We start from the raw sequence: 57671 nt of genomic DNA on the forward strand, positions 1-57671 counted from the left end.
AAGGCTGGACACCAACGGTTTGGATTCATGGCCGTGACTGCCGGGGAGCCTGTCGGTGATTCGCGGCGGGCTTTGGCCGAACAGAAAAGCTGTCGGATGACGGTTTACCAAGCGTCTCGTTCACGCCGTAGCGAAAGTTTTCCGATCACTGCCCCAGTACGTTGGGGCAAGAGCCTTTGGGAAAACGAGGATCGTTTGCGGGTGCGGCCTCGTTTTGTCAGGGTGGAGGGCAACATTGGCTTCGTGGCTTAACGCATGATACATTGCCCCGACAACATCAGCGTGTGGCGGTCTGGACATTCAAAGGACGTTCAGCATTGGATCCAAAACGCCCGAGCGAACATCCAAAAACTACCCCGTCTACCAAACAGGCTGCTGAGCATTTTTAGAGATTCGTGATGACTTCAAATGATCGGACCCCGTCTGCTGTGAATCCCTACGCGACACCTTCGTCAGACGCGATCGAGTTGAGTCATTTCCCAATGACGCACCGCACCAACCTGATCGGGAAATTTGGCGAAGCGATCCGGCTTCTCTCCAACCATCTTGTGTTGTTCAGCGCGATCATCCTGACGGTTTGGCTGCCTGGGAATCTGTTGATCAACTACCTTGCCTACTACGTCTACAGCGAGGACGAGATAGTCAATTTGATGCGGAGTACCATGTGGATCGAAGGGATCTTTGGCCCGATCTATATCGGTGCGATGATCCATGTGCTGTGGAAACTGAAAACCGGAGAGTACGTAAGTTATTCGGAGGCGATCGGGGTGGGGATTCGCAACTGGGGGCGACTGTTCGTTGCTCGGTTAGTCGCTGGCTTGATTATCACACTGGGTTTCATCGTCTTCGTCATCCCCGGAATCGTCCTGCAAGTGCGTTACGCACTGTTGGACTCAGCGGTGGTGCTAGAAGGTGCCGGCGCTCATCGTGCCACGGTCAGAAGCACGGAGTTGACCGACGGCATGCGCTGGCCAATTTTCTTTGCCGCGATTGGGTTCTTCGTCCCTTACTTGTTCCTGTCATTCGCGATCTATCTTCCAGTCGATCTCTATCCGCAGTTGGACACCATGGCCACGTCGGTTGTCATGGACTGCTTCTTGGACATCGCCTATGCAATCATCCAGATCGTGATGTTCCTGTTCTACTGGGAGGCAGTGGCAAACGAGACCTCGTCGACTGGACCCGCACCGGGTACCGCCGAAGGCCCGACTGCAGTGACCGGCTAGTACTTGAATTCGTGCCGCAACGAAGTTGTAGTCACCCTCCCGCACACGGGAGGGTGACTTCTTGACTTGTTGCGTATGTCCCTAGCTTCGCTCGCCAGCACCTGCCCGGGAAGGGTGATGCCGAACGCTGCGCAAACACCGACGCTGAGCGGAAAGTAAGACAGCTTCATCAGTCTTTCGGCGGTTGGCTGACGAGTGCACGCTGGACTTCGATGACTCGGGCGGTCTGGATGGGGTTCATCGTCAGGTAGCGGTCACGTCCTTGCGGGTCGGGCGTGAATCGGGTGAAGCCGTCATCGGCGACCGCGACCGTGCCGCGCTCGGATAGTCCGAAGTATTGGTCGTCCGGTCGCACGGCGTACAGGACACTGGTCAAATCCCACGTGGGCCGATCGTGGTTGGGGCCGCTGTGCAACATATAGGCTTCGGGCACGATGTGGTGGTCTCGATACCGAAAGTCTCTGGCGATACTCTCGCGGGGATAGGGCGCGGCAATGCCGATCAGAAAGTCACTCCAGACCACCGGCACGTCGGCGGGCCATTGCCGAGCGAACCGCTGCATCGACTCGATCCCGTTGCGGACGTTCGCCTCCAAAAAATGGGCGTTGCCGCGGACCGGTCGAAACGCACCGGCCATCACCGAAACCAAACGCACTTTACGTCGTACCAGTTCGATGCCCGAGAGTGGGCTGATCGAATCCGGCGGCGACTCGATCAGATCGGCGAGGTTGGCCGCCAAGCCGACCTGCACCAAGGCGACGCTTTGATCGGCGGCGGCGGACAACCCGTGACGCAGCACCGTCAACGCGCCCGGTGCATCGTCACCGGAGACTAGGTCGTGGGGATAGCGATACGTGTCTCCGTCTTTTGCTTCGACCAGTTCCAGGTACTTGCTGTCACGGTGCTGGGCGTCACGTGTGACCCCGATGGGGAGATCCGGCCGTCCATAGAATGTGTTGACCGCGTCGACGAACGGTGCAGCCAACGGATTGATCTTCGAAACCGTCACCGCGGTGATCGCGCATTCGCCACGATCGGCCAACGTGTGCAGCATCGCCAGCGCCAGCACGTCGTCCACGTCTCCGGTGATGTCGGTGTCAAAGATCACAGAAACCGGTTGATCACCTCGCGACACATCGGGGATCAGGATCAGAAACAACAACACGCCCCAGGCGGAAAGGGATGACCAAGCGGTGTTCATGAATTCGTGTCGGGAGAAGGGGAGGGAGGGAAATACCAGCGCGGACGACCACTCTACTCGGAAACGAAATGGAGGCCACCGCCACGTCGGTCCGCCGCCACCATCAGGCGGGACGGTCGTCGAGGGAGTCGAACGCCAGCGAGCACGATTTTCGGCGTCCGTGAGTTTTCTGGCGCGACTGAATTCGACGGCGGGTGCGTTATGGTGTAAATTTGTTTTCGAGAACATTCAGGCGGATCCTTCTTCTCTTCTCTTTCTTGGAACGCTGCCGATGAATTACAAGTTCGTTTGGGTCGACACTGCCAGCGGCATCGACCGACAACAATGGGTCCTTTCCCCTCCGGTGACCATCGGTCGCTGTCCGACGGCCGAGATCACGCTCAGTGACGGTTCGATCAGCCGCAAACACTGCCAATTCCTGATCGACCCCTACGGGTCGCTGGTGGTCCGCGATCTGGGATCCAAGAACGGCGTCTACGTCGATGATCGACGCGTCGACAAGGCCGTGTTGCTGCCGGGCAGCGAAGTCAAGATCGGTGTGATCACGTTGCGCGTGGAAATGACCGACGAAGCAATCGACCAAATCGACGAGCCCGAGTCCGCCTACGATCTGGAAGTTTATGATTTGGGTGAAACCCAACCGGTAAAAATCATTCCGCCAACCGAAGACGTCGGGTGACGCTGAAGGCAGTCGCGCACGGCATCGTGTTACCGGGTCGGTTTCACTTTGAATCCGATTTCGGCAAGCGTTTTGCGAACGGTGTCGGTGTGGTCGCCTTGGATTTCGATCAAGTCTTGTTTGGGTTTGACCGTTCCGCCGCTGCCGCAGGCGGCTTGTAAACGAGTCAACACGTCGGCCAGGTCGTTCGCCTTGGCGGTCAAGCCTTCGACGACTGTTGCCTTGCGCCCGCCCTTTCGTTTTTGAACACTGATGCGGGCGGTCTGTTTTTCCGGAGGCAATCGGTCGGCGTCGCGTTTGCGTTTCGCTTCCGCTTGAGCCTTTTCTTCCGGCGTGCAAACGCATTCGGATTCTGGTTTGCCGCAATCCTCACACTCTGGAGGAATATCAAACGGGGTGCCTGCAAAGAGCCTTGTCATCGTGATGGAAGAAGTGATTTTCGAAGAGCGGGGATGAAAAACCCACTATACCAGCACGACGCGAAACCCGTGCCCGTGGGATTGGAAATGCGGGGAGTGATGGCCGCGAAACGCCGCGGCTGGAGGCCTGCCGGCGCGGCGGTCACAAACTCGGATCGTGATCCGACCAGACGTCGCGGATGTTCCGCAAGCGGCGCTCCACCGTCGCGACACTGCAGTTCTGCTCGACGGCGATTTCTCGGTTCGAATGCCCCGCCAAACGCATCAATGCGATCTCGCGATCGTGGTCATTCAGCCGCGAGAGCAACTCCCGGCAGGACAGCGGGACCTGGTCGATCAGCGTTTCGGTCGGCGGTGATTCGATCAGTTCAACGAAGTCCAGCAAAATGCTGGGGTGAAAATCACTCCTGCGGCCGCGACGTCGGTTCAAAGCTTGTTGATCGCGATGCACGTTGGCCGCTTTGCGTTTGGTGATCACGACCAACAGTTGCCAAAGGTCCTCTCGATTCTGCAATCGCCGAAATCGGCCCTTTCGAGCACCTTCCCAAATGGCCCGCATCGCCCCGATGGCCAGGTCATGCTCGTCCACAAAGCTGCGAGACGCTCCGGCAAGTTTTCTGTCCGCCAATTGGCAGATCCGCTCGAAATAACGCTCCCATAACGAAGCGACGGCCATGGAGTCGCCTCGTTTCATGTCGGCGATCCACTCCGAAACACTGTCTTGATCGCTGTCGTCTTTTTGGTCACAGGGCATGGACAACAGTGTACTAGGTTTTGCGTACTGGGTTGGCAGTGGGGGACGCATTTCGCGGTGAGGAAACTGCGAGCAATCTTCGTGGGCCGATCAAAGGAAACCCGCTTGCGTTAGCAACAGCCATGCGGGCGCCGCCCGAACCCGGGCAAGAGTCAAATTGACGACGGCTAATCAGGGGACGCCACGGCGTCCGATTTTATTCTTGGATTTTCCAGGGATTCAATGAGGGGAAAACGGGGGGCGCCGGGAGATGTAAGTTGGACGAGTAGGCTTGCGTCGGTCGGCGAGCGTGCAGAGGCCTGAGCCGTCCAGCATTTCCCCGGTTTTCCGTACAGGGCGGCCGGAAGAATTTGGTGGCGTGGCCCGTTGCTGGACTCTTATACTAATGAGAGACCTCGCACATTTGAGCTAGCCAGCGATGGTGACCCGCATGAGTTTGCCCCACTCATGATGGGACCTCCATCGCTGGCTTTTTTTAAATGGATCTCGCATCGCAACTGGCGTCACTTGCGTTGGTTCCAAACCTTGACGTCGTCGATCTGGACGCCGTCCCCCGAGCAACGGAAGACGAGCGTCGGCTTCTTCACTGCAAACGTTGGGTGTGACGCCTTGAACTGCGTTTGGTCGAGAGTCGCTGTCACGTAAGGCCCCCAAGTCGTTAGACGCAATTGGTGCCATTGATCCGTTTCGACCGCTGTGTCGGAGGACGCGAGCACCTCGTTGGGATCCTCTTGGGGGCGATTCTTGTCAACGTGCTTCATGATTCGCCATCCCGCAGGCGTGACAATGACCGAAAACAAATGCCCCTTCTTGTCCAGTTCGCCCTTGGCCGGATCGAATCCGAAGTGAAAGGCTTTGGTGCCGTCGGAGAGTTTGAAACGCAATTGATAGACGGCATTGTCGGTCTGGGCGGTGTAGCGGGCCGCGGCGGCATGTTTGTCGGCCGGCAATTCCGTCGCCTGCAGCACGCCGTCGGCCACCTTCCATGATCCGGTGTTGATGTGCCACTTGTCGCCGAGCGGTCCGTCGAACGTTTGCTCGACAACCAGATCGCTGTTTTGCGGAGCGACATCAAATGCTGATTCGGCGGCATAGATGGACTCGGTCTGAACGAGAGGGAGAGCGAGGAGTACGGCAAGCAGTGTTCGTGTTGTCATCGAATTTTTGCACAGGGGCTTGGGGGGGGATCGGTGGACTTCATGATCACGCCGGTGCAAGCGCGATGGACGCAAACAGACTGCCGCAATGCTAGGGCTGCCAGGGCATCGGGCCGTTGTCTTTGGGACGTAGGAACTTGGCGTCGACGTCTTGGTACCAGCGGTGCAGTTTTTCGCGCATCGTTGCGACTCGTTCGGGTTGTTGATCCGCGAGATCGTTTTGCTCACCCACGTCTTCGGCCAGGTTGTAGAGATGAACTGTGCCGTCTTCGTAACGCTCGACCAACTTCCAGTCACCCATTCGAATCGCACCGCCCGGGAATCCGCCTTGATTGCTGTAGTGCGGGTAGTGCCAATAGATGGCATCGCGATCCAGTTTCTTTGCCCCTTTGAGGAGCGGAACCAGCGAAACGCCGTCGAGGTGCTGTTGGGGCAATGGGGGCAAACCGGCCAGCTGCAGCAGTGTCGGGTAGAAGTCGGTGCTGACGACCGGGACGTTGCACGATTTTGGAGCGTCCTTGATCATCGGGGCGTGGATCATGAACGCTTCACGGATCCCGCCTTCGTAAACCCATCCCTTGCCGCCACGAAGTGGCAAGTTGCTGGTCGGCGAGCCTTCCGAGGTGGACAGCCCGCCGTTGTCGCTGGTCAAACAAATGATGGTCTCGTCCATCAAGCCCAAGGCCTCGAGCCGATCGATGACGATGCCGACGGCGCGGTCCATCGATTCGACCATGGCGGCGTAGGTCGCGTGGGCTTGCAGGGTTCGGACGCGCCGTGGTTGCTTGGCGTCCGGCCAAACCTGTTCTTCATCGGCAAACGCTTCTTGGGCATTCAAACCCAAACGCTCGGCTTTCTCCTCGTACTTTTTCACCAACGCCTCGGGGGCCAGCAACGGGGTGTGCACGCTGTAGAAGGCGAGGTAAGCAAAGAATGGATCGGCTTTGTTGTCGGAAATGAAGTTGGCGGTTTCTTGAGCCAGACGAATCGGCAAGTGCTCCCCGTCAGGGCCGTCGGTCAGTCGCGGGTTGCCGTAGGGAGAAAAGTAGCGTTTTCCGCCATACGGTCCGCCTCGGCTGTAACCGCCAAAATTCAAGTCAAATCCTTGTCGGGTCGGCCAAAACTCCTCGCTCGGCCCGAGGTGCCATTTTCCGGCAAACATCGTGTGGTAGCCGTGTTGCTTGAACGCTTCGGCCATCGTGACCTCGCTCAGCGGCATGTGATCGTTCAGCACCGCGGGCAAAAAACGCCCACTGCGTTTGCCGGAAAAGAAGTTGGTGGCATCGGCCCGCGTCGGGTATCGGCCCGTCAGGATGCTGAATCGCGTCGGGGAACAAACCGGGTTGGCGGCATAGCCGTCGGTGAAATTGGTTCCACGATCGGCAAGTCGATCGATGTTGGGCGTCTCGTAGAACGATTTCGGATTGTTGACGCCGACATCCATGAACCCCAAGTCGTCAACCAAGAAAAAGACGACGTTGGGAGACCTGGCGTGAACCGTTGGGTGGGACAAGATGCTCGTTGCGAAAACGCAACCGATCAGAGCGGCAAGAAATCGGGGCATGAAGGACATCGGCGATGGAAAATTCGGGTCGTGTTGGTGACGTGAAGCGGGCTCGGCGCCCTCGTGCTCGGTCAGTTCAAGCGCTGACGGAGACCTAGTGTAACCAACATCTCCCGAAACAGCTTCCGCTAGCGAAGACGCAAAGGTCGACTCAACGTTTCCGCATCGATCCATGGCTACCGCTCGACCTCCCCTCGCTTCGCTCGACCCTCCTGCCAGCAGGGTGACGTGGGAAAGCAAGGGGAGTTCGGTTCCGGCCAAGCAGCGCTATTGGTTGAGCTGCTCCTCGATCGTTTCACCGCTGGCACGCGTTCCGAGTGCTCCCCACAACCCATAGGGGCTGGGCATCCCGGGAGCCTGGACATCGGTGCCATTCCACTTCACGTTCCCGGCCGTTGTGTCGCCCGATTCGATCGAATCGGTGATGAAGACGACGGCGCCATCGCCCATCAGGATATGGGCGCCGCCTTGGTGACGGCTGCTCGGTCCGTAGACACCGATGGTGAACGTGTTGTTGCCGTTGCTGCAGATTTCACGGTTCGGCGGCAGAATCGAAGTGATGCCGACATTGACGGCCATCCCGTTCATCCATTTGAAGCCCCGCTGGACTTCGGGATTGTTGCTGGCGAAGTCGGTGCCCGGGGCCCAGAACTTGGGGCGATCCGGATCGATTTGGGCGGCACACAAGCTGGGATTATTCAGGATTCCGCCGGCCTCGGCCACTCGCGTTGTGATCTGATTGTCACCGAGATCCGTGTTCATTTCGCCCCCCATGATCGTATTGGACAGGCCATCGAGCACATCACGGAATCGGGTTTCTTCGCGGGGCACAAACATTCCGCGTGTCGTCGAACGCATCCGCGTCATGCGAGTCCGCGCGATCACGCCGGTTTGATTTCGTCCCCCATTGTTTTGAAATTGAATCGAATCCCCCAGCGCGACGCCATAGTTGGTGCGTCCTTGTGCGGGGAAGCCGACTCCGGGATCACTGGGGCATCGATACGAGGGGATGTTGGTCAGCCAGGGGTCGTATTGAAATCGACCGTGTTCGGCCAGGCTCATGGCGACTTGGGGACCCATCGCGCTGAAGAACAGTCCCTGGGCCGATGCCGGTTCTTTGACGGCGAACGGGTTGCTGATTTGATCCCACAAGGCCTGTTGCTCGACGAAAGGCAAAATGCCGACGAGCGCGCTCAGGTTGAAAAAATTGTTTCCGCCGTAAGGTGCCCCCGGTGCAACCGGCGTCCGGGCCTGGGTGTTGTTGCCGAAGCGATAAGTGCCCCCACGATTTCTCGGCAAGTTCTTATAGGTCGAATGGTAATTGTGAAATGCCAAGCCGATTTGTTTGAAGTTGTTACTGCAACTCATCCGGCGAGCGGCTTCACGTGCCGCCTGTACCGCCGGCAGCAGCAACCCCACCAAGATTCCGATGATCGCGATGACCACCAACAATTCGACCAGCGTGAACGCTCGTCTGGAATTTCTTCGCATCAGACTTCTCCCGCAACAAGAACGAATAAGAAACCGAGGTGCGAAATCTGTCATGACGACGTCCTATGCACCGCTATAAGAACCAAGACGCATGTGCGTCATCATCCACGAATTTCTTCTCAACGATCTACTCGCCCGTTCCGTCGTCTTCGCCTTCGTCCACGTCTTCATCGATGCGTGCCGCCGCCTCCGGATTCGAATCCAGATACGCTTGAACCGAGCCCTCTTCCGGACCCGTCGGCTCGGTGGAAGGACCACATCCGACGAACAGGAGGGTGCCCGCCAAAAGAGAAGCAGCGGTCGTGTTGATCCAAGAGAATTTCATCTGCTCACCGCGATGGACGTACGAATGGAACGAATGATCGGAAGACGAGATCGCTCATGCGAATCGAGCTTCCAGTCATCACGATAATGGTTTTTTCCGCTGCATGCACGAAAACGTGCGAACAAAATTAGCATATAGTGAACGCGATTTTCCGCAGTTTGCCGCGTATGCCCCGCCCCACACCTCTCGTAACGTTTTGTATCCACCGATCTCTCTTAAGACGCTCCGATGGCCGGTACGGCGGGTGCCCTGGCTCGGCTGCAGTCTGCTGCTCTTGCTAGTCGGTTGCTCGGACGGCGAGCAACCAGTCGACGCTTACCCGCGGCGCCCCATCAAACTGATCGTCCCCTTCGCCGCCGGAGGTGGCAGCGACACGTTCGGACGCGTGATTCAAAACGCCATCGAAACACATCGACTGTTGCCGGAGCGATTGGTGATCATCAATGTGCCCGGTGCCGGCGGGACGATCGGTAGCCGGCGGGTCAAGCACGCGCGACCGGACGGCTACACGTTGTTGTTGTTACACGAGGGCATGCTGACGGCGCGGCATTCGGGCAGCGCCGGCTACGGGCCAGAAGCGTTTGTACCGATCGCCGGCACCGGGAACGCGACGCAAGTGGTCGCCGTCAGCGACGACTCGCCCTATTCCGATCTTCCGTCGCTGATGCGCGAGGCATCGCGAAACCCTGATTCGATCGTCTTTTCGGCAAACATCGGTGCCCCCAGCCACTTCGCCGGCTTGATGTTGCAGTCCAAACGACCCGGATCCAAGTTTCGATACACCCAGACCGGTGGCGGTGCCAAACGGTTTGCCGCACTGCAGGGCGGCCATGCCGACGTGTCGTCGTTTTCGATCGCCGAATACGTTCAATTCAAACCCAGTGGGATCCGCGCGCTGGCATTGCTGGGACCGGAACGACACCCGGATCTGCCGGGTCTGGCCACGGCAATCGAACAGGGGTTCGACGTCGAAAGCCAAAATATGCAGTTTTGGTGGGCACCGTTGGGAACGCCGCCCGATCGTGTCGAAACGATCGCCGATGCGTTGGCCGCAGCGATGCAGACGGAGGAGGTTCGCGAGACGTTGGCGGAAATGAAGATCACCGAAACGGTGCTGCGGGGGGCAGCACTTGATGCGGAACTGCAACGGCGCGAGCGTCGCATCGCCGAGGTGGCTCCGTCGGCTGGAGTGGAGTTGCCCGATTTCGCGATGATCGCCTTGGGCTGCTTGACGTTGACCGCCGTCGCCGCGTTGATCCGAGCCAACCGGCGGCGTCGCAGCGGCGTTCCCCGCCCAGCCGTGGACCGGACAGAGCGCGAGACATCGGCACAGACGAGTCAGCTTGCGGCGATCGGTTGCATCACCATCGGCTACGTCATCACGTTGCAATTCCAACTCGTCCGTTTCGTTCCCGTCACCGCGGTCTACGCCCTGCTGATCGGCGGCATCCTGCTCTGGCCGTTGATTCAGTCGCGTCGTCTCAATGCCGCAAAGGCGACAATCGCGTTGCTCGTCGTCAGCGTGTTGATGAGCGTCGTGATGCATCATCTGTTTACCGAAGTGCTCGTCGTGGATTTGCCCTAGCGCAGGAGAATCATCGTTTGTTTACCGAGCCCGACGTCGCGATCCAATTCCTGTTGTCCCCTACGTCGTTGTTGATGGCGGCGATCGGTTCGTTGTTGGGCATCTTCGTCGGCGCGATCCCCGGATTGACCGGCGCGATGTTGATCGCGTTGACCTTGCCATTGACCTATTCGATGCCGAGTGAGTTGGCGCTGGTCTTGCTGGTTTCGATGTATGTCGGTTCGGTCAGCGGCGGACTGGTGACGGCGACGTTGCTGCGGATTCCCGGGACGCCGGCATCGATGATGACGACGTTGGACGGCTACCCGATGGCGCAGCGGGGCCAAGCGGGGCGGGCGCTGGCACTGGGCATCGGCGGCACCTTCATCGGCGGGATGATCTCGTGGGGATTCCTCGTTTGTCTGGCCCAGCCGATGGCGGTCTGGTCGTTGACGTTCGGCCCCTTCGAATTTTTTGCGCTGGTGTTGGTTGCGATGGTCTTGATCGCGACCGTCGGCGGCAAGTCGCTCAGCCTGGGGCTGTTCTCCGGCGCGCTGGGCGTGATGATCGCCATGCCCGGTTCGTCTCCGGCAACCGGCATCGCGCGATTCACGTTCGGGATCCATGAAATGGATGACGGCTTCAAACTGTTGCCGGTCTTGATCGGACTGTTTGCGGTCAATCAAGTGATTCGCCAGGTCTTGCAAGGCGATGTCGGCGGCAGCGTCACGGAAGTCAACGATGGGGATAAACTGGATTTTCGGTTTCGCGATCTGGCGACCCACGGCGTCAACCTCGTCCGCTCGGCGTTGATCGGCACCTGGATCGGGATCTTGCCCGGCATCGGTGCCAACGTCGGTTCGGTGATCGCCTACTCGGCCGCCAAGCGAGCCTCCAAAACGCCGGAGCGATTCGGCAACGGCAGCGAAGAAGGCGTGGTAGCGTCCGAAACCGCCAACAACGCGACCGTCGGCGGGGCGCTGATTCCGCTGGTCGCGATGGGGATCCCCGGCAGCGTGATCGATGCGATCTTGTTGGGGGCACTGGTGATCCACGGCTTGCAACCCGGACCGATGCTGGTGCAAAGCGACCCGCTGGCGGTGCAGACGATTGTCGGCACGATGCTGATCGCCAACCTGCTGACCCTGCTGTTCTTGCTGGCTTCGGTGCGGATCATGGTTCGCGCCGCGAGAGTGCCTCTGTTTGTCCTGGTCCCCGTGGTGATGATCTTCTGCGTGATCGGTTCCTACGCGCTTGCCAACCGCATGTTTGACGTTTGGGTGATGCTCGCGTTCGGCGTCATCGGGTACCTGATGGAACGGTTCCACATTCCGATCGCGCCGCTGGTGATCGGATTTGTGTTGGCGCCGATCGGCGAAGAACACTTGGCGGCGGGGCTGATGCAAAGCGGTGGCAGTTTGATGCCGATGTTCACTCAACCGATTTCATTGGGCTTGTCTCTGGTTGCACTGGCGCTGTTGGCGTGGACACTATGGCGTCGGTTCAACGACGGCAAAGCGATCGTGTTGCCCGACGAGTCGTCGTAGGGCAACACCTCTTCAGAAACCCGCCCCGGCAGGGCATTGGTGCCTACACAAATCGCAAGACTTGAAGTCACCCTCCCTCTGGGAGGGTCGCGGAGGAGTTTACGACGACGCGGGGAGGGTTGATGTGGCTGGGAACCGCTTAGTGACGATCAATCGACCCTCCCCTCGCTGCCAGGGAGGTTTGCTTAAGATGTGTCGACACCAATGTTGGCAGGGAGGGTCGTGTATGATCCACGCTCGCCCGACCTTTCCCGTTTATCAGCCCTCCTCTTCGACCCGCCAATCCCATGCGCCCCAACATCCTGTGGTATTGCACCGACCAACAGCGTTTCGACACGATCGGTGCGTTGGGAAATCCGCACGTGGTCACACCGACGATCGACCAACTGGTCGCTTCCGGCGTCGCGATGACCCATGCCTATTGCCAAAGCCCGATCTGTACGCCGAGTCGTTCCAGTTTCATGACCGGCATGTACCCCTCTCGGGTCCACAACACCCGCAACGGCAACGAATCGTTTCCGGCGTCTCCTCCGGTGATCACCAAGTTGATCGCGGAATCCGGATACGATTGCGGTTTGGTCGGCAAGTTTCATTTGCAAAGCGCGGGGCATCGCACCGAACCGCGAATCGACGACGGGTTTTCGTATTGGAAATTCAGTCACGCGCCACGCGATGATTGGTCCGAAGGCCATGACTATGCCGAATGGGTTCGCCGTCGCGGCGGTGACTTGGATGCGATGCGTCAGTCAGCCGAACGAGTTCCGACGGAATTTCACCAAACGACATGGGCCAGCGAGTGTGCGATCGAATTCATCCAAGACCACGCCGCGGCGGAGAAACCTTGGCTGTTGAATTTGAACATTTACGATCCCCATCCGCCCTTCATTCCGCCCAAAACGTACGCCGATCGATTTGATGCCGCCGACATGCCGGGGCCGCACTTTCGCGATTCGGATTTGATCCAGCAAGAGAAACTCGCCTCGCTAGACTTTCAAGACGAAATCCGCACGCCGGAACAGCACAACGCCAAACGAGTGCAAGCGGACTACTACGCCATGATTGCGCAGATCGATGACCAGTTTGCGCGAATCCTTGAGACGCTCGATCGAACCGGCGCGCGGGACAACACGGTCATCATTTTCACCAGCGATCACGGCGAGTCGTTGGGCGATCACGGGCTGATGTTCAAGGGGTGCCGATTCTACGAAGGCCTGGTGCGGGTGCCGCTGATCGTTTCGTGGCCGGCTCAGTTTCAATCGGGATTGATCTGTGACGGACTGGTCGAATTGCTCGATCTGACCTCGACGTTGATGGAGCTGTGCGGATTGGAGTGCCCCGATTACATGCAAGGCAAGAGCTTGATGCCGATCTTGCGGGGCGAGGCGGATCCGACCCACCACCATGATTTCGTCCGCAGCGAGTATTTCGATGCACTCGATCCACACTTCACCGGCGGAGTGGGAACGTTCGGTACCATGTATCGGACACCTCGCTACAAATTGTGCGTGTATCACGACAAGGGACTCGGCGAATTGTATGACCTTCACGCCGATCCGTGGGAGTTCGAAGACCTTTGGGAGGATCCCAAGCATCAATCGATCAAGCATGGTCTGATTCAAGACGCCTTCGACGCCCACGTCGTGCTGACGACCGACATGGGGTCACGCCGGATCGCCCCGATGTGAGCGTGGTGAGGGGGCGTTTGAGGTTCGTTGACAGCAGACCGTGTCTTTTAAGCGGCGGGGCGCGAGCCCTCCGGTCTGACAACGTCAGGCACAGCCTGACCTACGCAAACGACACGCTAATGGCTAACCACAGGTATGCCTTGTGATGACCTTGATGATGTCCGCGACGTTCTCGGCTTTGCGGAAATCAAATGTCATCGGCTCGTGGGTACTGGAGAGCCAGAGTTTGAGATCCGAATCCAAATCGAAGTGCCCGGCACTTTCGATCGAAAAACGCACGATGCTGCGATAGGGAATCGAAAGATATTCGGTTTTTCGTCCGGTCATGCCCTGCTTGTCGATCACGATGATGCGTTTGTTGGTCAACACAATCATGTCGCGGACGAGCTGGTACGCCCGTTCCACCGACTCGTCTTCGATGACGATCGATGCGATCTGTTTTTCCACCTTGTCCAGATTCGCCTCCGACGCCGAACCCAGCATGCCCGATAAAAGTCCCATCGAATTGTTGTCCCCTGAAAATGCGTGTCGTTGCAGTCGCCGATGACAGTGGTCCCATGAAATCAGCGTGTTCGATTCCATGGTTCAATCTTCAGTCTAACGGTTCTGCCCATCACGGTGTTTCGTTGCGGTCGATCTCAACGGTCGCGATCATGGCTTCCTGTTCGTACCGAAGGTACACGATGATCTGGTCGATGCTCTCGATGAATTTGGCCGACGACGAATTCGGGTTCAGCCCCGGATTCTGACGGGACGACTCGCGGTTGCCGTGGACGCTGCAGACGACCTGGCTTGATCCTTCATCGAACGAATACTCGCCGTCTTCGGGACAGAAGTAGCGGATCCCGTATTTGGCTTCCGATAGTGTTGCGATCTGGTCGATCGGGGCATCGTACAGCTGATGAAAGTTGTAGATCGAGATGATGTTGCGGTGACAGGCCAGACGCGACTTTTCCGCCCAATGCAGGTGGACGTCGTCTTGCAGCTTGTCCAATGCTTGATGATTGAGACGGAACATCAATTGTGCCTGTGATGGTTCTTGGGAGGGCGCGTTTGAACTCGCGTCAATGACTTCGCGCAAGATCTCGGGCTTCGTCGCCAGCACCAATTGGTCGTTGACCAGTGCGATGTGCAGACGCAACGCGACCGCGTGCAGTCGTGCGCTCAAGACGTACATCTCGTGATCGCGATAATTGGGTAGCCGGTACGCATCGAACTTGCTGGGCAACGGCCCCACGTGACCGCTCTTCAAAAATGCTCTCTGCGAAAACTGTTCGAGCAAGCGTTCGGCTTTCTCATCGTTTTCGACGTCGATCGTGGCGTAGACCGGCATGTTGGCCGTCAAGATCAATCCGCCGGCGAGCGCCTGCCACATCGCCGGCGCTTCGCCGACGAACGGCAGCTGGATCGGAGACAGTTGCGTCGGGTCGATTTCAAAGACGATCTCGCCGTCACAGAAATGCAGCGAAACGCGATCGCCCAACCATTCCAGATCGGTCAGCGTCGGGTCTTCCGAGACCACGTCCGATACGCCGGGGATCGCCATCAGGAATTGCGCGGTGTTCTTGCGCCCGGGGACCATGACCATCGACGCGACCGCGGACGGGGCGATCGTGGCGACATCAATCGGCTGCGGGTTTTGGTCGACCATGCCACGCACGTCCTGGTCATACGTGCTGCCGGCCATCGGCAGCACGCAGGTTTCCAGCTTCATGGTGGGCGCAACCGTGATGCGGGTCGCGACGGGATCGAAAACTTTTTGCCAGAACGATTGGTACCGTGTCTTGTACCGTTCGTATTCGGCCGCTTCGTCGGCCGACACCTTCAACACCGACAGTTCGGCATTGGGTGTCAGGTAGCGGAGTCGGTTGTGCAGCGAACAGGTGCAGGTGTCACTGTCTGCGTCGAACGCGTAGGCTCCACCGTGCGGGCATGTGATTCGGTCGGCCGCGATGAAACGTTTCTCGATCATCTCGCTCAGCGAATTCGGCGAGCGACCGTATTCCAAGCGAAAGAACAACGACGCGTTGTTTTGCATCACCAGATTATTAAAACATTCGACGCGCCGCTTTTGCGAGATCTTCGCCGCCGGGGCGACGATGCGTCGGATAAACGCGTCGGAGGCGAAATAGTATCCCGACTTGGCGTCTGCCGACGGTGGCATCAGGGTGCTGATGTATCGATAATCAGCGGCATCATGCAGGCGGTCGATTTCACCGAGCGATGCATCGACGATGCGCCGAATGGCGCGGTGGGAATTGGAAAAGACATAGTAATCGTCGTGTCGTGTCGTGAACGCACTGACCAGCCGATCGCTGGTGTAACGGGCGGTCACTTGATGCCCGCGGTAATTAAAGTCCCGTTGGACCAGGTCGGGGTGTCGCCCATGCTCCTCGTCGACCCAGCCCTTGAGCTGCTTCGCGAACGCCTGCTCATCCTTGACGCGAATGATGACGGTGACATCGGTTCCGTCGAGCAGATACGGATCCGAGCCGGTCACGGCCACTTCGGTGGCTACTCCTTGGGCGAACAATTGCTCCATCCCGGATCGAGAGATGCCGAGCTGCTCCTCCAGTTTGGCCAACAACCGATTGTCCTGGGCGGTCAACTTCGAAAGCCGCACCAGGTCGTCGCCCCACTGGGTCGCCAAATCAACGGTCTCACCCAACGAAGCGAAGGAATTGAAGTGCAGGAAATACTGGTCTGACGGAACCAGTTTGGAGATCTCGTGAACCTGAACAGAAACGTCGTTCTCCTTGTCCAACCGTTGTTTGAGCAGGTCTTCGTAGTCGAGCGATCGGATGCGTGGTGGTGAGATCTCACTGACGTGACGCGTGTAAGCCCCACGGCTGGTCGATGAACTGAGCGTCCGCCGTTGCAGCGACTCTTGAATCGCCAACGATCCGGTGAAGAGTTTGTAGAGTCCGTCTTCCAAATTGTCTTGCGTCGGCATGCGTTTTGGAATCGCCGGCGGATCGACGCCATAACGCGCTTTGGACTGAAGCAAGCAGTATTGGAAGAAGGATTCGTCAGGGTAGTAGTTCAACAGCCGCGCAAAGTGTTCGTTCTGTTGCCGGGCCCAGTCTTCGAAAATGCTTCGCGGGCCGACCGATTTACGGTCGGCCGGGACGTCGGGAATCGCAAGGGTGATCGTCCCTTCGCGGACTTGAACTCGGCGTGATCCGTCCAGATTTTCCGAGACGGTTTCATAGGACAGTTGCACGTCGACTTTGCCGCTACCCTTGAGTCTGCCGTAGAATTCGGCGTGCTTTTGGTGGAACTTGGTTTCTTTCGGATAGATCAAGTACGCGTTGGGGTCGCTCGAACGCAGCCGTAGGTAGTTGCTTTTCTCGAACTCTTCGGCCAAGAAAGGCTGCTCCAGCCGCAAGGAGAACGCGATCGTTTCGTCCTCGTCGCTGCGATAGACCTCGACGGTGTGCTGGAACGGAAACTCCTGTGCCAGGGCGGTTGCCCCACCGAGGATCCAGCAAAAGAGCATGGCGTGAGCAATAGAATGATTCATTTCTCTCGGTGCCTCGAAATCGTCGTGCAGCGTTCGGTTTTGGCGCAATGATGATAGGAGAGCCTGCGGAAAGGCTCGGTTGCGCGCCGCGGGGCGAAAATCGCTCAGATATTTGCAGATTCTACGGCGCGCGACGCCGCGCGGCCCCTGGCTGACGCCCCATGCCACTTTCGTTGACGCCAAGCGGGGTGTTTTTGTTAGCGGTCGGGCGCGAGCCCTCCGGTCTTTCACGGTGTTTTTGAAACGCGACAGCCCGCTCGCGCCGTTCCGCGAACACCTGTAGAGCGAAAGGAGATGGCATTGGGCTGACGCATGTGGCCTTCAACCCAAGACCGCCCAGTGAGCGTCCATGAGGAGACCCGGGCGGTGGCGCGAACCGGCTGATCTCAATGACGACCAGCCGTTTGGCGCGAGCCTACGGGCCCCAACCTGAGGAAACGACGCTTCCATTAGCGGGGTCGGGCTCCGTTGACAAAAGGTTTCGGTAACAAATGATACGTCCCGAGGCGTCATCGATGCTCCTTACGACGCACCCGTTCGGGCGACCAGATATACTGGACAGCTCCTCTTTTCCCACTGGAATTCTTTTCACGGTTCACGAGTGACACATCGGATGTTTGCGGCCGTCGGCCGAACGGCAGGGCCGTCCCAAGGTGGCCGAAGCAATGGACGTAGGCGGCTGAGCGTTGAGTCGCTGGAAAAGCGGTATTTGCTGGCGGCTGCCCTGGATGCCGGCCCGGATACCATCGCCGTTGGTGCGTCGCTCTCGGAAACGGAATCGGTGTATTGGCAGGACCGATCGGTCGAGATTCGACGCGGCCAATGGGTGGTGCAGTTTGATCGCCGGGCGACGGCGCCGCAGTCGAGTGACGGATCCGACGCGTTCGCCAATGCCGAGGCGTGGCTCCAGCGCCGCCAACCGAAGCAAGTGATTTCGGTCGACGCCGAGATTGAACGTCGGTTGTACGAATTCGATGATCTACTGATCCGCAGCGCGATGTTGCATGCCTTTGACAACTCGCCGAACGTGATTTCCGTCGAACCGAATTATCGCGTTGCGGTCGACGCCGTCCCCGACGATCCTTCGTTTCCACAGCTCTGGGGGCTCGACAATCAGGACGACACTGACATCGACGCGCCCGAAGCTTGGGATTTAACGACCGGGTCGAGCGACATGGTCGTCGGTGTGATCGACACCGGCGTGGACTACAACCACGAGGACCTTGCGCAAAACATTTGGGTCAATCCGGTGGAATGCCCGGCGGGCCGAGGCACCTGTGTCGAAGACGGCATCGACGACGACGGAAACGGATTTGTCGACGATTTCTTCGGCTGGGATTTCTACAACAACGACAACGACCCCTTTGACGACAACAGTCACGGTACACACGTCGCCGGAACGATCGCGGCGGTCGGCAACAACGCGACGGGCGTTGTCGGCGTGAATTGGAACGCCAAAATCATGGCGATCAAGTTTCTCGGCAGCGGCGGCAGCGGGTACTTGTCCGATGCGGTCCGGGCGATCGACTACGCGACCAAGATGAAGCGTGATCACGGCATCAACATTCGTCTGACCAACAACAGCTGGGGCGGCGGCGGATACTCTCAAACGATGTATGACGCCATCGCCGCCAACCGGGACGCCGACATGCTGTTCGTCGCCGCGGCCGGCAACGATTCAAGGAACAACGACTCTTTCGCCTCGTATCCCGCCTCCTATGACCTGAACAACATTCTCTCCGTTGCCTCGACCACCTCGTCGGATGCCCTGTCGTCGTTTTCCAACTATGGCCGCACGACGGTGGATGTCGGTGCCCCCGGTTCGTCGATCTACAGCACGATTCCGAACAACCGCTACGGCACCAAAAGCGGCACGTCGATGGCAGCACCGCATGTCGCCGGCGTCGCCGCACTGGCTTGGGGCAGCAATCAAGCGGCCTCCTACGCTGCGGTCCGGCAAGCGATCACCAGCGGCGTCGATCCGGTGCCGGCGTTGACCGGAAAGACGGTCACGGGAGGACGCATCAACGCATTGAAAACGTTGCAACGGATGGGCTTGTTCGCGACCGTCGTTTCGCCGCAGCCCGATACGATCGTCGAGACCGCGCCGACATCCTTCACGATCGATTTCTCCGCCCCGATCAACGCCGGTAGCCTGAATGCCGCGGATCTGACGGTCAACACGATCGCCGCGGACAGCGTCGTTCTGCTCGACTCGGACACGGCCCAATTTACGTTTTCGGTTTCACCGGTCGCCGTCGAAGGCATCCAAACCCTGCGGATCGCCGCCGGCACGATCACGCAAGCCTCCAACGGCGACGGGATTGCTGAACTGGCCGCCACGTTCTTCTATGATCCGACACCGCTGCGTGTCACCGCGATCACGCCCGCCGAGGGTGACATCGTGTCGTTGCCGGCCCCCAGCTTGCAACTGGATTTCAGCGAACCGCTGTCACCCGGCTCGATCGGTATCGATGATCTGGTCGTCAGCGACGGACGGGTCGAACGCTTCACCCTCGTTGATGCGGACACGGTGATCTATCACTTGACTGGCATCACGACGGAGTCATTGCTGACTGTCGATCTGATCGGCGGCACGGTCGCCGACACCGACGGTTTTCCCAACGAAGCGTTCTCGGCGTCGTTTCCACTGGACATCGATACGTTGGGCTATCCGGGCGTCTGGACCGCGTCGGCACCGCTCGGATCCCGCGTTCACCAAACGTCCATCTCCGGGCTTTGGCACTCCGGCAGCGACGAAGATCGCTATCAACTGAATTTGGAATCTGGTCAAACGATCAGCCTGGCCGTGCAGCCGGCGGCGCTGCGGCCTGTCGATTTTAGCCCGCACGCGTTCGCAAGGGGCCATGCATCGCCCCTCGCCCACGCGTCGGGCTGGCATCATTCGGTCGATTTCGAAACATCGAGTCAATCGACAGGCAGTCTGGCCGGCGACAGTGTTCCCACACCCAGACTACGCGTCCTCGATCCCTCCGGGGCAACCCTCGCCGACGCGACAGCGACTGGCGGAGAGGCGATCGTGATCAATGCGTTGACCGCTCCCGTCTTCGGTGACTACACCGTCGTGGTCGAGACGGTCTCGGAATTCGGCGGCACGTACGCATTGCAGCTGGGGCTTTCGACCGTGCTTGAGACGGAACCGTTTTCATCGCTCCGCAACGACACGTTGGCTGGCGCCGAAGCGGTTGACGCGGGCTGGAGCGTGACGAGCGAATCGGTGTCGCAAGTCGGCGTGATTGGCTCATTCGATACCGGCAGCGACAGCGACTGGTTTGCCATCTCGCTCGATGCCGACGTGCCGACGACGTTTGCCGTCGCGTCACCGGGAATGACTCAATCCGGCAGCGGACCGCTGGAATTGTCGCTGCACGCCGCTGACGGATCGCCACTGGCGTTGGCCGTCGTCGATGCTGATGACGCTCGGATCGATGACTTTGCCGCCGCGGTGACCGGCACCGTCTATGTGAAGGTCGTCGGCGGAGATTCCGACTATGTGTTATCCGTGACATCCGGCGGGACGCTGGATCGCGACCGAATCGACGCGGATCTCAACGGTTCGATCGACACGGCCCAAGGTTTGGCATTACCCCCACGCGTCGTGGGGCATCTCGGTGGCGACTTTGCCGCCGGCCCCGGTGTCGACACGACCGAGATCCACCGGACGCAGATTTCGCTGGATTCGTCACCCGAAGGCGACATGATTCGCGACGTCGTCTTCACGCCGGACGGTTCGCGGTACCTGATCGCCCACCGGGACAGCGAGAACGTGCTCATTTACCAGGCCGCGACCGGTAACCTGCTGGCCGAAATCCCGGTCGAAGGCAAGCCGGTTGACCTGGACGTGACTCCCAACGGTGCCTATGCCGTTTCCGCCAACACCGACGGCAATACGGTCACCGTGATCGACTTGGCGACGCTGACAAAGGTCGCAGACATTGCAACGTCGTCGGCGTGGCCTTATCGCGTCCACACCACGGGCGACAGCTCACGTGCCGTGGTGGCGACCGCCGGTGGCGAGTACGTCACGGTTTCGCTGACCACGTTCGCCCAGACCCATCAATTCGAAGCCTCCGGGTTGGGCTCCGTCTCACGGGCGAGCAGTTTTGGGTATGCCGGACGGTCGCTGTTCCACTACACCGATTTTGTGTTGACGCCCGATGGCACCAAGTTGATCGGTCCGGGGACCGACGTCGCGGGATCCACCGTCGACATTTTTAATTTGTCGACGGGCTCCCTCGCCGCGTCGATTCCGGTGCCGGACGAATCGCCGGCGATCTTGTTGACGGCTGATGGCAATACCGTTTACGCGGTCAGCCGACGCTCGGTGTTTGAAAGCACAATCAGCAAAATCAGCTTGGCCGGCAACACATTGCTTCAAGAGATCAACGGGCCCGGGCTGACGACCAACCACGTCTTGCTTTCTCCAGACGAGCAGGAATTGATCGGCGGACGCTACGGCTCCTTGCAGTTCATCGATTTGACCGACGGATCCCGTGCTTCGGTCCAAGCGGGCAACACGTCGGGTTTCGCGATCAGTTCCGACGGCAACTACGTCCTGGCGGGCGATGTCGTTGATTTGGCGTCGAAAACGCGAGTCAAAACGCTGCCGTATGATTCCTCGATGGACTTCGTGGTGACCAGTCCGACCGAGTCGCGGGGGTTGAAGATCAGTCGCTTGCAGAATGATCAATATTCATGGATCGACATCAGTGGCCCCTCGTCATCGGTCCTGGAAACACGCATCGGTGGATCGGCGATCGAAGGCGACACGCCGGTCGTCATGAGACTCACCGACGACGGCTTGACCGCGGTGACGGCGAATTACGCTTCAAGAAATTTGTCCGTCGTCGATTTGGCCGGCAAGTCCGTGACGCGATGGATCGATGTCGGATTCCGTGTCGATTCGCTGGCGATCACGCCCGACGGTCGATATGCCATCGCATCGAGCGCCAGCACGTCCAACTCCGTCGTGCTGGTTGATCTGGTCGCCGGTACCGTCGATGCCACGCTGACGGGCATCAACTACTTCCCGCGAGACGTCGCGATCAGCGACGATGGAACACAGGCGTACGCGGTGACGACGGGACTGACCGATTCCCCTGATTCGCTGTATTTCATCGACGTCGACGGCGCATCATCAAGCGTTGCCGGATCGATTCCGATCGGTGATGCATCCGGCGGAATGTATGATTACACCCGTCTACAACTCTCCCCGGACGGTTCACTGTTGGCGATTCCGGTGACCGGCAGCGGCGATCTGGTGCTGGTCGACACGACGACGCGGGCCGAAATCGCGCGGGTGGCGACCGGAGCGGCATCGCCCACCGAAGTCCTGTTTTCTCCCGATGGATCGCTGTTGTTTGTCCGTCATCAATCCGGCAATGGTCTCTCGGCGATTCGTATCGATGGCGCGAACTCGAATTTGCAAACTGTCATCACGGAGATCCCGAGCCCGGCTGCGATGACGATCGATGCCGCCGGCGACTACTTGTACGTTGCGACGTCGCTGTACCGCAGAAACAACGAAGTCCATGTCGTGGATGTCCAGTCGCTGGACGTGGTCCAAACGGTCTCGCTGAGCAGCGACGCTCGACCGACGCGGATGCACCACGACGGCAACGTCATTTACTTGCTGGCGAGTGAAGAATTCACCCCGCGTGTGTTTGCGGCCGACGCCAGCGACACGTTGATGCGGATCTTTGCCGCGGGTGTCGATTCGGAGTTGGTGGACGCGACGCCATTGGGCGGACGTTCTCGCCTGGTCAGCTACAGCCCGCCGTTGCAGTCGGCGTTGGCCGCCTCGCAAGATCAAGACACGATCGAAGTCATCGATTTCAGCGACACGACGTTCGGCGATGAAGACTACTACCAATTTTTGCCCCAGGTCGGCGACACGTTGACCCTGGCAACCACGATCCCGGGATCGGCAGACGGATTGATCGAAAACGCACTGGACGTTGCGATCGAAGTGTTTGACCCGCAAGGACGGCGCATCGGTGTCGGCGAAAGCGGGACCCTGCAAATCACCATCGGATCGATCGGGATCCACACCGTTCGAGTTTTCGCCCAGAATTTCACCCGCGGTGAATACGTGCTTTCCATCGATGGAGCAACGATCGTGGCGGGGCCCTCGCTGGTTGGTTTCACGCCGATCGACGGGGAACGCGACGTCGCGCCCGATGCATCGTTGACCCTGACCTTTGACCGGGCGGTCTCGATCGGTAGCGGACAGATTGTGATCAAACGCGCCGCGGACGACTCGATCTTCACGTCGATCGACGCGTCAAGCACGGAAGTGGTCCTCGACGGGCCGACGGTGACCATCACTCCGTCCTTGGCTTGGGAACTGGGCACGGATTATGACGTGTTGATCGATGCGGGAACGTTCATCGGCGGCGGCGGTGGATTCGCCGGCATTGCAGACCCCAGCTTGTGGGATTTTGCGGTCGGCTATGGGTTCGACTTTGGTGATGCGTCCGCGCCCTACCCGGTGACACAGGCCGACGGGGGTGCCCGGCATTCATTGTTCGGCCCTCAACTGGGCGTCTTGCGAGACAGCGAGCCCGACGGCACGCCGTCTGGTGCGGCCGACGCGGATGACGTGACCACCAGCGATGACGAAGACGGTGTGGCGTTTGGCTCGTTGCAGGTTGGGCAGATCGATGCCAGCTTTACGGTGGATGTCCGCAATGTCACCAGCGAAGCGTACCTGGACGCCTGGATCGACTTCAACGCCGACGGCCACTTCGGTGGAAAAGCAGAACAGGTGGCCGCGTCGGTGACCGTGGGCAACGGCAGTCATGTCATCGAATTTGATGTCCCCGCCTGGGTCTCCGCCGGTGAAACGTTCGCCCGCGTGCGTCTGAGCACCGCGGGCGGTTTGGGCGTGACCGGCAACGCCCCCGATGGCGAGGTCGAAGATTATTGGGTCGAAATCGAGCCGCCCCGAATTGCTTCGAGAGAATTTTATCCGCTGAAATCGTTGTCGCCAAAATTCAGCGGTGGCAACGTCGTCCCGGTCGACTTGGACAGCGACGGAGACATCGACCTGATCCTTCCCGACGGCAGCGACAACAATGTCGCGTGGCTCAAGAATGACGGCACGGGGACGTTTACCGAACAGTTGCTGTACAACCAGTGGAACACGAAATCGGTCGAAGCAGTCGACTTTGATCGTGACGGGGACATCGACGTCGTCTATCTGTTGCCGATCTCTGACGAACTCGGCTGGTTTGAAAACCAGGGCAACGAGAGCTTTACCAAGAATATCATCGACAACCAGCTCACCACGCCACAAGACTTCACCGTCGTGGACTACGACCAGGATGGCGACCAGGACCTGATCGCGGTCGACAATTTTGACGATCTACTGTTGCTGTATGTCAATCAAGGCGACCAAACCTTCGTCAAACAGACGTTGGCCGGCAACGTGGATGGAAACCTGATGGAAGTGGCGGATCTGGATCGCGACGGCGACCTGGACATTGTCGTCAACGATGACGGACTGAGCTGGTACGAACAAACCGCAACCGGATGGACGCAGCACGCGATCGCGACGGGGTTTCATTACGCGGTCGAGATCTTTGACGTCAATTCCGATGGGGTGCTGGATGTCGTCAGCGCCGATTCGTTCCAGGTCAATTGGTACGAAAACGACGCGGCCGGCTCCTTTACGAAACGTTTGCTGATCAACATCAGCTCGGTGCGTGCGGTCGAATTCGCCGACTTGGACGGCGACGGAGACATGGACGCGATCGCCAAGGGGACCAATTCGTTTTCCGATCTGTCATGGCTGGAAAACGATGGCGCGCAGAACTTCCAACTCCGAACGCTCAGCGACAAGGCGAATCAGGCGATCGATTTGGCGACCGCTGACCTTGACGGGGATTCCGATCTGGACGTCGTGGTGTCGACCAGTTCCGATGGATTTGCTTGGATCGAAAACGTCAACGGAGTTTTGTTGAGTGTGGAGGAATTGACGCCCTCTGCAGGCAGCGCGATGGTCGCCCCCGGGCAAGACCTGGCGATCCGGTTCGATCAAGTCATCCAGCTCGGTTCGGGTCGGGCAACGATCCATCTAGCCGCCGACGATTCGATCGTGGAGACCATCGACGTGACCTCGTCCACTGTCTCGCTGAGCGGCGATACCCTGACCCTGGATCCTCTCAGTGATCTTGCGGCCAACACCCGGTATTACGTCCGACTGGATGCCGGAGTCGTCAAAAACGTGCCCGGAGATCCTTACGAAGGTCTCGACGATGAACGCTGGAATTTCCAAACCGCGGCGATCGGGATCGATTACGGCGACGCACCCGACACGGCGATCGGAACCTCTGCCGGAAACTACAACACACTTGCAACGGACAACGGCCCGTCGCATGTCCTCACCGCCGGACTGTACTTGGGCCGGATTGCCGATGCCGACGACGGGACCTTGCAGAACGCCTGGGCGGGGGCGGACGACGCGGTCGGCGCCCCGGATGACGAGAACAGCGTCCTGGCGGCTGATCGCGATTTGGTGCTGACCGTCGCCGCGTCGCCAACGGTGGCGCTGGTGGTGACCAATCTGACCGACGGCGAGGCGACGCTATCGGGCTGGATCGACTACAACCGAAACGGCGTTTTTGAAGCCGACGAATCCGCTCAAACCACGGTTTTCGCCGGCACCCGACGAGCCATCGTGACGCTCCCGTTCCCGCCCGTCCCCGGCGGCAGTGCCGGCGAGACGTTCGCCCGATTCAGACTGGGGACGGACGCCGCGGCGCAATCGCCGGTGGGGCCTTCTGGGCCGGGTGAAGTCGAAGACTATCCGGTCACGATTCGCAACCCGGGGCTGGGAACCGCCGCCAGCGCGACGGTTCTATCGAGCGGTATCGGCGGTGTTCCCCTGCTCGATGCGTCCGATCAATTCGGCGCATCGGTGGCGGCACTCGGAGATCTGGACGGCGACGGGATCGACGACATTGCGATCGGAGCTCCCGGTGATGATGACCTGGCGTTGGATGCCGGTGCTGTCTACATCGCGATGATGAATGCCGACGGCAGCATCAAGAGTCATCAAAAGATCGTCGCCGACGCGACGGGTTTGCCGTTTGACGCCAGCGATCAATTCGGGATGGCGATCGCCCCGGCGGGCGATTTGGATTTCGACGGCGTTGCAGATCTGTATGTGATGAGCAAGCAGACGGGCAATCAAACGGCATCGATCAGCCGGGTCACGCTGAATGCCGATGGGACGGTCAAGGAGCACACCTACATGCTTGCCACCGTCCCGGGCGGGTTCCCCCAATTGTCGACCTTTGCGCCGATCGGTGACTTGGACGGAGACGGAAATCCGGATTTCGCGATCGGAGAAAATTTCGTTCGAGTCAACAACGTCTTTTCGGGCGCGTTGCACATCCTGTTTTCCGCCGACGACGGATCCGCCCGCGAAACCACCTTGATCGCCAGCCAGACCGGTGGTGGTCCGGCCTTGACCAATTCCGCGTACTTCGGCACCTCGGTCACGTCGCTCGGCGACATCGACGGTGATGGAGTGACGGACTTGGCCGTGGGTGCCTACGGCAACCGCAGCGTGACCACCAACAGCGGTGCCGTTTACATCCTGTTCATGAAGCGCGACGGAACGGTCAAGTCGAGTTACGAGATCAACGGCACCAATCCCAACGAACCGGCCCTGGGCAGCCTGTCGCAATTCGGCTCTTCCGTCGCGGCCATCGGCGATCTTGATTCCAGCGGAGTCACCGAGTTGCTCGTCGGGGCGAACGGGCATGCCGTGGGAGAAACCCAGCAAGCCGGCCAAGCGTTCGTGTTGTACCTGGCCAGTGACGGATCGGTGGTTGACCACGTCGCACTCGGCACTGCGAACGGAGGCGTCGTTCATTTAGCCGAGTCGGATTTCTTTGGACGATCGGTCGCTGCGGCGGGCGACATCAACGGAGACGGGCACGTCGATCTGATCGTGGGTTCGTCGCCGACCAGTTCGTCCAATCGCGGCCGTGTTCACACGATCTTGCTGGACGCTCCGACCCCGCCGGGCGTGCAGAGTATTCAAGTCAACGACGGCGGCAATGGGCGGTCCCAACTCACCTCGTTGGTCGTTCGCTTTGATGCGATCGTCGACCATCAAGGACTCGCCGACGCCTTCATCGTGACCAACACGGACACCGAGACCGACGTAGGACAAGTCACGGTGACGGCGGATGATTCCGCTGGTACCACCGTCGTTCAAATCGGGTTTGCCGGCGCGTCCACGGTGGCTCGTGCCGGTTCAGGAACGCTGGCCAATTCGCTCAGCGATGGCAACTATCGGTTGCTGATTGACGCAGACAAGATTCGAACCGCCGAGGGAACCGCAATGGCCAGCGACCATGTCTGGGGCCAACAAAATATCGACGCGTTTTTCCGATTGTTCGGTGACACCGATGGCGATCGTGATGTGGACGGCCAAGATTACGGACGATTCGGATTGAGTTTCCTGAAATCCGGCACCGACCCGGCCTTCGATCCGCACCTTGACGGCGACGGCGATGGCGACGTCGACGGACAAGACTACGGACGATTCGGCCAGAATTTCTTGAAGCGTTTGGGCGACGCGACCCGCTAATTTTTCGTGTCACCTTGCGTTTCGAGTAGGCGGTAGTGGACGAGGCGACGAGTCCCGTGACAATACGCCCATGCAGAGGACTCGTCGCCTCGTCCACTACCCGAAAATTGGGTTGTCGATTCAAGCCCGCACGCGTTAGCAAGGGGCCACGCGACGCCCCTGGGGCAACGCACCAGGAGTACGTCCCTCGGGGAATCAAGTTGGCCAAACCATTTGCTTGTGTTCATTTACCTAGGGCGTGGGACGTCAACTTTATTACTGCCGGATCTCTAATAAATACACTGGCTCCCCTCTCCCCAAAAAACGCCAAAGACGCGAAGCGTTCAGCGTTTTTTGGGGAGAGGGGTGCCATATTCGTCAATGATTTGAATCGACATCCCAGCGGGAGAGAATCTAAATTAACTGCCAATCGCTGCCGTCATACAATCGATGCCCCTTGTGGCGGTGTTCGCTTCGCTCGACCGCCGGCTTCTATCTGCATTCCATTCGGGGATGCAAAGACATGGGGCATCCGCCCGGCAACGCCCAGGAGGGCGTGCCGTGGGGACGCGAGATGGCCAGCAGGCATCGACAACCTGCTGCGACTGCTTGGCAGGGTTACTGGTTCAGCTGTGCCTGGACCGTTTCGCGGGACGCTCGGGTTCCCAACGCTCCCCACAATCCATACGGACTCTTCGCGCCCGGCACCGACTCACCGGTTCCACCGCTCCAGACGTTCGTATGGTGAACGTTACCGGCTTCGATCGAATCGGTCAGGAAGATCACGGCGCCGTCGCCCATCAAGACGTGAACGCCACCTTGGTGGCGGCTGCTCGGCGGGGCGACCCCCATCGAGTTCTCATCACCGGTGCTATCGCCACCGAGGCAGAGGTCTTTGTTGGGCGGCAGGATGGTGTTCATCGCCGTGTAAACCGTTCCTCCGGCGGCCCATCGAAACCCGCGTCCCTGGTTGCTGGCCGCCAACGTCGGCGCCGTGCCTCCGTCGTTTCCGTTGGACCAGAACCGCGGACGATCGGGACTGATGTATCCCTCGTGCTCGCAGTGATCCGGTTCGTCGCGAATCTCTTCGGTTTCACCCCGGATGGAGGCAATCGTTCGCTTGTCGCGGTCGCCCAGGTCGGTCGTGATTTCACCGGCAACGATCGTGTTGGACAATCCGTCCAAGATGTCTCGAAATCGCATGCTCTTGCGAGCGACAAAGGCACCGCGGCACGCCGCGTTGGCTTCAACGGCGACGGCGATCGGCGGCGATGTGACCACATTGTTGACTTGGAACCACGGTCCTTGATCCATCATCACCGCGGAATCGCCAACGCATGCGGCGTAGTTGGTTCGTCCCATCGCCGGCAACCCAGTCCCCGGATCACTAGGACAACGCAGCGTCGGGATCTCAACCTGCCAAGGCGGATAACCGGCTTGCGAGGTTCGCGGCCCCATCGCCGGCCACGGTGGTGTGCGTCGGCTAGTGGAATTAACGACGATGCTGTTTGGATTCTTAATCTGATCCCAAAGTGCTTGCTGCTCCATGTAGGGCGTCAGTCCGACCCAAATGGAAAGGTCCATCCGGTTGTCCTGGTCTGTCGTTCCGTCGGATCCGTTGACCCATGTCCCACCCTTGTAGGTCGGAAGTCGTTTGTAGGCGCCGTGATAATTGTGAAGCGCGATGCCCAGTTGCTTCAAGTTGTTGCTGCAACTCATGCGACGGGCCGCTTCCCGTGCCGCTTGAACGGCCGGCAACAACAGTCCGACCAGAATGCCAATGATCGCGATGACGACCAGTAATTCCACGAGCGTAAAGGCCCGCTGCGGGCGCGACACTCGCGCCCGACTTGCGTAATGAATGAACATAGAGATTGCTGAATGAAAAATGATTTGGAGAACGGTTGCTTGTGCCCGGCGACCATACGGGCGCGGCCGTCCTGCTCGATCAATCCGATCAAGCATCAGGGACGCCACGGAAACTACGCCGAAAGGCATGCGAAATGACAGGCTGGAAGCCTATCCCACCTGAGAGGAGAGGCTAGAAGCCTAGCTCACATCGAAATTCATTCAGCTGATCGGTGGGCCGCGGAGATGCGGCAACGACGTTGAGAAAGATTCAACCCAAGGCGAATCCGTGAAAACCCGCCGTTCAACCAACGCGTCGCCGGTACAAAGTACCGAATTCGAAACGACTGCTCCGGCCGCCCAGGCGAGTGATTGGCAGACGAAACAATCGTCGGAATCGTGGGAGTGCAGTGGCAACGGAGACGGGCCTTCGGGCCGGTGGCGGTGGCGGTGCGCTGAGACCGGCGAGCCGTCGTGGCCGTGGTGGTGCCCACACCCATGATGCGACGGGCCGCTGCTGGCGTCAGCCGGCAACGCTGAAACGTCGCGATGCCCCTCGCAGGTGGCGATGTGCATCCACGCTGCAGATTGGCCCATCAGGACCAAACCACAAAGCAGCACGGAAATCGTTTTGCCGACCAGAGAGTTCATTTGCACAAGTAAATGGGTGTTCGCTGCGCACCTTGACCGCATCGAAAGACTCCTACGATCCAAAGAACGCGGTGGTTCGTCAAGTTGAATTTGCCAGATTTACCGGATCCACATCATCGTCACCGTCTGACGATCCCGCACATTTCCCCCTGCGAAGTCATCCGTTTTGTGCGATAATCCGAACCCAGCCGTCGCGCCTGCCTTTGTCCGATTTTCAATCTCACCTGGCTCCCGACCCGAGATTGAAATCTCCCCCCCGCTCGTTCCTGCCATGAAGAATCCGTCCTCAATCGTCTCGATTTTGCTACTCGTCGGCATGGGCGGCGTGTCAGCCGCCGAGATTGATTTCAATCGCGACATCCGGCCGATCCTTTCGGACAATTGTTTCCTCTGTCACGGCCCTTCCGAATCGACCCGCGAAGCCGATCTGCGATTGGACGTTCGTCAGTCCGCGATCGATTCAGGGATGCTGGTTGCCGGCCAGCCGGAGGACAGCGAAGTGATCGCGCGGGTGTTCTCCGAAGACGCCGACTCGCTGATGCCGCCGCCGGATTCGAACAAACGATTGACCGACAGACAGCGCAATCTGCTCAAGCAATGGGTCGCCCAGGGCGCGGCGTATCAAGAACACTGGGCCTTCGTCCCGCCCCGAAAAGCCTCCGGTGTCGACACGGCCAATCCGGTGGACCATTTCATCGGCCAGCGACTGCACGAGCACGGGCTGACGTTTTCTCCGCCGGCCGATTTGCGAACGCTGATCCGTCGCGTGTCGCTGGATTTGACCGGAATGGCTCCGACGCCCGAGCAAGTCGAGCACTTCCTGGCGAGTGCGGATTCGCTGGGAGTCGACATCGCCTACGAAGCACTCGTGGATCGATTGTTAGCCTCGGAAGATTATGGCGAACGCATGGCGCTGGCCTGGATGGACGCGGCGCGCTACGGCGACACCAGCGTGATGCACGCTGACGGCCCGCGTGACATGTGGCCATGGCGCGACTGGGTGATCGACGCGTACAACGCCAACATGCCGTTTGACCAATTCACGATTGAGCAGCTCGCCGGTGACCTGATTCCCGACGCGACGGTCGATCAAAAGGTGGCATCCGGTTTCAATCGGAATCATGCGACCAGTGACGAAGGCGGGGCGTTTGCCGAGGAGTTGCGTGTCGAGTATGTCGTCGATCGCGTGCAAACAACCTCCACCGTCTGGATGGCACTGACGATGGAATGCGCACAGTGTCACGATCACAAATACGATCCGATCTCTCAAACCGAGTACTACCAGTTCTTCGCGTACTTCAACAACACGGCCGATCCCGGCATGCAAACACGCCAGGGAAATCAGTCGCCCGTCGTCGACGTCTATGACGAACGGCATCAAGCCCGCTTGGCGGAATTGCAGGCGGAGATCGATTCGAAAAAGCAACAGCTGGAATCCCATCAACGCCAAGCCGAACCCCAATTCGTCGCCTGGGCGGAACAGGAAACCGCAACGTACGCCAGCGACGATCCATCGACCAAGAAACTGTCTGGCATCGCGCATTGGTTTCCGCTCGATGAATCCGAGGGTTTGCAGTTGAAGAATGAAACCACCGGCGCGGTCGCGGTGTTGGAGAAAGGAGAGTTTCAGACGAGCGATCGAGAAGGCAACAAGGCGTTGAAGCTGAACGGGCAAACCCAGTTCGCCTGTTCGGAAAATCCGCCGCAGCTGGAATCGGATCAGCCGTTTACGATGGCCGCCTGGATCAAATTCGATGGCAAATCTGGCGGCGCCGTTTTTTCTCGCATGAACGTCGCGGACAACTATCGCGGCTACGACATGTGGATCCAAGGGACCAGCGTCGGCACCCACATCGTTCATTCCTGGTCCGACAATGCCGTCAAGGTCGTCTCCAAAGACGCGTTGAAGGCCGATACCTGGCAGCACGTTGTGATCAGCTACGACGGCAGCCAGAAAGCCGCCGGCGTGAAAATTTATATCGACGGAAAACTGTCGGCCAATCAAGTCGAAGCCGACAGCCTGGGCGGCACACTGCAAACCGAGGTGCCCTTCAAAATCGGCAGTCGCAGCAACGGCGCCAATTGGAAGGGTGAAGTCGACGACATTCGGATTTACTCGTTTGCGTTGAGCGAATCCGAAGTGCCGCTGGCCAAGGACGACGTGGTCGGCGGAATCTTGGCGACCGCCGCCGAAGAGCGAAGTGAAGCCCAGTGGGCAGCCCTGCGAAACGTCTATTTCAGCCAAGATGCGGACTTCCAGTCGCTCCGCAAGTCGCTCGCCGCAGCAACCAAACAGCACGCCGATCTGGCGGCGAAGAAGACCACGTCGATGATCATGTCGGACAACCCCGCCGACAAAATGCGGATGACGTTCGTGCTCGACCGCGGTCAATACGATTCGCCCAAAAAGGACACACCGATCTCGCCAGGCGTCCCGGCGGCCTTGCCTCCGCTGGCCGAAGACGCTCCGACAAATCGATTGGGATTGGCCCGATGGTTGACCGCGCCGGATCATCCGCTGACCGCACGCGTGGCCGTCAACCGGTATTGGACGATGCTGTTCGGCAACGGACTGGTCCGTACCATCAGTGACTTTGGTGCCCAAGGCATGCCGCCCACCCACCCGCAGTTGCTCGATTGGCTGGCCGTCGATTTTGTCGACTCCGGCTGGGACGTCAAACGGATGCTGCGACAACTGGTGCTCTCACGAACGTATCGCCAGAGTTCGCGTCGAGAACCCGTGCACGCCGAACGGGATCCCGAGAACCTGTTGCTGGCCCACAGCCCGCGATTTCGGTTGCAGGGCGAATTGATTCGCGACCAGGCGTTGGCCGTCGGCGGATTGCTGACCCGTCAGGTCGGCGGCCCCGGCGTGAAACCGTATCAACCGGTGAATATCTGGAACGAAGTCAGTCTGAACGGTGGCCTGCGATATTCCCAAGACAAAGGCGAAAAACTGTATCGCAAGTCGATGTACACGTATTGGAAACGCAGTGCACCGATGCCCAACATGATGATCTTTGACGCGCCGTCGCGTGAGAAATGCGTCGTCGCCCGGGCCCGAACCAACACACCGCTGCAAGCCCTGGTGACGCTCAATGACCCGCAGTTTGTCGAAGCGGCCCGAGCACTCGCCCGGCGTTTGATCCAGTCCGAATCCGATGATCGCAAGCGAATCGATTTGGCCTACCGTCTGACGACCGCACGACCGGCAAGCGAGCGCGAGATGTCGGTGTTGTTGGACATCCTCGCCGACCAGCACGCACGCTTCACCGCCGACCCCGCATCCGCCAACCAATTCTTGTCGGTCGGTGAGTTGCCGCGCGACGAATCGATCGATGCGATCCAGCACGCCGCTTGGACCGTGATCGCACAAATGATTTTGAACTTAGACGAAACGTTGACCCGAGGCTAACCATGGACTCCCTGACCACACAGCGCCGCAAGTTTTTGCTCGGGACCGGTTACGGGCTGGGGGCGACGGCACTGAGCACCCTGTTGAATCCGGATTTGATCGGCACCGCCAACGCCGCCGCGGGGGCGTCCAACCCCGGATTGCCGCAATTCCCGAATTTTGCCCCCAAGGCCAAACGGATCATCTATCTGTTCATGGCCGGCGGTCCCAGCCACATCGACACCTTCGACTACAAACCGGAGATGCGGAAGTTTCATGGCCAGGAGCTTCCCGAGTCGATTCGTCAGGGGCAACGGTTGACCGGGATGACCAGCGGTCAGTCCACTTTCCCATGCGTCGCGCCGATGTTTAATTTCGAACGCTTCGGCCAGCACGGGACTTGGGTCAACAAAGACATCTTGCCGTACACGTCGGGCATCGTCGATGACATCACGATCATCAAATCGATGCACACCGAAGCGGTCAACCATGACCCGGCGATCACCTACATCAACACCGGCGTTCAACAGCAAGGGAAACCCGCGCTCGGTTCCTGGCTCAGCTACGGCCTGGGCAGCGAAAACGACAACATGCCCGCCTACATCGTGATGATTTCGCGGGGGCGCGGCCAATTGCAGGCACTCTACGACCGCTTGTGGGGATCGGGGTTTCTGCCGGCACGTCACCAAGGCGTCAAGCTGCGCAGCAGTGGTGAGCCGGTCTTGTACCTGAACAATCCGCCGGGGATCGACCGCCAATCGCGACGCAGCATGCTGGACGGATTGAACGAACTCAATCAGGTGGCCTACGACAAATTCGCCGACCCGGAAACGCAGGCCCGAATCTCGCAGTACGAAATGGCGTTTCGCATGCAGAGCGAAGTGCCGGATCTGATGGCGATCGAACAAGAACCCCAGCACGTGTTGGATCTGTATGGCGACGATGTGCAAAAGCCCGGCAGCTTTGCCAGGAATTGTCTGCTCGCCCGTCGCATGGTGCAGCAGGGTGTCCGCTATGTCCAGTTGTTCCATCGCGGCTGGGATCAACACGGATCACTGCCGTCGAAACTTCGGCAGCAGTGCAAGGACATCGATCAGCCCGCCGCGGCCTTGATCAAGGATCTGAAGCAACGAGGCATGTTGGACGACACCCTGGTGGTCTGGGGCGGCGAGTTCGGACGCACGATTTACTCGCAAGGCAAATTGACGGCCGACAATCACGGACGCGACCACCATGGCCGCTGCTTTACGATCTGGATGGCCGGCGCCGGCATCAAGCGTGGGTTCGAATACGGCATGACCGACGACCACAGCTACAACATTCTGAACAACACCGGCGTGCACATCCGTGACATGAACGCCACGATATTGCATCAGCTCGGCATCGATCACGAAAAGCTGACCTTCAAGTTCCAAGGGCTGGATCAACGACTGACCGGAGTCGAAGAACCGGCGCACGTCGTCCGTCAGATCTTGAGCTAAGACCGAGGTTCCGCTTTGACCGGGTCGTGATTCGGGTTGGGCTGCGGCAATTGCGCGCCGACGTTTCGTCTCCAGGCCTGCAACTGCGATCGCAACTCGGCGGCTTGGCGGGGCTCTCGACTCGCCAGATCGTTGGACTCACCGACGTCGCTTTCCAGGTCATACAGCTCGACACGATCGTCTTCGAAATACTCGATCAACTTCCATTTTCCAGCTCGGATCGCGCTGTACGGGCCATTGCTGTACGGGCCATTGCTGTACGTCCCGTTGTTCGGTTCCCCAGGCAATGCGAATCCACCGGCGTGGTAGTGTGGGTAGTGCCAGTAAATCGCCTCGCGGTCCAACCTCGCCTGGGGATCTTGAAACAGCGGCACCAGGCTGCGGCCATCGACGTCTGCGTTGTGACTGGCGTCACCGCTGACCGATGCGAGTTGCAACACGGTGGGGTACAAGTCGTTGCCGATGACCGGCTCCCGGCAAATGCTGCCAGCCGGAGCCACGCCCGGCCAACGAACGACCATCGGCACCCGCGTGCCACCTTCATACGCGGAACCTTTGCCGCGTCGCAGCGGATCGTTGTTCGTGAACCCCGTGGGTTTTCGGAACTTGTGGGAAAGCCCGCCATTGTCGCTGGTGAAGATGACCACGGTCTCGTCTTCAATGCCGTTGCGTTGCAATGCATTCAGCACGGTTCCGATGGCATCATCCATGCTACGCACCATCGCGGCGTAGGTGGGATTGTGATGGATGGCGTTTGAATCAACTTTCGCGGCAAATGCGTCGACCAGTTGCTGTTTGCCCTGGATCGGCGTGTGGGGGACATCAAACGCAAAGTACAGAAAAAAACGTTCGTTCTTCCATCGGTCGATGATCTTGGACGCTTCGTCGGCGAAGTAGTCGGTCGTGAAATCGCCTTTCTGAAACGATCCCGCCGGTCGCGTCAAGAAGTACCCTTTGGCCGGCGGTTTCATGACCTGGACGTCGAATCCATGATCGGTCGGCTGGTATCGATTCGCGTCGCGGCCTTTGGGATTGAGATGCCATTTGCCGACGTGCGCGGTCTTGTATCCTCCCGCCTTCAACGCTTCAGCGACCGTGACTTCGCTGTGCGGCAGGTACTTCGTCCAGTCGGGAATCGACAACTTGGCGTACGGGGCGGCTTGGCCCGCGATAAAGTCGGTCAGATGCAAACGCGCGGGATACTTTCCCGTCATGATCGCCGCACGACTGGGTGAGCAGACGGTGCACGCCGAATAGGCATCGGTGAATCGGACGCCCTGCGCCGCCAACGCATCGACGTTGGGGGTTTCGTGAAAATCGCTGCCGAAGGATCGGACGCCGTTCCAACCGAGATCGTCGGCGAGAAACAGAATCACGTTGGGGCGTTTATCCGCAGCTGCCAGCGTCGAAGCGAACATCGCCAGAATCAGTGCGGTGGCGAACCGATGGTCCAAGACGTTGCGAACAAGATTCATGATTTTGGCGGTTCCCGTTGGACGTCGACTGGATGGTCACCCTGCAACGATTGGATTTGTTCCACAACGGCTTTGACGTTGTCTTTTCCGCGGTGCAACCCGATATCCAGTGTGAACTGACGTTTCTGTCCCGGCGACAGCTTGGGGACGCGTCCGGCGGCACGTTCGACCTTGCGGTTGTAGGGATAGCCCGTCGCCGGTTCGATGCCCGTGACGTAGCCGTCTTCGGTGGCCGCGGTGTTTTTCCAGATCGTCAGGTAGGGCAGTTGTTCGGCCGACCAATGCATCGACGCCGCACGGTCAGCGGCTGCGTTCTGCAACACGGCGCCGGTTCGGTTGTGCTCGTCGGTCAGCGGCTCGACCAGATAGACTTGTTCGACAAAGCCGGCGGTCGGCGGCAGATAGGTCGCATAGCCGTCGATGCTTTCGGCCGCGTGGGCGTCCATCGGCGCCAGCGACTTGACCGCGGCATGCACCGTCGCGCCCGGCCCCAGCAACGGGGCACCAAAATTGGCGTGATAGATGATTTGGAATTCCTGTTCCTGGGCACCCAAGTTCTCGACGGTGTCATCGATTCGAAAGCTGTCTTGACCGGGAACGACCGATACCTCGGTGACCAATTTTAATTTCGGTCCGTAGAAGAACTTTTCGTACACGATGCCACGCACACGGATGCGATGCGGCGCGGCCGAATCAATGATGACTTCGACTTCGCTGGCCGGGATGTTTCCGATTTTTCCGTGCAGTGTCAGATCCCTCGTTGTGGTACCGCCCGCGCCGTCTTCGAATTCGTCTGTTCCCGGATGGCCGGCAAACTCGAGGCCGCAGCGAACCATCCACTCGTTGAATCCTTCCAGCCAGCCGAGCCCGCCGCGGCTTTCCAAATCGATCAACGCCGGATGCACGATGTCTTCGACCGGCGAGTCCCAGCCCAGACGCATGTCGCCCGAACGGACTTCGTAGACGCTCATCCCCCGCGTCGGAATCACGTCGATCTGCAGCACGCCATTGTCGATCGTGATCAGGTCCACGCCTTCTTGCTTGCCACCGTGCAGCGTCTTCTTTTCGACCGACCAATTGCCTCCGCTGAGTTTCCAACTGTCGCGGTGGACGTTCTGCTCGGTGCTGGTCAAGACGTAGCGTTGGTCGGCGTGAACCGACAGCATCGGCAGCGAAAGGCCTAGAGCGATCAGGAAGGTAAAACAACGGCAGCGCGCCATGAAAGTCTCTCCAAAAACAGTGCAAAGATATGGATTCCTACGCGACGCATCGACGCGTCACCGGCCAAGCATAACCGTTCTGGCCAATCATAACCGTCTGGGGCAACCGACGTGCTCGTGCGTCATCCGCGACTACGGTCGTAATCCGGGCACGCCGAGCGACTGTCCGAAGCGTGCCGCCAATGTCGCCTCGTCCATCCCAAAGTTCTGCTGCAGCGTTTCCTCCATCGGGACTCCCAACTTGACATCGCGAAACATCTGGCTGAAGGCGATCGGGTCGGACTGGACCAGAAATTGAACCAGCTGGCCGCACATCGGCCAACGTTCCTGGTCCAGTTTGGTCGCCCCCAGCAAGCCCAGCATTGAACCGGAGTTGCGGAGTTGTCGCGTGACATTGGATCGTTGAGTCGACTGGCGTTTGCGGTCGGGAATGATCGCGAACTGGACGGCGTTGGCGATCCCCATGTTCATCCAAGGCACGGTGTTGGCATCGGAGTGCAGACGACCGGCGAATCCCAGACTGTATCCCCAGCTCAAACCTCGCGCGACGTTGCCGTCAAGGTTCTTGGCGATCGCGGTTTGCAGAAACCGTTTCGCGCCGCCCCGCACGCCAGCCCGTCCGCCATGGTTGGGATTGTTCATCACCTGTTCCTCGAAGGCGGCAAAACGCGCCGGCGTGCTGAAGACAGCCAAGATGGCTTTGCCGCGCCAGATGGAATCGCTTTGGGGCAGCCCGAACATCTGGTTGAGCTGACGATTTAATTTGTCGACGAACGTGCGCAGCCCCGCAGTGGCTGCGGGAGGATAGTCGGTAAACAACAACGTCGATTCGGTTTCTTCGACATGAAACTGTCCGACGCTGCTGAGTGTCTTGGCGGCGGCTTCTAAAAAGCGAAGGTGTTCGGCGGTCGCTTCGGCTTGTGCTTCTTCATCGGCTTGCTCACGGATCTGTTTTCCCTGCGCCGCCAGTCGGCTCTCCGCCGCGGCATCGGCGGCAGCCGCGTTGATCATAAACAGTTGACGCGTCGGCGGGAAATAACGTAAACGAAACCGCTGAGGGCCCACCCAAAACAGATAGATGTCGTCGACTCTCACCGTGCTGGTTCGGCCGGTCTCGCTGCGGTACTTCACAAACTTCAGTCCGTTCTGTTTGCGGTCAAATTGCAACTCGTCCAGCACCACCTTGACGATAAAACGCCCCGATCGCAGCTTGATCGCCAGTGGTTTGTCGACCAAGGTTTCAAGCTCATCGGCACTGACAAGCCCGTCGAAGCGAATCCCGGCGGGTGGTTGATTTGAAGCCGCCAGCGACGTGCTGTCGGGAAGCGTCGCCATCGCCAAGAACAACCCCATCGAAACGACAAGTCGCCGAGAAACGTACCGCCTGAACATCGAAACCTCGCCGGGTGGAGAATGCGTCAGAATTCTGAACGCCTCAAGGATACCGCATCGGCTATCACGATGCGAGAAAAGACGCGTCAGCCGTCGATGACGCGATTGATTGCGTCGGCGAGTTTGCCCACGTGGGGTGGTTGCATGCAAGTATTGTGCGTCCCCGGGATCGAGTGCAGCGAGAGATGTTTTCCGACCAAGTAACGCCACCCGAGCGAACGATCGCTATAGCGCGTTCCGATCAGCCCGGTGGGGCCGGCGACGCGGAACAGATGCAGTGGCAGTTCGTCCGGTTGGATCGCATAATCCAAGAACGCTTGAACGTTGGTGCGGATTTGTTCGGGATCGCCCTCGTCATCGCGAAATTGGAATCCGGCATCGGCCGTGATCGGATCGTTGCGACGCCGCATCCGTTTCGCGTTGAGCGTCTGGATCAATTTCCCGAAGGCTTCGCGACTGTTCAACGAACGAACACGGTTACGGACGCGGACCAGATTCCCTTTCATCCGGTCGACTTGTCGGTTCCATTTGGGCGCGTGGACGTAAGCCGCTTCCGTGCCCGATTCGACAATCATCAGGGCATCGATCGACTGGCCGAGTTGCTTCAGCTGCCGGGCGATCTCGTACCCCAACAGCCCACCCCAACAGAACGCAAGGACCAAACGGGGGCCGTCGGGTTCGGCACGGACCCAAGCGTCCACATACAGTTTGGCCAACGCTTCGATCGTCGACGGGCTGTCGGCCGGTGGAGGTTGGTGGGTGACATACAGCGTTCGCCGGGGCGCTAAGTCGGCGGCCAGGTAGTGGGCGTAGTGGCACTGTCCACCGACCTCGTGGACCAGCAACAGCGATCCTGCTTGCTTGCCCGACCTGACTTTGGAGATCACCGAACCGGCGCGGGCTTGCTGCGGTGATGCCTCGTCTCGCGATCGATGCTCCGCCGCTGCCGCCAACTCCGCTAACGAGTTGCATTCCAGGATATCTTTCGGTTCAATCTCCAGTCCGGCTTCCCGCGCCATTGAGATCAATCGAATGCTCAGCAGCGAATCACCGCCGATGTGAAAAAAGTTGTCCCGGGGCGAGACGTGATCGTGACGCAACAAGTGGCAACAGAGTCGAACCAGAATCCGCTCGTGATCGGTCAGGTTATCGTTCATTTCTGTGACGAGCCGAGGAATATCCAGATCCATCGATGCCAGCCGGCGTCGATCCACTTTGCCCGAGCCTGTTCGCGGAATCGCATCAACTCGCACGATGCGACGGGGGATCAACGCCGCAGGCAATCGTTGGTGCAACTTGCGACGTAGCTCTTGATCGCTGATTCCACTTGAGTCCGAGACCACCCAAGCAACCAATTCTTTCGATGTGGGACCGGCGTCGGTAGGGCCAAGTGAATTCAGTTGATCGGCGAGCCATCGTCGTTGTCGCTGCGTCAACGCGTCGACGCGATTGGCGATCGATTCGCTGTGTTTCATTTGACTGCCCTCACGACCAGCATTGAGTCGGCCCACCATGCGTCTTTGGTGTCTTCGGGAATCGAAAGCGGCTGGACTCTCATTTGGATCTCACCAAAATGTTCCAGCAGACTGCGTTGATGTCGACGGCTCAATGAATCAACCTCAGTTGTCAAATACGTGAACACGCCGCCGTCACGGAGCAACCGTGCCGCAACGGGGAAGAAATGTTCTGCAAACGTCGCGCTGTTGGCGACATACTGAATAAACTCCGTCTCGTTCATCGGAAACGCATGGAAAAAGACGCTGTCATACGTGTCCAGCTTGTCGACGTTGTCCTGCCAGGGCCCAGGAATGAGGCGGATCTTCGGATCTGAGTATTGTTTTCGCCAGGGCACGAAGTGATCGTTGATGCTGTGGGGATTCATTTCGACAACGGTATGAGAACGCACCCCGGATTCCTGAATCATCGTTGCCGCGACGCCGCGCCCGAATCCGATTTCCAAAACATCGCCATGTGACTCGGTTGCCCAATCCGCCATCACTTTCATCAGTGGTGTTTGCCAGTCTTCCATGATCTCTTGCTCCGTCAGTCGCTCCGTCGACAGGTTGCGTGGCAGATGCGGCGCGTCACTTCCGGCAACCATGTGCCGGGCGATGCGGTCCAATGCGTTCAGGTCAGATGCGGAGTCGCGAAGCATTTGGTTGAGCAACCACGCGCGTTGACGTTTTCGTGGTGTCGCGATGAAGTCACCCTGTTTGATTTCGACGGACCATCGAGCGTGATCGTCTTCATACGTGAGTGTCTCTGCAACATCGTTGTCGAGTTGCAATGCCCGATCGATCCATCGCTGAGCTTCCTCGGCCGGCAACTCGCTGAGCGCGGCGACGATCGCGTCGGGGTGATCGGAAACGGAGGCGAGGCTCCGCGGAACCGCCATGACGGCGGCGTCCGAGACCCCGTCGATCCCGATCAATTCGGACTCGATTTCAGCCGGTTCGATGCGAACGCCGTTGACTTTGATTTGTTCGTCCAGACGTCCCACGAAGATCAATGAACCGTCGCGACGCATGCGGGCCAGATCGCCCGTCCGGTAGAGTCGTCCTGATTGGCCCGGACGCGGATCGGGAATAAACTTCTGTTTCGTGAGCTTACGATCCGCGTGATACCCGTTTGCCAATCGCGGGCCACCAATATGGATTTCGCCGATGCATCCGATGGGGATCGACGCTCCGTCTCGATCGAGCAGGCAAACGGGAGTTCCCTCGACACTCCGCCCGATCGAAATCATGTCATCGGTCGGCCTCAGCTCTGCAACTGTCGACCAAACCGATGCCTCGGTCGGACCATACTCGTTGAACAGGCGTGCGCCCGGCAAGACACGAAAGTGCTGCCGGACCAGTGACCGCGTGCAGGATTCGCCTGCCAGGATGACGCGTTTGAGTGTCGGGAACAACGTCGGGTTTGCGTGCTTGACGAGAACCAGGTAGAGCGACGGAAGGACCAGCGTCTCGGTCACTTGATGGCGATCAATCAACGCTGCCAAACGTTGGACATCTTGCACGTCTTCATCTTGCGGCAGAATCAATTGCCCTCCGTCACAGAGCGTCCAAAAGATTCCAGCAACGGAACTGTCAAACCAAATCGGTGACACCATCAAGTATCGCTGCGGAGCCGTTGGATAGAACGACTTGCGCGCCAAGGTCGAACGCAGCAATGCATCATGCGTGATTTCCACCCCTTTGGGTTGTCCGGTGGAACCGGAGGTATGCAGGATGTAGGCCAATGTTTGGCCCTCGGGCGCGTCAATCCGCGCACCGTTTGCGTCACCGGTCCGCGGCAAGTCACGGGGATCGATTACCGTTTCGAAAACGCCGCCCAGGCCAGATCGAATTCCGACCACGATGCGGGTGCCGACACGCGCGGAGAGTTGACGCAGACGTTCCAAGGGCAGGTCTGGATCAAAGGGCACGTAGGCACCGCCCGCTTGGAGAATCCCCAAGATTCCGACGACCAGCTCGACTGATCGCGAGAGACACACGGCGACTTTCGTGTTCGGCCCAACACCTGCCTCGCGCAGCCTCTCCGCCAGCTTGCCGCCCCGATCGATCAAGTCCCGGTATCGAATCGACTCGTCGCCACAAACCACTGCGACCGCGTCGGGAGTTTTGCGGCCGCGGCGAAGGATCCGTTCGATCACCGTCTGGCCGTGTGGAGCAATCGCCGGGGTATCGTGATTCCCAGCCAGAGCCTGCATCGCCGCTTGATCCATCTCGGTGCAAAAGTCGACTTGACCAACCCGTTGGCTCGGGTCACGCGCGAGCTGTTCGAGCAGCGATCGCCAATGCTGCGACATCAATTCGATGGTTGCCCGCTTAAATCGATTCGTGCGAAACTCAATCGCGCACTCGATCCGGGGACGCGCGTCAGCGGCGAACCAGGTCAGGTCAAATTTCGACACGCCCAGGTCAGACACTTCGGGGATCAATGTCAAACCGTCGCCGAGTTCCAGCGGCACGGGCGGTTGCTGCGGAACAAACATCGTTTCGAACAAGGTTCCGAAATGCTCAGAGAGTTCCTGGTGCGTCGCCTGACGGTGGGTCAGCAAGTCCGCGAAATCATTGCTGATCTGTCCGGCAAGTGCGTCAAAGGCGACGTCGCGTCGGATGCGACAGGCAAACGGCAGAGCTTCAATCAAGAAGCCGACTTCCCCGTCTTCCAAACTCCAGTTGTCGCGACGGCTGACCGGCATCCCGATCACAAAGTTTTCCGTCGCCGAATAGCGTGACAGCAAGACAGAATAGGCGGTCAATAAATACGTTCCGACCGAGACGCCGCATGCGGACGCGGATCGATGGATCGCCGCACTGAGTCGATCGGACAAGGAAAATCGAAACAGCTCGCCGGCCTCCGAATCCCCGGCGGAGGGTTCAAAATCAAACGGCAACCCGCTCGCCCGCTCGCACCCGTCCAACCGCCCCCTCCACCACGAAAAAGGGGAAAGGGGTCTTTTCTTAGGAAGATGCGAAAAAGGGGAGGGGGGGATTTTCTTCGGTTTGGACACGCGCGACGTTGCTTCCACTCCGTCAAAAAGACCCCCTTCCCCTTTAATGTAGTCGTGGGCGAATTGGTTCATCAGCAGTTGGAGGCTGTGTTGGTCGACGGCGATGTGGTGAACCGTGATGGCCAACGTGTCGCCATGATCACGGGACCGCACCAACAGTGCACGCAGCGGTCCATCGCTTGCCAGATCGAACGGACGCCGGCCTTCGGCGACGATCGCTTCTTTCGTCACATCGTGGTCCCAGAGCGTCCAGGCAAGGGGCAGGTCATCGTGCACCCGCGGGACCGGGACGCCGTCTTGTACATCGACGGTCGTGCGGAGCGCCGGATGTTGACGAATTAATGTTGCCAGACAACGTCGAACGAGTGCCGGATCGATTCGGCCGCTGGCCTTCCAGACGACTTGATACTGATAGGCCGGTGATTGCCGGTTGGAGTTCCAGTGGTACCAGATTGACCGTTGACCGGAAGAGAATTCCGCAACCGGTGTCGCGTCCGATGGGGATGGAACGGGAATGTCGGGCACGGGCGTTTGCAAGCTGGCCAACGTTTTCGCGTCACGGTGTCGAAAAACGTCCTGGATCGTGATGGAAATCCCCAGCTCGTTGGCCCGCGAGACGAACTGCATCGCATCCAGAGAAGAGCCGCCCAATTCAAAGAAGTCATCGTCGGTGCCGACCGACTTCCGATCCAGCAACGCACCGATGAGGTTGACGAGCGTGAACTCAATGGCGTTCTTCGGTGCCGTGATCGTCGCTGACGTCTGGGCGGCGTCATCGGATCGTTGCCGGTCTAAGATCGCTTCGATTTGCCGTCGGTCGATCTTTCCATTGATGGTCCGAGGGAATCGCGGCTGGACGATGAATCGCGACGGCACCATCGCGGCTGCAAAGCGAGTGCGGAGGTGCCGCCGAATACTGGTAACGTCGATCGCCGAATCGCCTTCGATCAACGCGACCAACCTTTCGGCACGCCCGTTGCGCATTTGCGGCAGCACGAGGCAGTCGTGCACACCTTTGCATTGTCGGATCGCCGCCGTGATTTCAGCCGGTTCGATCCGCACGCCGGACAGTTTCAGCTGATCGTCGATCCGTCCGAGAAATTCCAGTGCGCCATCGTCGCGCATCCGAACGCAATCTCCGCTGCGGTACCAGATGACGTCATCGCCGGTTGCCGGTCGCATGACGAATCGTTGACGCATCAGGTCCGGATTGGCAAGGTATCCGTTGGCCAGTCCCGCACCGCTGATCCACAATTCACCGGACACCCCAGGCGGAACCTGTTGGCCGGCCGAGTCGACGATCAGGATCGAGTTTCCGGCAACGGGTCTGCCGATACTTGCCGGACCGGAGGAGTGATCGAGCCGGTCGATAGGGTGCAGCGTCGCGCAAATGGTGGTCTCGGTCGGCCCGTAACCGTTGATCAATTTCAAATCGGGCGATCGGTCGACGATCGAGGCGAGCAGCCGCTGCGGAATCGGTTCGACGCCAACGAGTAGACGCTTCAAGTCGAGCGGTCGACCATTGGCCAGCCGCCGATCCAACGCCGGCAGGAAAAATGGCGGCAAGTACGCGCTGCCGATCTGCATGGCACGCATCCACTCCAGCATCTCGTCGGCACTGAGGCGTTGCGTGTCACTGGGAATGCACAGCGTTCTGCCGAACAACAACGCTGAAAAAACTTCGTACATTGCGACGTCGAAGCCGATGTTCGTCCACCACGCGCAACGACAATCCTGTTGCAAAGGCGCCATTGTTTCAAACGCTGTCAACAGATTCCAAACCGATTCGTGGCGAATCACGACGCCCTGTGGTTGGCCGGTCGACCCCGAAGTAAACAGCGCATAACACGCGTCTTGTGCCAAATCACAATTCGATTGTCGGGGCGATGCGATCGGGAGGACCGAAATGGAATTCCCGGTCGCATCGATCATCCGTGGAACGCCCGACTGTGACAGCAATTGTCTCACGCGTTCGGGAGGATTTTCCGCGTCGACGATCATGAAGCAACGTCCGCTTGCCAGGACCCCCATCATCGCGATGGCGGCTTTTTCATCACGCCGACAGAGTAACGGAACCAATTCGCCGAACCCGGCATCCTCGATTCGTTCGGACAGGTCTTGGGCCATCTGCCGCAGCCCGTCATAGCTCAGTTGGGTCGCCGGACCGTCCACGGCGATCGCGTCATGAACTCGCTCGCATTGTTTGCAGAATCGTTGCCAGAGGTTGACGGATTCCAACGTTGAAGCGATGCCACCGTGTTTGGCCAGGAATGTGTACTCCGAATCGGTAAGCAAGTCATAGTCGGCAATACGAGTCGTCGGGGACGCACTGACCGCCATCAGCGTGTTCCGGAAATGCTGAACCGCGCGTTGACGATCGTCTGCCGAAAAGACATCGTCGCTGAAGTCGAACAGCAACTCCCATCGATCGCCGTCGAGCGGATGTGCGGAGACGGTCAGTTTGCGTTGGGGGTCTCCGTAGCCGTTGTGCAACCACCGCATCGATGTCGGCATGCCGCAAAAATCCTCCACCGTCAAGTCGATCAGGTTGAGCCCGACGTCGAAGGCGCGCTGCGATTGGGATGTCATGGCACCCGGAATCGCATTGGAGAGGAACCCCATCGACTCGGCCGCCACCTTTCGCGAGAGATCTGCAAACGTCTCCGACGAGTCGACCGAGACACGGAAGGGAAGCAGTTGCATGAACAATCCGATCGTTTCTCGGAATGCCGCGGTGGAGCGGCCGTGCGTTGTTGCTCCGATACAAATGCTCTGCTGTTGTTCGAGTCGGCTGAGCCACGCGATCATCGTTGTGGCAAACAGATTGAAATGGCTCAGTGGTGCCGTGATTTGACGAAATGGAGACACCATCACCGATGTCGCAATCGCTTGGTTCTCCTCGTCGTTCAACCGCACGGTGACACGGGTCTGACGCGCCGAGACCGATTCACGGCCGGCGGAATAGAATCGAGTTCCCGGCGTTGCGTCGCTGCGTTCGGCAAACCATGCCGTTTGCCGGGCAACGGATTCGTCGCATGCATGTCGGTCCTGCCAATCGATGTATTGCCGATAGTCAGGGACATCCAATCTCGTGGGATCGCTTGCGTCTGCCTGATAGAATTTCGCCAACGTTGCCAAGATCGCTCGTCCGGCAAACGCATCGGTCAAGGCATGGTGAATCGTCAGATAGAATTCCCAGTTGTCAGCTGACAATCGAAGGAGTATCGCGTCGCAGAGCGATCGGGTGTGATCGAAGCGACCGGCAAGTCGTTCGTTGACGATTCGATCGGCGTCGGCCTGTGGGTCGGGTGCCGACGAAACATCGATGACGCGACACTCCTCGTCGCGAACCGCTCTCACGGCCGACTGTGTCCATTGATCGTCAGTGGCGACGGTGCGAAGCACTTCGCTACGGCTGACCAGCTGTCCGAACGCGTCGGCGAAGCGGTGTGGATCGATGCGACCACGAATCGTGTAACGATAGGGCACTTCGTACAGCGGGACATCCGGTTGCAGTTGTTGGCCGATCCAGATCAATTGCTGGTTGCCAGCGAATGAGGGGGGCATCACGGTCTGTCCCTCCGGCGGCGCGTGAGAAACAGAAACGTCGGATCCATCCCGCTTCCCGCAATGATCTCTGCGATTTGCCAACCCGCCGCCTCGACTTCGCGACGAACGGTTGCATCGGACAAGTGATGCCAGAACAACCCCGTGTAGATTCGTTCGCCGAACTCCGTTCGGACATTTCCCGCCGTCAACCAAGCCACCGCCTTTGCAATCCCGAATCGGACCCAAGCCCCCGCTTTTGAACTCGCCCGCTGGTTGACGTACGAAACAACGGCCACACCATCTTCGCTGCACAGGCGAGCGCATTGATCCAGGAACTCTCGTCGCCGATCGACGCCCTGCACGGTGGAATACATCCAACACGACGTGTAGACGATGTCGAAGGTTTCGGGAGGATCAAAGGTGTCGAAATCCTCTGCGATGAAATCGGCCGGAAATCCGGCCTCGACGGCGTAGCGTTTTGCGCGATCGATCATCCAATCCAAGCGATCGATGGCGGTGACCTGATAGCCGGCATCGGCAAACCATTTGGCTTCCCTGCCTTGACCGCAGAACGCGTCGAGCAGTCGACACGAGGATCGATAGTTCAACAGCGTTGGCAACATGCGGGACTCGTGCGGTAGCTGATAGCGGTCCGGATCGTAAAACTCGGGCCGTGAGGCGTAGGTTCTTTCAACCATGTCCGCGACATCACGTCGACGCATCAGTCCGATCGATATCGCCTCCAACAGGAGTGCGATCGCCGGTAAAAACCAGCCCGCCGGCTCGGGGCGTCGACGAAAGCGTTCTGCCGCCGAATTCATGCCGGCGCCGAGCGTCAAACGCCAAGATCCTGTTGCGGCTGTCGATTCGGCGTCTGTCGGTTGATGCGATGTTGCGGCCGCCGGCATGAATCGAATCAGCTCCTGCCCCGGCATGCGGCTTGGACATAGTCTGCGATGGTCTGTGGCGTTTCGAAGTTTTCGATCGTCACGTCCGCGGGCGGAACCGAGACGCCAAACTCCGTTTCAAGAAACGCGACCAACCGCATGATTCCCATCGAATCGATGTGGCCACCACCGAGCAAGTCGTCATCCTTGGAAATCGGATCCGTTTGGTTGCCCATCAGTTCATGTTGGATGAAAGACATGAGCTTCTTCATCGGGTCGGTGTCGGTCATCGTGGCTTTGGTGGTGCGGTAATGAAGGAGCGAAGGAAAAGCATTGCCATCACGTCATCGCGGTCGTTGTCTGGGGACAGCCGATCCGCCGGCGGGATCCGACGTCACGCCGCGGTCGGTGGTCGAATCGGGGAACGCGTTGTATTCCAGTGTCAATTTCAAACGGTCGATCTTTCCACTGGTCGTCCGCGGAAACGTGTCTCGGACGAAGAGGTGCTCTGGGACCGCATAAGGCGGCAGCTGTTCTGCCAATTGCTTTTTTAGATCACTGGTTTCGGATGGACTCGAATCCTGCAACGTCACCGCGGCGAGCAGGCGACCGGTTTCATTCGCCGAGACGCAGAAGGCGGCGGCTTCGACGACCGCGGGATGTTGGGCAATCGCATGTTCGACCTCGTCGAGTTCGATCCGGTAGCCTCGGACTTTGACCTGACGATCGATCCTGCCCAAGAATTCCAATTCGCCGTCGTCCCCGCGTCGTACCAGATCACCCGTCCGATAGAAACGTTTCCCGCTGTTTAAATCAAAGTAGAACGTGACCGGGTCGTCACACCCCAGATGCCAGTACCGGGTCATCATGGTGGAGGAATGAACGAGCAATTCGCCGACTCCCTTTTCCTGGACCACCTGATCCAACGGATCGAGAATCAATCCCTCGGTCTGTTCCCAGAGCGTTCCGATGGGAATCGGCCGTTCGGAAAGTTCCTTCGGTCCGCCCTGAGACGTCGGCGCGATGTGAAAGTAGGTGCACTGATTCACTTCCGCGGGGCCGTAGACGTTGCTGATCCACGCATCGGGCAGCACGCGTCGCAACTGCTGTGCGTGCCGCGGGGCGAGCGGTTCACCGCCGTACAGGATCCACCGGAGACTGGACAGATCACGTTGTTCGGGAACGCCTCGCTGAAGCAATTGGACCAGTGCGAAGGGCACCGAATACCAGATCGTGATTCGTTGCGATTCGATCAGCGAGGAGAGACTGGCCGGCAACATGCTGTAGGAGGGTGGGATCAGCACCGTCGTCGCTCCCGCCATCACCGCCGAATAGTAACCGAACGTTGACATGTCAAAGTGCAGCGGCGACAGATTTGCGACTCGGTCGTCGCCTGTGACGCCATAGGTCTTGACCGACAGACGGGCGTAACTGTTGCCGCTGTAATGCGAGTGCACAATCCCCTTGGGTGTCCCGGTCGAACCGGAGGTAAAGATCACGTAGGCAGGTTGCGTCCGGTCCAACGGAATCGGATCGATGGGGTCAACCGCATCGAGGGCCGACCAGGGGGTGAATGCGAGGGTCGGCCAATCCGTACCTTCAACGCCGATCACGTGTTGGAGTGGTGTGGCACAGCGATCGAGTTCGTCCAGTGCCGAATCGGCCAGCTTCGTCGTGATGAGATGACGGATACGACCACTCCGCAGGATGCTGCACAGCCGAGACGGCGGCGCCGAGGGATCTACCGGTACCATGGCCGCGCCGGCTTTCATCACCCCATACACACTGATCGGCGATTCAACGCCGGCAGGAAGACGCACCGCGACACGGTCACCGGGGCGCACGCCCCGATCACGGAGAACGGTCGCGAGCCGAGCCGAACGGTCGTCCAGTTCGGCGTACGTGACGGAGTTGTTGCCGCAGTGAAACGCCACCTGGTCGGGGGTTTTCAACGCCGAACGTGTTAGATTGTCGTGTAGCAGATCCACCATCGTCAAACTCCAAGCAGTCCCGCAATGATGTTGCGTTGGATGTCCGACGTGCCGGCGTACAAGACGCCGCCGATGGCGTCACGCCAATCTCGATCGATCCCATTTTCGCACAAATAGCCTCGGCCGCCATGGATCCGCACCGCGTCTTCGCTGGACTGTGCGTAGCATTCACTCAGGTACAGTTTCAAGATGGCGGCGTCCATCATCGCCGATTTCCCCTGGCTCTTGAGCCACGCGACCTTGTAGAGCATCAGCTTTGACGTTTCCAAGCGAACTTTCATGTCCGCGATGCGATTGGAGACCGACTGGAATTTTCCAATCGGCTGGCCGAATTGGGAACGCTCTTTGGCGTACCGGACGCACGTTTCTAATTGACGCTGCATGGCGCCGACTTGGCTGGCCAAGATACAGCAGCGTTCGAATTCGAGCGAATGATTGAACGTGGCGAAGCCGCCACCTTCCTTGCCGAGTCGATGTGATTCGGGCACAAAGCAGTTGTTCAGATGCAGTTCGCCGATCGGGACGGTCCGAAGGCCCATTTTTAGATGATTCGCGCCGCGGCGGAATCCCTCCTGTTCCGCCTCGACCAAGAACGTGGACAGCCCCCACTTGCCCTTTGCCGGATTCGTGCTTGCCACGACGAGCGCCACGTCGCAGATCGGTGCGAGCGTGACCATGCACTTGCTGCCGTTGAGCACGTAGCCGCCGTCGACTTTCTCCGCCGTCGTTTGCAGATGAAAGACGTCGCTACCGGTACTCGGTTCGGTGATCCCATGCGCCCCTTTCCAAGTACCGTCGCAGAGTCTTGGCAGAAAGCGTTCTTTTTGAAACTCGCTGCCGAAGTGCAAAATCGGAAGCTGAACGGCCCACATCTGTGCGTTCAGCGCCAGCAGCAAGCCGCCGTCGCTGCATCCGTAGCCGAGCGCTTCCATGGCCAGCATCGCGGTTTGAATATCGGCCGAAGCTTTTCCGCCAAATTGGGTCGGGATGTACAGACCCAGGATGCCAAACTCGGCCGCCCGTTGCCAAAGGTCTTCGGCGAACTCGCTCCGTTCGTCTCTGTCGATCACATCGTCGCTCAGATGCTCCAGCGCGAACGCTTGCATCCGATCGCGATAGGCGAGTTGATCGTCGGTCCAATCAAAATTCATAGCTGCGACTTGGAATCATTCGATGGTATTGATGAACGCGGATCGTTTCAGATCTTCGTAGGGATTGAACGGGTCGCTGACTTGGCCTTCGATTTCGAGGTGGGTTCCAACGCCAAAGTCGCTTGCATAGTCAGTGATCAGTTGCATCGCGACGAAATCCTCGAGCGCGAAACCGGTGGAATCAAACACGCTGCGTCGTGTCTTGGCAGCGGCGAACGCGTCTGGCGAAGCGACCAATTCTACCAGCGCCGGACCGATTTGGTCTTCGGTCAGCTGCTGGCATTCTCCTTCGACACGGGCCTGGAGAGGAAAGTCCGGGCAGACAAAGCTGTCTCTGAGCAACGAAACCGGCAGTTCTGTCTTGCCGGGCAAATCCGAGCCGATCGCGTTGATGTGGACATCGGTTTTCAGTGAGGGGGCGCTGATCACCGGCCCCTCACCGGCTTCGACGGACGTCGCCGTGCAGATCACGTCGGATGCTTTCAAGAGTTGTTCGAGTGAGGTGACTTCGATCTGGCACCTTGCTGAATTCAGTGGCGCAACGCGGTCGATCAACGAATGGGCGTTTTGCAATTCAATGTCGAAAACACGTACATGGTCGATTTCGGTGACTTGCGAGATGGCGTGAAATTGCGTCACCGCCTGGGCACCACAGCCGACCAGTCCGAGTGAGATTCGCCGGCGTGGTGCGAGATGACGGGTGGCGACCGCGGAAGCGGCGCCGGTGCGCATCGCGGTCAACAGATTGCCGTCGGCCAGTGCGATCAGGCGTCCGGTGACGGGATCAAACTGTTTGAACGTCGCGACGACGGTGGGCAAGTTGTGGTCGACGGGATTGGTCGGATGGTAGCCGACGGCTTTCAGAAAGACCGCCCGTTGTTTGTGGTGCAGCGGCATCCATTCGACCAAGCCGGTCACGGGCTTGTGGTAATGAAATCCGCTGCGTACCGGAACGTCGTACTCGCCGTCGGAGAATTCGGCAAAGGCCGCCTCCAGACGATCAATCAAGACCGACATGAATCGATCGATCCCGACGCGTTCGATGGTTTGGACGATTTGACGGTGATCGAGCACCAGCGTCGTCTGCTTGTTCATAGCGCCAGCGCCCGTTCAATGAACCAGTAACTGGCGATCAGCCCGATCACCGCGGACCCTCCCACCAAAACCACGCTCTGATAGTATTTCTGTGTCCTTAGCAGGAAAATGATGGGGAACACGACGGCGACGATCGCCAACTGCCCCAATTCAACCCCGACGTTGAAGCCGATCAGCACTTTGACCAAGTAGATCATGCGAAACGGAAGTTCGCTCATCACCGACGCGAAACCCATTCCGTGGAACAGGCCGAACCCGAAAATGATGAACCCGGTTTTGACATTGAATTTGGGGCGGATCGTATTGATCGCGACCAAGACGATCGACAAGGCGATTAGCGATTCGACCCATCGCGAAGGGAGGTGAATCACGCCGAGTGCGGCCAGGCTGAGCGTGATCGAGTGTGCGATCGTGAACAGCGTGACGATCTTCACGATGTTCCAGAATGCCTGGCGGAACTTTGGCACCGGATGCCACTTGCCGTCCCGGCGGACCAACACCGCCGGCAACAACAGCGCGACGATAAACAGGATGTGGTCGATTCCGATCCAGATATGCAACACACCCTGCCAAACAAAATCTCGGGGGCGGAGGAGCAGATCGATGTGGGTCAAGTCGAGCTCTTGGACCGGGTTGTGAGAGCCGAAGACCATTGCGGCAAATTCGCCCTCGAATGCTTGGCCGCTTTTCTGATTCCGCTCAATGCAGACCAAGCTGCGGTGGGTGAAATCATCGTCCACGAACAGACTGTTCCGAATCGTGATCGTGTCGGGAACCGGTCCGACAGGAGTCTGGTAGATGTACTGGGCATAACTGCCTTCCCCGTCCGGTAGGTCCAGAATCCGCAGATCGATGTACTCGATGGGGATCGGTTCCGAATCGATCCAGATTTCGTAGTGTTGGCGAATGTAGTCGAGTACCCGTTGACGGGTTTGCTGAAGAACTGCCAATCGGTTGTCGATCGGCATTGCGTCCGCCTCGGGATCGGGCTGGGAAGTTTCGGCAGCCGGCGGAACTCCAATGCCCAGTTTTTCGCGAAGGTCGTCTAAATTGACTTCGACGCGACCGGTGAAACGATCCTCTTCCACATTCAACCAGACATAGGTTTCGCCGGTGGTGTGAGCGGGGGCCGTTGCCGTCAGCAGAAGCACGGGCAACAACGAGAGCCACGGGAACAGGCTTCTCAGCAAACGCAAGTTCGAAGGGGTCGGATTCATATCGCTTGGGGTACTTGAAACAGCTGTGAGAATCGGAAATCGACACCCATCGGATCGAGTGCAAGCCGTCTTATTCCACTCTCGATGATCCGAAACTGAGTTTTTGGTCGATCCGAGTCTGCCCCCGGAACCGCCGATCTGCGGTCAAGGATAGTTAACGGAGCTGCCGTATCAGCGTCTGTCGCGGCAACGACCCCGTTTTTTCCTGCCTGGAATGGTTGCAGGCCGTCAATGTCGACGGGGCACTTCGCGAGAGACGCTTGGACGGATAGGATTGGAGCAGGGATGACGGTTGTCCGGGCCGCGTCCCCCGTTAACGACCCAGGCCCCACGATTCTCTCGCCGCGTTCCTTGGACGATTCGATGACCCGCACCCTCTTCCGAAATGCATCCGTTGTGCTGGCCGACACGGTCACCGAGAGTTCCGTTCTGATCGAAGACGGCAAGATCTTGGATGTGGCGGCGTCCGCCGACGCTGCGGCCGACAACGTGGTCGATTGCGCGGGATTGCACTTGATGCCGGGCGTGATCGATGACCAGGTTCACTTCCGCGAACCCGGTCTGACGCACAAAGAAGATTTGTCGACGGCCAGCCATGCCTGTGCCGCCGGTGGGGTCACGTCGTTCTTGGAGATGCCCAACACCAAACCGCCGGCGGTGACGCTGGAAGGTGTTCGTGCCAAAGAGCAGCTCGGCGCGGACAAGTCATTGGTCAACTATGGCTTTTACATCGGAGCGACGCCCGACAACGCCGCCGAGTTGGCCAAGGCGACCGATGTCCCGGGGATCAAAATCTTTATCGGCAGCAGCACCGGCAACTTGTTGGTTGATGAACAAGAGGCGTTGGAGCGGATCTTTGCCGAAACGACACTGCCGATCTGCGCCCACTGCGAAGACGAGCAAACGGTTCGCGCCAATGCCGCTCGCTTGGCCGGTACCAACGATGTAGCCGACCATTCACGCATCCGGGATGTCCAGGCCGCCGTGATCGCGACTCGGCGGGCGACCGATTTGGCCCGTCGATACAAACATCGCTTCCACGTCTTGCATGTTTCCACCGCCGCCGAACTGGATATCCTGGCCGATCCCGCGCCGTACATCACCGCCGAAGTCTGTCTGCACCACTTGTTTTTCAACGTCGACGATTACCCCCGCCTGGGGACTCGGATCCAAATGAATCCCTCGATCAAATCAGCCGACGACAATCGCCGGCTGTTCGAGGCACTGCTGGACCACACGATCCAGGTCATCGCGACCGATCACGCCCCGCACACGCTGGAAGAAAAAGCGGCGCGGTACCCCAACAGCCCCTCGGGGTTGCCGGCCGTTGAAAACAGTTTGGCCTTGATGCTCGATCAAGTCACCCAGGGCCGATGTTCCATCAATCAAGTCGCGTCGTGGATGTGTGATGCGCCCGCGCGCGTCTGGGGCATCGTGGGCAAGGGCCGGATCGAAAACGGATACGATGCGGATCTGGTGCTGGTGGATCTGCAGAAACAAAAGACGATTCGCGATGCCGAGCAACACACCAAATCAAAATGGTCGCCCTGGGACTCGGTCACGTTGACGGGCTGGCCGGTCGCGACCTTCGTCGGCGGGCACAAGGTCTACGATGCCGACAACGGATTTGACGAATCGTTTCGCGGTGCCAAGCTGCGGTTCGATCATTCCCGAGGCGGCTACTGGGCGACCGCAGGCGGAATCGGCACCGAATGATGCCGACTGACGAAGGGCGTTCGGGGCGTTAAACTACAGGCCTCGGTCGCGAAACCACGGCGCCGGGGCGTGCGGATGAATCGTCCGTGCCGAGTTTGACTTCCCCCTCCCCTTCCCCTCCCAGTGATCCATGTCTGAAAACGACGGCGAAGATGCCAAGCCGGTTGTGCCCCTGTCCGCCAGTGCCCGCCGCGTGCTGGGTGTCTTGGTGGAGAAAGCCAAAACGACTCCGGATAACTATCCGATGTCCGCCGCGGCGATCATCAGCGGTTGCAATCAAAAATCGAATCGTTCCCCGCAAATGCAGCTCGACGAAGACGACGTGCTGTTGGCGCTCGACGAGTTGCGGGGCGTCGGCGCGGCGCGAGAAATCCAGGGCAGCGGACGGGTCACCAAGTATCGACACGCCGCCTACGATTGGTTGGACTTGGACAATCCGCAGGCCGCCGTGTTGACCGAATTGCTGCTCCGCGGGCCGCAAACGATCGGCGAGATCCGTACCCGGGCGTCGCGGATGTGCAGCCTGCCCGATCTCGACTCGGTCAAAACCGTTTTGAAATCGTTGGCCGACAAGGATCTGGTGGAAGCGTTGACACCTCCGGGACGTGGGCAAACGTTTGCCCACAAGCTTTATCCGCCAGAGGAACGCCAGTACTTGGAAGCCCGTGTCGAAAAGCAGGCGGCAAAGTCGGCGGCGATCCCCGACACCAGCAAGGATGTCATCGACCAGCTGATCGCGCGACTGGACGCCGTCACCGAACGAATCGATGACCTGGAAGCAAGACTGAAAGAACTCGAGTCGTAGCTTGCCTCACAGTGGGGTAAGCTTCCAACTTGCCTGCTCGGAAGTGATGGCTTCCGACCGTGATGCAGAGGGCGTTGGTGATTCTGGAAGCTGAAGCTTCCAGAATCGCAAGCTGGAAGCTTACGCCACTCGGATCGCAGGCTGGAAGCTGAAGCTTCCAGAATCGCAAGCTGGAAGCTTACGCCACTCGGTTAATTGGATTCGACGATCACGGTTTGCGATCGTGTGGGGAGCTGCGTAAATCGCTCGGTTTTTCCGGTCGGCCAGGTCACTGAGACGGTCACCGTCGCGTCGTCCAGGTCGCCCAGGCCGAAGTGCATCACCCGTTCGTTGCTGCATTGATACCCATCACCGGCGACCAAGAACCCGGTGTGTGTACCCAGGCTGGTTTCGACGCGGATGGTGCTTCCGATCGCGTCGCGAGAGGACCTGCGGCCTTTCAAGTCCAGTCGAATCCAGTTGCCGCTGTTCTCCGTGCGATTGATCATCAACGCCGTCGGTTCGGTTTGGTGCGTGACTACGAAGTCGACTTTTCCGTCGCGGTTGGCGTCAATCGTCCACAAACCGCGGCCGACGTGATTGTTCTGGAAGTACGGCCCCAGTGTTTCGACCGACACGCTGCGATACCGGCCGGTCGCGGATCGTTGAAAGATCTGCATCGGCTGGTCATACATCGCTTTTTCGTCGCCTCGTGAGAACAGGTCGACGTGACCATTGGTGACGACGATCTCCGCGTCGCCGCTGTTGTCCAGATCGATCGCTTCGGTGCCGAACGCGACCAGCGGACGTGTGTCCTCGACCAGCCCCAGCGGTCCGGTGCGATCTTGCCAGATGCCCGAGGAGGATTGCGCGTGTAGCGTGTTGTATTCTTTGTCGAAATTGGTGACGTACAAATCCACGTCGCCGTCTCGGTCAAAGTCGCCGGTGGCGATCCCCATCGAACCTTGTGGAATCCCGCGGTCGTCGCCGCCGATCCCACGCAGCATCGCCGACTCGGACAAGGCGAGTTTGCTGTCGGTCGGTTCGCCCGCCACGCGACTCCAGTAATGATTGTTGGTCATGTCGTTGGCCACAAACACTTCATTGCCGAACCGGCCATCCAAGTCACCGACGATGATTCCCAGTCCACGCCCGGGCGAATCCGTGATCGCGCCCCAGGCTTCGGTCGTGTCAGCAAAGGTTCCATCGCCGCTGGAACGCAAAAAACGATCCGGCATGGCTGGAAACAGCATCGGGGAGCAGGATCGCATCACCGTGGAGCCCGACATCGGACAGCCTTGCGTGACCGGGCCCAGCGTGGCGCAGTAGTTGACGACCACGAGATCCGCCAAGCCATCGTGGTCGAGATCCGCGATCGCGCCGCTGGAGGACCATTCGTCAGCGTCGCCCGGCGGCAGTTGATCACTCGCGTCCCGAAAGGTTCCGTCACCGTTGTTAACGTACAAACGATTGGGGCCGTAATTGAGCACCAACAGATCGGGAAAGCCATCTTCGTTGAGATCTCCGACCGCGACGCCTTGTCCGAATCCCTTGTCGCCG

32 protein-coding genes (1 of these 32 cut by a window edge) are annotated in these 57671 nt (G+C 59.1%); 10 read left to right on the forward strand and 22 right to left on the reverse strand.

Annotated features, from left to right (window positions below):
• Window positions 1-398 precede the first annotated feature (398 nt).
• Entirely contained in the window at window positions 399-1226 is an 828-nt protein-coding gene (locus NZK35_RS10660; RefSeq protein WP_259632517.1) for a hypothetical protein, read from the forward strand.
• A gap of 169 nt (window positions 1227-1395) precedes the next feature.
• Here the strand turns inward: NZK35_RS10660 and NZK35_RS10665 are convergent, their stop codons facing one another.
• Entirely contained in the window at window positions 1396-2427 is a 1032-nt protein-coding gene (locus NZK35_RS10665; protein ID WP_259632518.1) for a nucleoside hydrolase, read from the reverse strand.
• Window positions 2428-2698: 271 nt separating this feature from the next.
• Between NZK35_RS10665 and NZK35_RS10670 the strand changes: the two genes are divergently transcribed.
• The gene (locus NZK35_RS10670) at window positions 2699-3106 is read left to right on the forward strand and encodes an FHA domain-containing protein (protein WP_143547730.1); all 408 of its coding nucleotides are present in this window, start codon (window positions 2699-2701) and stop codon (window positions 3104-3106) included.
• A gap of 29 nt (window positions 3107-3135) precedes the next feature.
• Here NZK35_RS10670 and NZK35_RS10675 read toward each other — a convergent pair whose 3' ends face one another.
• From NZK35_RS10675 to NZK35_RS10700, 6 genes are all read right to left on the reverse strand, one after another.
• On the reverse strand, window positions 3136-3525 hold the full coding sequence (locus NZK35_RS10675; protein ID WP_259632519.1) for a translation initiation factor: 390 nt from the start codon (window positions 3523-3525) through the stop codon (window positions 3136-3138).
• A gap of 142 nt (window positions 3526-3667) precedes the next feature.
• Window positions 3668-4279: an ECF-type sigma factor gene (locus NZK35_RS10680; RefSeq protein ID WP_259632520.1), complete on the reverse strand. Its 612-nt coding sequence runs from the start codon at window positions 4277-4279 to the stop codon at window positions 3668-3670.
• A gap of 503 nt (window positions 4280-4782) precedes the next feature.
• Complete coding sequence (locus tag NZK35_RS10685) at window positions 4783-5436, reverse strand: hypothetical protein (RefSeq protein WP_259632521.1); 654 nt, start codon at window positions 5434-5436, stop codon at window positions 4783-4785.
• Window positions 5437-5527: 91 nt separating this feature from the next.
• Window positions 5528-7000, reverse strand: a complete 1473-nt coding sequence (locus tag NZK35_RS10690; protein ID WP_259632522.1) for a sulfatase — start codon at window positions 6998-7000, stop codon at window positions 5528-5530.
• A gap of 267 nt (window positions 7001-7267) precedes the next feature.
• The gene (locus tag NZK35_RS10695; protein ID WP_259632523.1) at window positions 7268-8491 is read right to left on the reverse strand and encodes a DUF1559 domain-containing protein; all 1224 of its coding nucleotides are present in this window, start codon (window positions 8489-8491) and stop codon (window positions 7268-7270) included.
• A gap of 127 nt (window positions 8492-8618) precedes the next feature.
• Entirely contained in the window at window positions 8619-8816 is a 198-nt protein-coding gene (locus NZK35_RS10700) for a hypothetical protein (RefSeq protein WP_259632524.1), read from the reverse strand.
• 115 nt (window positions 8817-8931) lie between these two features.
• On the opposite strand from NZK35_RS10700, the gene NZK35_RS10705 reads away from it, so the two are divergent.
• From NZK35_RS10705 to NZK35_RS10715, 3 genes are all read left to right on the forward strand, one after another.
• On the forward strand, window positions 8932-10401 hold the full coding sequence (locus NZK35_RS10705) for a tripartite tricarboxylate transporter substrate binding protein (protein ID WP_259632525.1): 1470 nt from the start codon (window positions 8932-8934) through the stop codon (window positions 10399-10401).
• A 17-nt stretch (window positions 10402-10418) separates the two neighbouring features.
• Window positions 10419-11927 (forward strand): tripartite tricarboxylate transporter permease, encoded by a 1509-nt coding sequence (locus tag NZK35_RS10710; RefSeq protein WP_259632526.1) that lies wholly within the window; start codon window positions 10419-10421, stop codon window positions 11925-11927.
• A gap of 287 nt (window positions 11928-12214) precedes the next feature.
• Window positions 12215-13612, forward strand: a complete 1398-nt coding sequence (locus tag NZK35_RS10715) for a sulfatase family protein (RefSeq protein ID WP_259632527.1) — start codon at window positions 12215-12217, stop codon at window positions 13610-13612.
• A 123-nt stretch (window positions 13613-13735) separates the two neighbouring features.
• Here the strand turns inward: NZK35_RS10715 and NZK35_RS10720 are convergent, their stop codons facing one another.
• Both NZK35_RS10720 and NZK35_RS10725 read right to left on the reverse strand, forming a co-directional pair.
• The gene (locus NZK35_RS10720) at window positions 13736-14194 is read right to left on the reverse strand and encodes a PH domain-containing protein (RefSeq protein WP_259632528.1); all 459 of its coding nucleotides are present in this window, start codon (window positions 14192-14194) and stop codon (window positions 13736-13738) included.
• 31 nt (window positions 14195-14225) lie between these two features.
• The gene (locus tag NZK35_RS10725) at window positions 14226-17135 is read right to left on the reverse strand and encodes a hypothetical protein (protein ID WP_259632529.1); all 2910 of its coding nucleotides are present in this window, start codon (window positions 17133-17135) and stop codon (window positions 14226-14228) included.
• A 601-nt stretch (window positions 17136-17736) separates the two neighbouring features.
• On the opposite strand from NZK35_RS10725, the gene NZK35_RS10730 reads away from it, so the two are divergent.
• Window positions 17737-27762, forward strand: coding sequence for a S8 family serine peptidase (locus NZK35_RS10730; protein WP_259632530.1), 10026 nt, complete (start codon window positions 17737-17739; stop codon window positions 27760-27762).
• 597 nt (window positions 27763-28359) lie between these two features.
• Here the strand turns inward: NZK35_RS10730 and NZK35_RS10735 are convergent.
• Window positions 28360-29610 carry a DUF1559 domain-containing protein gene (locus NZK35_RS10735; protein ID WP_259632531.1) on the reverse strand — a complete coding sequence of 417 codons (1251 nt, stop codon included), beginning with the start codon at window positions 29608-29610 and terminating at the stop codon, window positions 28360-28362.
• A gap of 901 nt (window positions 29611-30511) precedes the next feature.
• Here NZK35_RS10735 and NZK35_RS10740 point away from each other — a divergent pair.
• Both NZK35_RS10740 and NZK35_RS10745 read left to right on the forward strand, forming a co-directional pair.
• Window positions 30512-33655 (forward strand): DUF1553 domain-containing protein, encoded by a 3144-nt coding sequence (locus NZK35_RS10740; protein ID WP_259632532.1) that lies wholly within the window; start codon window positions 30512-30514, stop codon window positions 33653-33655.
• Window positions 33656-33657: 2 nt separating this feature from the next.
• Window positions 33658-35115, forward strand: a complete 1458-nt coding sequence (locus NZK35_RS10745; RefSeq protein WP_259632533.1) for a DUF1501 domain-containing protein — start codon at window positions 33658-33660, stop codon at window positions 35113-35115.
• On the opposite strand, the gene NZK35_RS10750 is transcribed toward NZK35_RS10745, so the two are convergent.
• The 11 genes from NZK35_RS10750 to NZK35_RS10800 form a co-directional block, all read right to left on the reverse strand.
• The gene (locus NZK35_RS10750; protein WP_259632534.1) at window positions 35112-36590 is read right to left on the reverse strand and encodes a sulfatase; all 1479 of its coding nucleotides are present in this window, start codon (window positions 36588-36590) and stop codon (window positions 35112-35114) included. The two genes, NZK35_RS10745 and NZK35_RS10750, sit on opposite strands and share 4 nt — an antisense overlap.
• On the reverse strand, window positions 36587-37810 hold the full coding sequence (locus NZK35_RS10755; RefSeq protein ID WP_259632535.1) for an aldose 1-epimerase family protein: 1224 nt from the start codon (window positions 37808-37810) through the stop codon (window positions 36587-36589). The genes NZK35_RS10750 and NZK35_RS10755 overlap by 4 nt, the downstream gene beginning before the upstream one ends.
• A 132-nt stretch (window positions 37811-37942) precedes the next feature.
• Window positions 37943-39202: a hypothetical protein gene (locus NZK35_RS10760; protein WP_259632536.1), complete on the reverse strand. Its 1260-nt coding sequence runs from the start codon at window positions 39200-39202 to the stop codon at window positions 37943-37945.
• Between the two features lie 86 nt (window positions 39203-39288).
• The gene (locus NZK35_RS10765; RefSeq protein WP_259632537.1) at window positions 39289-40677 is read right to left on the reverse strand and encodes a thioesterase domain-containing protein; all 1389 of its coding nucleotides are present in this window, start codon (window positions 40675-40677) and stop codon (window positions 39289-39291) included.
• Entirely contained in the window at window positions 40674-47288 is a 6615-nt protein-coding gene (locus tag NZK35_RS10770) for a non-ribosomal peptide synthetase (RefSeq protein ID WP_259632538.1), read from the reverse strand. Before NZK35_RS10770 ends, NZK35_RS10765 begins: the two co-directional genes overlap by 4 nt.
• Entirely contained in the window at window positions 47288-48205 is a 918-nt protein-coding gene (locus tag NZK35_RS10775; protein ID WP_259632539.1) for a class I SAM-dependent methyltransferase, read from the reverse strand. Before NZK35_RS10775 ends, NZK35_RS10770 begins: the two co-directional genes overlap by 1 nt.
• A complete protein-coding gene (locus NZK35_RS10780) occupies window positions 48187-48417 on the reverse strand; it encodes an acyl carrier protein (RefSeq protein ID WP_259632540.1) in 231 nt (76 codons plus the stop codon). The genes NZK35_RS10775 and NZK35_RS10780 overlap by 19 nt, the downstream gene beginning before the upstream one ends.
• Window positions 48418-48501: 84 nt before the next feature.
• The gene (locus NZK35_RS10785; protein WP_259632541.1) at window positions 48502-50148 is read right to left on the reverse strand and encodes an amino acid adenylation domain-containing protein; all 1647 of its coding nucleotides are present in this window, start codon (window positions 50146-50148) and stop codon (window positions 48502-48504) included.
• 2 nt (window positions 50149-50150) lie between these two features.
• The gene (locus NZK35_RS10790) at window positions 50151-51299 is read right to left on the reverse strand and encodes an acyl-CoA dehydrogenase family protein (protein WP_259632542.1); all 1149 of its coding nucleotides are present in this window, start codon (window positions 51297-51299) and stop codon (window positions 50151-50153) included.
• Window positions 51300-51314: 15 nt separating this feature from the next.
• Entirely contained in the window at window positions 51315-52394 is a 1080-nt protein-coding gene (locus NZK35_RS10795; protein ID WP_259632543.1) for an ornithine cyclodeaminase family protein, read from the reverse strand.
• Window positions 52391-53611 (reverse strand): HupE/UreJ family protein, encoded by a 1221-nt coding sequence (locus NZK35_RS10800; protein ID WP_259632544.1) that lies wholly within the window; start codon window positions 53609-53611, stop codon window positions 52391-52393. The genes NZK35_RS10795 and NZK35_RS10800 overlap by 4 nt, the downstream gene beginning before the upstream one ends.
• A gap of 363 nt (window positions 53612-53974) precedes the next feature.
• On the opposite strand from NZK35_RS10800, the gene NZK35_RS10805 reads away from it, so the two are divergent.
• A complete protein-coding gene (locus NZK35_RS10805) occupies window positions 53975-55327 on the forward strand; it encodes a dihydroorotase (protein WP_259632545.1) in 1353 nt (450 codons plus the stop codon).
• A 130-nt stretch (window positions 55328-55457) separates the two neighbouring features.
• Window positions 55458-56132: a YceH family protein gene (locus NZK35_RS10810; RefSeq protein WP_259632546.1), complete on the forward strand. Its 675-nt coding sequence runs from the start codon at window positions 55458-55460 to the stop codon at window positions 56130-56132.
• Window positions 56133-56323: 191 nt separating this feature from the next.
• Here NZK35_RS10810 and NZK35_RS10815 read toward each other — a convergent pair whose 3' ends face one another.
• A protein-coding gene (locus tag NZK35_RS10815) for an FG-GAP-like repeat-containing protein (protein ID WP_259632547.1) crosses the window boundary here: on the reverse strand, window positions 56324-57671 show its end. It continues 1715 nt past the right edge of the window; only the last 1348 of its 3063 coding nucleotides appear in the window; its start codon lies off the right edge, out of view — the gene reads right to left on this strand; its stop codon occupies window positions 56324-56326.

Origin of the sequence: Stieleria sedimenti, from assembly GCF_025060895.1 — a bacterium.
Taxonomy (GTDB): Bacteria; Planctomycetota; Planctomycetia; order Pirellulales; family Pirellulaceae; genus Stieleria; species Stieleria sedimenti.

What these genes read in the sequence shown, in the direction of transcription:
- NZK35_RS10720 (WP_259632528.1), bottom strand. Translation starts at nt 14,194, where the DNA reads ATGGAATCGAACACGCTGATTTCATGGGACCACTGTCATCGGCGACTG.
- NZK35_RS10685 (WP_259632521.1), bottom strand. Translation starts at nt 5,436, where the DNA reads ATGACAACACGAACACTGCTTGCCGTACTCCTCGCTCTCCCTCTCGTT.
- NZK35_RS10665 (WP_259632518.1), bottom strand. Translation starts at nt 2,427, where the DNA reads ATGAACACCGCTTGGTCATCCCTTTCCGCCTGGGGCGTGTTGTTGTTT.
- NZK35_RS10670 (WP_143547730.1), top strand. Translation starts at nt 2,699, where the DNA reads ATGAATTACAAGTTCGTTTGGGTCGACACTGCCAGCGGCATCGACCGA.
- NZK35_RS10715 (WP_259632527.1), top strand. Translation starts at nt 12,215, where the DNA reads ATGCGCCCCAACATCCTGTGGTATTGCACCGACCAACAGCGTTTCGAC.
- NZK35_RS10785 (WP_259632541.1), bottom strand. Translation starts at nt 50,148, where the DNA reads ATGGTGGATCTGCTACACGACAATCTAACACGTTCGGCGTTGAAAACC.
- NZK35_RS10745 (WP_259632533.1), top strand. Translation starts at nt 33,658, where the DNA reads ATGGACTCCCTGACCACACAGCGCCGCAAGTTTTTGCTCGGGACCGGT.
- NZK35_RS10790 (WP_259632542.1), bottom strand. Translation starts at nt 51,299, where the DNA reads ATGAATTTTGATTGGACCGACGATCAACTCGCCTATCGCGATCGGATG.
- NZK35_RS10770 (WP_259632538.1), bottom strand. Translation starts at nt 47,288, where the DNA reads ATGCCCCCCTCATTCGCTGGCAACCAGCAATTGATCTGGATCGGCCAA.
- NZK35_RS10765 (WP_259632537.1), bottom strand. Translation starts at nt 40,677, where the DNA reads ATGAAACACAGCGAATCGATCGCCAATCGCGTCGACGCGTTGACGCAG.
- NZK35_RS10680 (WP_259632520.1), bottom strand. Translation starts at nt 4,279, where the DNA reads ATGCCCTGTGACCAAAAAGACGACAGCGATCAAGACAGTGTTTCGGAG.
- NZK35_RS10755 (WP_259632535.1), bottom strand. Translation starts at nt 37,810, where the DNA reads ATGGCGCGCTGCCGTTGTTTTACCTTCCTGATCGCTCTAGGCCTTTCG.
- NZK35_RS10725 (WP_259632529.1), bottom strand. Translation starts at nt 17,135, where the DNA reads ATGAATCATTCTATTGCTCACGCCATGCTCTTTTGCTGGATCCTCGGT.
- NZK35_RS10775 (WP_259632539.1), bottom strand. Translation starts at nt 48,205, where the DNA reads ATGCCGGGGCAGGAGCTGATTCGATTCATGCCGGCGGCCGCAACATCG.
- NZK35_RS10675 (WP_259632519.1), bottom strand. Translation starts at nt 3,525, where the DNA reads ATGACAAGGCTCTTTGCAGGCACCCCGTTTGATATTCCTCCAGAGTGT.
- NZK35_RS10800 (WP_259632544.1), bottom strand. Translation starts at nt 53,611, where the DNA reads ATGAATCCGACCCCTTCGAACTTGCGTTTGCTGAGAAGCCTGTTCCCG.
- NZK35_RS10780 (WP_259632540.1), bottom strand. Translation starts at nt 48,417, where the DNA reads ATGTCTTTCATCCAACATGAACTGATGGGCAACCAAACGGATCCGATT.
- NZK35_RS10740 (WP_259632532.1), top strand. Translation starts at nt 30,512, where the DNA reads ATGAAGAATCCGTCCTCAATCGTCTCGATTTTGCTACTCGTCGGCATG.
- NZK35_RS10700 (WP_259632524.1), bottom strand. Translation starts at nt 8,816, where the DNA reads ATGAAATTCTCTTGGATCAACACGACCGCTGCTTCTCTTTTGGCGGGC.
- NZK35_RS10805 (WP_259632545.1), top strand. Translation starts at nt 53,975, where the DNA reads ATGACCCGCACCCTCTTCCGAAATGCATCCGTTGTGCTGGCCGACACG.
- NZK35_RS10690 (WP_259632522.1), bottom strand. Translation starts at nt 7,000, where the DNA reads ATGCCCCGATTTCTTGCCGCTCTGATCGGTTGCGTTTTCGCAACGAGC.
- NZK35_RS10810 (WP_259632546.1), top strand. Translation starts at nt 55,458, where the DNA reads ATGTCTGAAAACGACGGCGAAGATGCCAAGCCGGTTGTGCCCCTGTCC.
- NZK35_RS10795 (WP_259632543.1), bottom strand. Translation starts at nt 52,394, where the DNA reads ATGAACAAGCAGACGACGCTGGTGCTCGATCACCGTCAAATCGTCCAA.
- NZK35_RS10735 (WP_259632531.1), bottom strand. Translation starts at nt 29,610, where the DNA reads ATGTTCATTCATTACGCAAGTCGGGCGCGAGTGTCGCGCCCGCAGCGG.
- NZK35_RS10660 (WP_259632517.1), top strand. Translation starts at nt 399, where the DNA reads ATGACTTCAAATGATCGGACCCCGTCTGCTGTGAATCCCTACGCGACA.
- NZK35_RS10760 (WP_259632536.1), bottom strand. Translation starts at nt 39,202, where the DNA reads ATGTTCAGGCGGTACGTTTCTCGGCGACTTGTCGTTTCGATGGGGTTG.
- NZK35_RS10695 (WP_259632523.1), bottom strand. Translation starts at nt 8,491, where the DNA reads ATGCGAAGAAATTCCAGACGAGCGTTCACGCTGGTCGAATTGTTGGTG.
- NZK35_RS10750 (WP_259632534.1), bottom strand. Translation starts at nt 36,590, where the DNA reads ATGAATCTTGTTCGCAACGTCTTGGACCATCGGTTCGCCACCGCACTG.